44 protein-coding genes (1 of these 44 running past the window's edge) are annotated in these 57,671 nt (G+C 44.7%); 25 read left to right on the top strand and 19 right to left on the bottom strand.

What is annotated here, in order from left to right:
* The 3 genes from F0251_RS05270 to F0251_RS05260 form a co-directional block, all read left to right on the top strand.
* A protein-coding gene (locus F0251_RS05270) for a peptide ABC transporter substrate-binding protein (protein WP_171730511.1) crosses the window boundary here: on the top strand, positions 1-1,033 show its 3' portion. Its footprint begins 590 nt before the window's first position; only the last 1,033 of its 1,623 coding nucleotides appear in the window; its start codon lies off the left edge, out of view; its stop codon occupies positions 1,031-1,033.
* 361 nt (positions 1,034-1,394) lie between these two features.
* A complete protein-coding gene (locus F0251_RS05265; RefSeq protein WP_004737700.1) occupies positions 1,395-1,898 on the top strand; it encodes an acyl-CoA thioesterase in 504 nt (167 codons plus the stop codon).
* A 279-nt stretch (positions 1,899-2,177) separates the two neighbouring features.
* The gene (locus F0251_RS05260; RefSeq protein WP_032498029.1) at positions 2,178-2,423 is read left to right on the top strand and encodes a hypothetical protein; all 246 of its coding nucleotides are present in this window, start codon (positions 2,178-2,180) and stop codon (positions 2,421-2,423) included.
* A 587-nt stretch (positions 2,424-3,010) separates the two neighbouring features.
* Here F0251_RS05260 and malG read toward each other — a convergent pair.
* The 3 genes from malG to malE form a co-directional block, all read right to left on the bottom strand.
* Positions 3,011-3,901 (bottom strand): maltose ABC transporter permease MalG, encoded by an 891-nt coding sequence (malG, locus tag F0251_RS05255; protein WP_061032156.1) that lies wholly within the window; start codon positions 3,899-3,901, stop codon positions 3,011-3,013.
* An 11-nt stretch (positions 3,902-3,912) separates the two neighbouring features.
* Complete coding sequence (gene malF, locus F0251_RS05250; RefSeq protein ID WP_061032155.1) at positions 3,913-5,484, bottom strand: maltose ABC transporter permease MalF; 1,572 nt, start codon at positions 5,482-5,484, stop codon at positions 3,913-3,915.
* Between the two features lie 80 nt (positions 5,485-5,564).
* A complete protein-coding gene (gene malE, locus F0251_RS05245) occupies positions 5,565-6,749 on the bottom strand; it encodes a maltose/maltodextrin ABC transporter substrate-binding protein MalE (RefSeq protein WP_061032154.1) in 1,185 nt (394 codons plus the stop codon).
* A 663-nt stretch (positions 6,750-7,412) separates the two neighbouring features.
* Here malE and malK point away from each other — a divergent pair.
* Positions 7,413-8,525 carry a maltose/maltodextrin ABC transporter ATP-binding protein MalK gene (gene malK / locus F0251_RS05240; protein WP_171730510.1) on the top strand — a complete coding sequence of 371 codons (1,113 nt, stop codon included), beginning with the start codon at positions 7,413-7,415 and terminating at the stop codon, positions 8,523-8,525.
* Between the two features lie 195 nt (positions 8,526-8,720).
* Here the strand turns inward: malK and F0251_RS05235 are convergent, their stop codons facing one another.
* Both F0251_RS05235 and F0251_RS05230 read right to left on the bottom strand, forming a co-directional pair.
* The gene (locus tag F0251_RS05235; RefSeq protein WP_004737706.1) at positions 8,721-8,921 is read right to left on the bottom strand and encodes a hypothetical protein; all 201 of its coding nucleotides are present in this window, start codon (positions 8,919-8,921) and stop codon (positions 8,721-8,723) included.
* Between the two features lie 212 nt (positions 8,922-9,133).
* The gene (locus F0251_RS05230; protein WP_171730509.1) at positions 9,134-11,050 is read right to left on the bottom strand and encodes a methyl-accepting chemotaxis protein; all 1,917 of its coding nucleotides are present in this window, start codon (positions 11,048-11,050) and stop codon (positions 9,134-9,136) included.
* 455 nt (positions 11,051-11,505) lie between these two features.
* Between F0251_RS05230 and F0251_RS05225 the strand changes: the two genes are divergently transcribed.
* The 6 genes from F0251_RS05225 to F0251_RS05200 are packed head-to-tail and all read left to right on the top strand — an operon-like array spanning position 11,506 to position 18,463.
* On the top strand, positions 11,506-12,462 hold the full coding sequence (locus F0251_RS05225; RefSeq protein ID WP_102425566.1) for a MoxR family ATPase: 957 nt from the start codon (positions 11,506-11,508) through the stop codon (positions 12,460-12,462).
* A gap of 10 nt (positions 12,463-12,472) precedes the next feature.
* On the top strand, positions 12,473-13,399 hold the full coding sequence (locus tag F0251_RS05220; RefSeq protein WP_061032152.1) for a DUF58 domain-containing protein: 927 nt from the start codon (positions 12,473-12,475) through the stop codon (positions 13,397-13,399).
* Positions 13,396-13,881 (top strand): DUF4381 domain-containing protein, encoded by a 486-nt coding sequence (locus F0251_RS05215; protein WP_061032151.1) that lies wholly within the window; start codon positions 13,396-13,398, stop codon positions 13,879-13,881. The genes F0251_RS05220 and F0251_RS05215 overlap by 4 nt, the downstream gene beginning before the upstream one ends.
* Positions 13,874-14,866, top strand: a complete 993-nt coding sequence (locus F0251_RS05210; protein WP_171730508.1) for a VWA domain-containing protein — start codon at positions 13,874-13,876, stop codon at positions 14,864-14,866. Before F0251_RS05215 ends, F0251_RS05210 begins: the two co-directional genes overlap by 8 nt.
* Entirely contained in the window at positions 14,859-16,781 is a 1,923-nt protein-coding gene (locus F0251_RS05205; RefSeq protein ID WP_171730507.1) for a VWA domain-containing protein, read from the top strand. Before F0251_RS05210 ends, F0251_RS05205 begins: the two co-directional genes overlap by 8 nt.
* A gap of 2 nt (positions 16,782-16,783) precedes the next feature.
* Positions 16,784-18,463 carry a BatD family protein gene (locus tag F0251_RS05200; RefSeq protein WP_171730506.1) on the top strand — a complete coding sequence of 560 codons (1,680 nt, stop codon included), beginning with the start codon at positions 16,784-16,786 and terminating at the stop codon, positions 18,461-18,463.
* Positions 18,464-18,532: 69 nt separating this feature from the next.
* Here F0251_RS05200 and F0251_RS05195 read toward each other — a convergent pair whose 3' ends face one another.
* The 5 genes from F0251_RS05195 to F0251_RS05175 form a co-directional block, all read right to left on the bottom strand.
* The gene (locus F0251_RS05195; RefSeq protein ID WP_105058459.1) at positions 18,533-20,677 is read right to left on the bottom strand and encodes a GGDEF domain-containing protein; all 2,145 of its coding nucleotides are present in this window, start codon (positions 20,675-20,677) and stop codon (positions 18,533-18,535) included.
* Between the two features lie 336 nt (positions 20,678-21,013).
* Complete coding sequence (gene pstB / locus F0251_RS05190) at positions 21,014-21,763, bottom strand: phosphate ABC transporter ATP-binding protein PstB (protein ID WP_004737715.1); 750 nt, start codon at positions 21,761-21,763, stop codon at positions 21,014-21,016.
* 93 nt (positions 21,764-21,856) lie between these two features.
* Positions 21,857-22,720, bottom strand: coding sequence for a phosphate ABC transporter permease PstA (gene pstA, locus F0251_RS05185; RefSeq protein WP_032498030.1), 864 nt, complete (start codon positions 22,718-22,720; stop codon positions 21,857-21,859).
* A gap of 15 nt (positions 22,721-22,735) precedes the next feature.
* On the bottom strand, positions 22,736-23,665 hold the full coding sequence (gene pstC / locus F0251_RS05180; protein WP_008215818.1) for a phosphate ABC transporter permease subunit PstC: 930 nt from the start codon (positions 23,663-23,665) through the stop codon (positions 22,736-22,738).
* 112 nt (positions 23,666-23,777) lie between these two features.
* Positions 23,778-24,599, bottom strand: coding sequence for a phosphate ABC transporter substrate-binding protein (locus F0251_RS05175; RefSeq protein WP_061032146.1), 822 nt, complete (start codon positions 24,597-24,599; stop codon positions 23,778-23,780).
* A gap of 468 nt (positions 24,600-25,067) precedes the next feature.
* Between F0251_RS05175 and F0251_RS05170 the strand changes: the two genes are divergently transcribed.
* Positions 25,068-26,711, top strand: coding sequence for a methyl-accepting chemotaxis protein (locus F0251_RS05170; RefSeq protein WP_171730505.1), 1,644 nt, complete (start codon positions 25,068-25,070; stop codon positions 26,709-26,711).
* A gap of 106 nt (positions 26,712-26,817) precedes the next feature.
* Here the strand turns inward: F0251_RS05170 and F0251_RS05165 are convergent, their stop codons facing one another.
* Together F0251_RS05165 and F0251_RS05160 are read right to left on the bottom strand one after the other, a co-directional pair.
* Positions 26,818-27,711 (bottom strand): lipase secretion chaperone, encoded by an 894-nt coding sequence (locus tag F0251_RS05165; protein WP_061032144.1) that lies wholly within the window; start codon positions 27,709-27,711, stop codon positions 26,818-26,820.
* Positions 27,712-27,749: 38 nt separating this feature from the next.
* Positions 27,750-28,691, bottom strand: coding sequence for a triacylglycerol lipase (locus F0251_RS05160; RefSeq protein WP_105058462.1), 942 nt, complete (start codon positions 28,689-28,691; stop codon positions 27,750-27,752).
* Between the two features lie 410 nt (positions 28,692-29,101).
* On the opposite strand from F0251_RS05160, the gene F0251_RS05155 reads away from it, so the two are divergent.
* Entirely contained in the window at positions 29,102-30,349 is a 1,248-nt protein-coding gene (locus F0251_RS05155; protein WP_171730504.1) for an SGNH/GDSL hydrolase family protein, read from the top strand.
* 114 nt (positions 30,350-30,463) lie between these two features.
* On the opposite strand, the gene F0251_RS05150 is transcribed toward F0251_RS05155, so the two are convergent.
* Positions 30,464-31,795, bottom strand: a complete 1,332-nt coding sequence (locus F0251_RS05150) for a DEAD/DEAH box helicase (RefSeq protein ID WP_061032142.1) — start codon at positions 31,793-31,795, stop codon at positions 30,464-30,466.
* 361 nt (positions 31,796-32,156) lie between these two features.
* Here F0251_RS05150 and F0251_RS05145 point away from each other — a divergent pair, with 361 nt between their 5' ends.
* Complete coding sequence (locus F0251_RS05145) at positions 32,157-32,423, top strand: Lpp/OprI family alanine-zipper lipoprotein (protein WP_061032141.1); 267 nt, start codon at positions 32,157-32,159, stop codon at positions 32,421-32,423.
* A gap of 156 nt (positions 32,424-32,579) precedes the next feature.
* Here the strand turns inward: F0251_RS05145 and F0251_RS05140 are convergent, their stop codons facing one another.
* Positions 32,580-33,575, bottom strand: coding sequence for a L,D-transpeptidase family protein (locus F0251_RS05140; RefSeq protein ID WP_116871267.1), 996 nt, complete (start codon positions 33,573-33,575; stop codon positions 32,580-32,582).
* Between the two features lie 348 nt (positions 33,576-33,923).
* Between F0251_RS05140 and deoD the strand changes: the two genes are divergently transcribed.
* From deoD to F0251_RS05120, 4 genes are all read left to right on the top strand, one after another.
* A complete protein-coding gene (gene deoD, locus F0251_RS05135) occupies positions 33,924-34,634 on the top strand; it encodes a purine-nucleoside phosphorylase (protein WP_017061880.1) in 711 nt (236 codons plus the stop codon).
* An 82-nt stretch (positions 34,635-34,716) separates the two neighbouring features.
* The gene (locus tag F0251_RS05130; RefSeq protein WP_061032393.1) at positions 34,717-36,186 is read left to right on the top strand and encodes a hypothetical protein; all 1,470 of its coding nucleotides are present in this window, start codon (positions 34,717-34,719) and stop codon (positions 36,184-36,186) included.
* Positions 36,187-36,372: 186 nt separating this feature from the next.
* A complete protein-coding gene (locus F0251_RS05125) occupies positions 36,373-37,842 on the top strand; it encodes a hypothetical protein (protein WP_061032139.1) in 1,470 nt (489 codons plus the stop codon).
* A complete protein-coding gene (locus tag F0251_RS05120; protein ID WP_061032138.1) occupies positions 37,842-39,422 on the top strand; it encodes a GGDEF domain-containing protein in 1,581 nt (526 codons plus the stop codon). Before F0251_RS05125 ends, F0251_RS05120 begins: the two co-directional genes overlap by 1 nt.
* A 96-nt stretch (positions 39,423-39,518) precedes the next feature.
* Here F0251_RS05120 and F0251_RS05115 read toward each other — a convergent pair whose 3' ends face one another.
* Positions 39,519-40,421 (bottom strand): DMT family transporter, encoded by a 903-nt coding sequence (locus F0251_RS05115; protein ID WP_061032137.1) that lies wholly within the window; start codon positions 40,419-40,421, stop codon positions 39,519-39,521.
* Positions 40,422-40,669: 248 nt separating this feature from the next.
* On the opposite strand from F0251_RS05115, the gene F0251_RS05110 reads away from it, so the two are divergent.
* The 7 genes from F0251_RS05110 to F0251_RS05080 all read left to right on the top strand — a co-directional run bounded on the left by F0251_RS05110 (position 40,670) and on the right by F0251_RS05080 (position 46,964).
* A complete protein-coding gene (locus F0251_RS05110; protein WP_008215838.1) occupies positions 40,670-41,065 on the top strand; it encodes a DUF3302 domain-containing protein in 396 nt (131 codons plus the stop codon).
* Complete coding sequence (locus tag F0251_RS05105) at positions 41,065-42,195, top strand: HlyD family secretion protein (protein WP_008215839.1); 1,131 nt, start codon at positions 41,065-41,067, stop codon at positions 42,193-42,195. Before F0251_RS05110 ends, F0251_RS05105 begins: the two co-directional genes overlap by 1 nt.
* A gap of 302 nt (positions 42,196-42,497) precedes the next feature.
* Positions 42,498-43,046, top strand: coding sequence for an ECF-type riboflavin transporter substrate-binding protein (locus tag F0251_RS05100; RefSeq protein ID WP_004737739.1), 549 nt, complete (start codon positions 42,498-42,500; stop codon positions 43,044-43,046).
* A gap of 6 nt (positions 43,047-43,052) precedes the next feature.
* On the top strand, positions 43,053-44,747 hold the full coding sequence (locus F0251_RS05095; RefSeq protein ID WP_171730503.1) for an ABC transporter ATP-binding protein: 1,695 nt from the start codon (positions 43,053-43,055) through the stop codon (positions 44,745-44,747).
* A complete protein-coding gene (locus tag F0251_RS05090) occupies positions 44,744-45,583 on the top strand; it encodes an energy-coupling factor transporter transmembrane protein EcfT (protein WP_116871265.1) in 840 nt (279 codons plus the stop codon). Before F0251_RS05095 ends, F0251_RS05090 begins: the two co-directional genes overlap by 4 nt.
* Before the next feature lie 214 nt (positions 45,584-45,797).
* On the top strand, positions 45,798-46,268 hold the full coding sequence (locus F0251_RS05085; protein WP_061032133.1) for a hypothetical protein: 471 nt from the start codon (positions 45,798-45,800) through the stop codon (positions 46,266-46,268).
* Positions 46,269-46,499: 231 nt separating this feature from the next.
* Complete coding sequence (locus F0251_RS05080) at positions 46,500-46,964, top strand: hypothetical protein (protein WP_061032132.1); 465 nt, start codon at positions 46,500-46,502, stop codon at positions 46,962-46,964.
* 83 nt (positions 46,965-47,047) lie between these two features.
* Here the strand turns inward: F0251_RS05080 and glgB are convergent, their stop codons facing one another.
* The 3 genes from glgB to F0251_RS05065 form a co-directional block, all read right to left on the bottom strand.
* Entirely contained in the window at positions 47,048-49,228 is a 2,181-nt protein-coding gene (gene glgB / locus F0251_RS05075; RefSeq protein ID WP_171730502.1) for a 1,4-alpha-glucan branching protein GlgB, read from the bottom strand.
* 175 nt (positions 49,229-49,403) lie between these two features.
* Positions 49,404-51,584 carry a 4-alpha-glucanotransferase gene (malQ, locus tag F0251_RS05070; RefSeq protein ID WP_171730501.1) on the bottom strand — a complete coding sequence of 727 codons (2,181 nt, stop codon included), beginning with the start codon at positions 51,582-51,584 and terminating at the stop codon, positions 49,404-49,406.
* A 176-nt stretch (positions 51,585-51,760) separates the two neighbouring features.
* Positions 51,761-54,214, bottom strand: coding sequence for a glycogen/starch/alpha-glucan phosphorylase (locus tag F0251_RS05065; protein ID WP_105058471.1), 2,454 nt, complete (start codon positions 54,212-54,214; stop codon positions 51,761-51,763).
* Between the two features lie 567 nt (positions 54,215-54,781).
* On the opposite strand from F0251_RS05065, the gene malT reads away from it, so the two are divergent.
* A complete protein-coding gene (gene malT, locus F0251_RS05060; RefSeq protein WP_061032128.1) occupies positions 54,782-57,490 on the top strand; it encodes an HTH-type transcriptional regulator MalT in 2,709 nt (902 codons plus the stop codon).
* 61 nt (positions 57,491-57,551) lie between these two features.
* On the opposite strand, the gene F0251_RS05055 is transcribed toward malT, so the two are convergent.
* A partial coding sequence (locus tag F0251_RS05055) for a transposase (RefSeq protein ID WP_137408763.1) occupies positions 57,552-57,671 on the bottom strand: 120 nt, incomplete at its 5' end.

The following is a 57,671-nucleotide window of genomic DNA, read 5'->3' as shown; positions in this document are numbered from 1 at the left end:
AGAAGAGAAAGGAGAGCAATGGACTCGTGCAGAAAACATTGCGACCAATGGTGCTTACACTCTCAGTAAATGGGTTGCCAATGAATACGTCGAAGTGACGAGAAATCCAAACTATTGGGATAACGATTCAACGGTTATTAATAAGGTAACCTACCTAGGATTATCATCTCAAAACGCTGAGCTTATTCGTTATCAGTCTGGTGAGATTGATATGACCAATCGCGTACAGCTTGAGTACTACCAAAAACTTGTCAAAGAGAGCCCAGAGCAAATTAAAGCGCAAGCTTTGCTAGGTTCTTACGTCTACTCGTTCAATACGCGTCAGGCACCATTTGATGATGTCAGAGTACGTCAAGCACTAAGCATGGCCGTCGACCGTGAGATACTAGTAGATAAGGTAACAGGGCAAGGTGAACCCGAAGCCTACAGCGTGACACCGAATAATATTCCTAACTACACGGCGCCGAAATCAGTATTTGAAGCATTAAATAGTGTCGAACGCCAAGCCAAAGCGAAACAGCTACTTGAAGACGCTGGATACAACGGAGCAAACCCTCTGAAATTCACACTCACCTATAACACCAGCGAGAACCACAAAAAAATTGCCATCGCAATTGCCTCGATGTGGAAGCCTCTCGGGGTGAACGTTGAATTACAAAACATGGAATGGAAAGCATACGTCGCAGCAAAAGGAACCGGAGACTATCAACTTGCTCGTTCATGGGCATTTGGCGATTACCCAGAACCTTCTGCTCTTCTAGAAGCATTCACTTGCGATCACACTGCAAACGAAAGCGGTTTCTGTAATCCAGAGTACGATGAGCTTTTACAGCAAGCAAGCAAGACGGAAGATCAGGCTAATCGCTTTGCTTTATACCAGCATGCTGAGTCGATATTAAACGAATCTGCAGCAGTTATGCCTCTATATCACTACAATCACACTCGATTAGTGCGAAATACCCTCAAAGGCTTCCCAAACAACAATCCGAAAGGAAATATCTACGCGAAGGATCTATACTTCATACAACAGTAAAAGTGAGCTCAACAATAAAGACTTTTAACTACCACTTTGGTGGTAATGAAGATAGAATCACTTTAACGAACCAGATAAAACAACGGTTAGTTGGCTAACATTATAAAGGTACCGCGATGAGTACCTAACAGCTTAAAAACACCTAGCACTGCGCTAGGTGTTTTTTTTCAGTATCGAACTCCATGAGCCTAGTCCGCAGCCTCATAAGCCCAACAAACAACAACCTTCACCTGCTTGTCATCCGTTTGAAAAAATACTCGTAACCTTGAGATTATCCGCTTTAAATTATTTCGTCTTAAGTATATTGTTATTAGCAAGTAACACGCATGTTATGCAATAAAATAATAATGAAGGAAGACACATGAGCAGTAACAATAGCCGACAAGATGGTAAACGAGACGTTACTCTGCGTTTTTTAGCTGAACCCGGGGATGTGAACTTTGGTGGTAAGGTTCATGGTGGCGCAGCAATGAAATGGATCGATTTAGCGGCCTATGCTTGCTCTGCAGGATGGAGTGGCAAATATTGCATTACAGCCTACGCTGGTGGTATTCGATTTGTTGCCCCAATCCATGTAGGTAACTTGGTAGAAGTAAGTGCAAAAGTCATCTATACCGGTTCCTCTTCTATGCATATTGCTATCGATGTACAAGCCAGCGATCCTAAAGAATTGAATAACCGACTAACCACTCACTGTATCGTTATTATGGTTGCGGTGGATGAAAATGGTAACCCGACTAAAGTCCCAGAATGGATTCCAGAAACACCAGAAGACATCGAACTAAGAGATTCAGCTATTCGCCTCATGAACATGCGTAAGCAGATCGGTGAAGAGATGGAAGCGCACGTGAAGTACCTGAAATAAGGTTAATCATTAGCCCTACAGTATCATTTAACAGCTATTTTTCAGCCCAAATAGTTTCAATGCCAGGTACTCGCTTGGCATTCGTTTATCTAACCCTACCTTCCTATCTAATAAGCCCCAAAAGCACTCTGTTACGGCCATAGAGCGTGATTCTCTGCCAACACTTAGAATGAATTGCCCTAAGCTCAATGATTTATTTTGACTGTAATAAAGTCGTCATTTTGCTCTGGTTAAATACCGCCAATCATAATGGATGTATTAAATTTCCCGGAGCCACACTTGAGCGTCACACGCCCCACTCTTAGCGAAGCTACACTGAACAATTTGAAGGCTGTTGAGTACCAATGGGTTAGAACTTTGTACGTCGAAGGCTACGACAGTAATGAGATCAACCACTACATCCAAACCTGTTTCGGCGGTGACTCGACATTTGCGGATCTGTTTCGTCGCGTGGCCTTGGACCAAGAAAGTATCTATGTATTACTGCAACACCTTGGATGCGCTCCTTCAAGTAAAGAGTTCTGACTCAATACTCAACCAAACACTTCACAAAACTAATATCCAAAACACCTTATATAAGCACGTGAAATAACGAGTAAAAGCTCTAAAAGGCATAACTGTGTCTATGTCCTTTTTTTATGCAATATCTATAGTTGTTGCATACAAATCATTGAAGTATCACGCAATGGAATATTAGCAATATATCAATAGACTATTAGCCCCTTATACTGAATGTCTGATTTGTGAGACTAGTTCATTTCCTCAAGTAACCGAGATGATGCAGTCAATGTTTAGGAGAGATGTGACTCGAAACTTTGAATACTCAAGCCGTTGTAAACATAACAATCGCGCTGGGTAGACAGTGAACGAGCAAAGCTGACACAAAGGCAAGATTAAAAACAGCAGGCATAAAAAAACCCAAGTAAATACCTGGGTTAGAGTTACAAAAACCACTAATCATTAATAGCGTAAGGAACCTGATTAGTAGCCAGCTATGCGTAACCTGAGGGTTATTTTTATTACTGATCGGCGGCCAAACCAAATGATGTAATAAAAATGCCAATATAGAGCGACCACGAAGGTCGCTCTTTTTCTTTCTTATAGGATACAGCTTATCCTTTTACACCACCTGCCGTCAAACCGCCAACTAACCAACGTTGAGCAAGTAAGAACACGATAGTGATAGGAAGCGCTGAAAGCACAGCCGCTGCCGCAAAGTCACCCCATAAGTAGTTTTGAGGGTATAGGTATTGCTGCATACCTACTGCTAGCGTGTAAGAGTTCACATCAGTAAGTAGGATAGACGCTACTGGAACCTCACCAACTGTCGCAATGAAAGATAGGATAAACACAACTGCTAGAATTGGCACAGACAGCGGTAGTAGAACCAGTCTGAATGCTTGCCATGGCGTAGCACCGTCTAGTGCTGCCGCTTCTTCTAGAGAGTTATCAATCGTCTCAAAGTAGCCTTTAATCGTCCATACGTGCAGTGCGATACCGCCTAAGTAAGAGAAGATCAAACCACCGTGCGTATTCAAGCCTAAGAACGGTACGTATTGTCCAAGTTTGTCGAACAGTGCGTAAATTGCCACAAGAGCCAATACCGCAGGGAACATTTGGAAAATCATCATCGCTTTCAGGATTGTGTTCTTACCTTTAAAGCGCATACGAGCAAACGCGTAAGCTGATGTCGTAGACAGTGCCACAATCAGAATCGATGTAATACCTGCAACTTTCACAGAGTTCCACAACCAAGTCAGTACTGGGAATGGTGGTGCAGTTACCGAACCATCAGCATTCGTTACTGAGATACCTAGTGCAAGTTTCCAGTGCTCCAGAGATGGGTTATCTGGAATCAAGCTACCTGTTGCGAAGTTACCTTCACGGAACGAAATTGCGATGATCATCAGTAGTGGGAAGATAATCATTGCCAGGAAACACCACAACAGTGCATGTGTTGCCCACACTCGGTATTTAAGGCCTTTACCTTGTACCATAGCCATTGTCGTGCTCCTTAATCTTGAGACAGTTTAGTGAAACGAAGGTTTAGTAACGCTAGTGCACCAACCAAAAGGAAGATAAGCGTCGCGATAGCACTTGCTAGACCAAAGTCTTGACCGCCGCCGCCTTCGAATGCAATTCGGTAGGTGTAGCTTACAAGCAAGTCTGTGTACCCCGCTGGCTCAGAAGTACCAATCATGTTCGGGCCACCGTTTGTCAATAATTGAATCATTACGAAGTTGTTGAAGTTAAAGGCAAACGCTGCAATCAGTAGCGGTGTTAGCGGCTTAATCATCAATGGGAACGTGATACGCTTGAAGTTATCCAAGAAGTTCGCACCATCGATTGCTGACGCTTCGTATAGGTCATCAGGAATCGCTTTAAGCAGACCCATACACAGAATCATCATGTAAGGGAAACCTAGCCATGTGTTTACAATCAACACCATGGTTTTCGCAAGAATCGGGTCAGAGAACCAGTTCGGGCTTAGACCGAAGATATTCTCAAGTACCATGTTGATCTCACCAAAACTCTGGTTGAATAGACCTTTAAAGATAAGAATCGAGATAAACGCTGGTACTGCGTAAGGCAGAATCAGTAGAACTCGGTAAACGGAACGGCCTTTCAGCTCTTCCCACTGTACGATGTTTGCAAGCACAAGGCCGATAACCAGTGTGAACGCAACTGTACATACAGAGAAAATAACCGTCCAAATGAAGATACTAATGAAAGGTTCTTTAATACCGTCATCTTTCCACACACGCTCAAAGTTATGTGTGCCGATGCCAACTACAAAGCCAGGTGAGATTGTGTTGCCCGTAAATTCGCCATTTGCGTCAACAGGTTGATAGAACCCCACATCCATATTTGGCTTTAGAACATCACCGGTTTCATTATTAACCAGTGTTTCACCATCTTCTTGAAGTGTATAAAGCGGAGCAACTGAAGCAAACTTACGTAAGCCACTCATGCGGATGTCATCACCGTTTGGCAGGTGGAAATCAACACCGCTGATCGCTGCTCTATTTTGGATGATCGCTTTGATCTTCTCTTTTTCACCTTGAGTCGATTCGATAACTGATAGGTCCATGTCTGTCGCTGTCATACCTTCTAAAGAAAATACGTCAGTCGCTAACAGTTGATCGCCATCTTTAACCACGATCTGGTGGCCGTTATCTGTTTTGTACAAAGTGAATGGGTAGCTTTCGCCGCTTTGGAAAGAGCGGTCTAGAAGAACGGTTTGTGTACGCTCTAGAGAGAGTTGGTTTTTTGCGCTGTAGTTAGTAAACGCGAGCCCTACGGTGTATGCCAATGGGAAAAGAATGAACAGAATCATTCCGGCAATACCTGGGTAGATATAACGGTGGGCGTAAGTTTTCTTACTACCAAAAATGTAAAGTGCCAAAGCCGTTAAGATCACAGTAAGCAATGCAAAAGCAAGCTCACCGCGAGAATACATTAGAATTGTAGCGTAGCCGTTAATTAAGCCAACGCTACCAAGCAACCCCCATTTGATGAAGACGCTTTTACTGCCTGGAAGGCTTGATGGTGCTGGGATAGCATCTGTACCTTGAACTGACTGCATAGAGGAACCTGCTAGCGATATAGATAAAAATTGAAAAGTAAGGAGAGGTTGCCCCCTCCTTAAAAGGTAGTGCTTAGTTATTACTTAGTCATGCGAGATTCAGCACCTTTCAGTGCTTGGTCTACTGTTTGACGACCATCAACTACGTTGCCGATCGCTTCTTCCATGCTGTACCAGAACGTTGTGAACTGAGGGATGTTAGGCATGATTTCGCCGTTCATCGCGTTGTCCATTGTTGCTGCGATACGAGTGTCGCTGTCTAGTTGACGTTGGAAAGAGTTTAGAGCAACAGCGCCTAGTGGCTTGTCGTCGTTTAGGCTCTTCATACCTTCATCAGTCAGAAGGTAGTTTTCCATGAACTCAACCGCTAGGTCACGGTTTGGAGAAGCTGTGCTGATACCACCAGCCCATACGCCAACGAAAGGCTTAGACGCTTTACCGTTGAATTTAGGCAGTGTTGCTACGCCGTAGTCTACGCCAGCTTTCTCGATGTTTGCCCAGCCCCAAGGACCGTTGATAGTCATTGCAACGTTACCCGCAACGAATTCAGACTCAGCTACTGAGTAGTCCATGTCTGCTGAGATAACTTTGTCTTGTACCATCTTCTCGATGAAACCTAGAGACTTCTGAACACCATCAGTCGCTACGCCCGCATCTTTAATGTCGTAACCTTCTGCAGTCTGTTTGAATGCGTAACCGCCGTCAGCTGCTAGTAGAGGCCATGTGAAGTATGCGCCACCACGTAGAGGCCACATGATCGCTTTCTTGCCTTCTTTTTGAAGTTCAGCGTTAAGTGCTGGGATCTCTTCCCAAGACTTAGGTGGGTTAGGAACAAGTGCTTTGTTGTAGATTAGAGAAACTGACTCAACAGCAACAGGGTATGCGATTGTCTTACCTTCGTAAGAAACTGCGTCCCATGCGAAGTCTACGATACCTTCTTTTGTCTCTTTAGAAGGTTTGATATCAACAAGAAGACCTGCTTCCGCGAAACCACCGAAACGGTCGTGTGCGTAGAAAATCATATCTGGGCCGTCACCAGCAGCTGCAACTTGAGAGAACTTCTCTTCTAGTTTGTCAGGGAAAGCTACTGTTACTTTAACACCAGTATCTTCTTCAAAGCGTTTGCCTACTTCAGCCATGCCTTCGTAAGCTTTGTCACCACCTACCCAGATTGTTAGTTGTCCTTCTTCGATAGCAGCGTTTGCACCAAAAGAACCCAGAGCAACTAATGTACCTAGAGCTACAGCGCTTAGAGCGTTTTTCATGTGAATATCCTTTTTATATTTATACGTAGGGCACATCTAACAAGACGAGCCAGTTTTCGACGGTTATGATCTGAGAAAACAGCCCCTAGCTCATCATCCTAGCCACTACGCCCTAGCTATTATGGCTTAAATTCGTGATCACCATCCGGTCAGATTAGAGACTAGAATCACAAAACACATACTCATCGTGATCAGCATCACCGTTATGCGGTGGATTTATTTGAACTGGATCGCCAATTATTATTAAACCCCTATATCTACTCCTCCCCTCCTACTCCCCCTAGTTAATTTTCCATTAGGAGGATGTACGCTTACGCTAATTCACCGAAACTGCATCCATCCAAGAGTGGATAGTAAGAACCCTTTACCAGCGAGTGTTGTGTTTCATACATAATGCATTAAGTTGGCTTCACTGCCCGCTGTTGTCTTTATTAAGCATCGAGCTAAATCTGTGATGGAATCACGGGGGAGGTTTAGCTGGATGTGGGGGAAATAGGCACCAGTTTGGCTATGACGGGTGGGCTTGGTTACAGAATCCAAGTCTCACCCACTTTTTTCTTACTCACTCAATACTTACCAATTCCTACAGTTACTGCTGACCCAAAAATTTCTTATAATGATAAGCAGTAAAACTTAAAATTTGATCGATCGAGGACAAGCTAGATGGCGAGTGTCACGTTAAAAAACGTTTATAAATCATATGGTGATGTACAGATTTCTAAGGACGTAACCTTAGACATCAACGAAGGTGAATTCGTAGTATTCGTTGGACCATCAGGTTGTGGTAAATCGACGCTATTACGTTGTATCGCAGGTCTAGAAGACATTACGTCTGGTGATTTGTACATTGGCGATCAACGCATGAACGACGTTGAGCCATCTAAGCGTGGCGTAGGTATGGTGTTCCAATCATACGCGCTATACCCTCACCTAAACCTTTACGACAACATGTCTTTCGGTCTTAAGCTAGCGAAAGCGGGCAAAGCAGAAATTGATAAGCGTGTTGAGCATGCGGCTGAAATCCTACAGCTTGGTCACTTACTAGAGCGCCAACCTAAAGCACTTTCTGGTGGTCAACGCCAGCGTGTTGCAATTGGGCGTACTCTGGTTTCTCAACCAAACGTATTCCTACTGGATGAACCGCTATCTAACCTAGATGCTGCTCTGCGTGTTCAAATGCGTTCACAAATCACTAAACTACAACGCCAGCTTGGTTGCACCATGATCTACGTTACCCACGACCAAGTGGAAGCGATGACAATGGCTGACAAAATCGTTGTACTTGATGGCGGTTACGTATCTCAAGTTGGTAAGCCACTTGACCTATACCACTACCCTCAAAACCGTTTCGTTGCTGGCTTTATTGGCTCGCCGAAGATGAACTTTATGTCTGTACACATTGAACAAGCGGAAGCAGAGCGCGTACTGGTACAGCTTTCAAACGGCATGACTTTCTGGATCCCTGTTGATGGTACAACCGTTAACGTTGGTGACCGCATGTCACTAGGTGTTCGTCCAGAGCACTTGATGTCTGCAGAAGCGGGCGACGCAACGATTGAAGGCGAAGTGATGATTGTTGAGAAGCTAGGTAACGAAACTCAAGTTTACCTAAACCTTGAAAGTGCAGATGCTGATGTTATCTACCGTCAACCAGACACACTAACGGTTGAACCGGGCGACAAGCTTGCTATCGGTATCCCAGCGCACCGTTGTCACCTGTTCCACAGCGATGGCAAAGCATGTCGTCGCCTGTACAAAGAGTACGGCACTGAATAAGCGCTAAGCCTTTAAGATATAACTTGCCCAATTCAAATCCCTCTTACGCTGTAAGGGGGATTTTTTCTTTAGATTCGACCAGCATCAGTAAGCAATAAAAAAGGCCTAGCGTGTGCTAGACCTTTATCTGTTTAGTTTGAGCATCAGCCCAACCAATCACTTAACAACGTCACCTAAAATAGTGTTGTTTTAAGCTTAGTGGATTGGCGTATCATTCTTTTTGTTGAACTGACCAAAGTGCGCTTCTAATACTTCAGGTGTCAATTTGCCTTCCGCTTCTAGTCGCTTGAACTCAGCAACAATCGCTTTCTGCTCTTCAAGTGATGGCAGTTTTACTTCTGGCTCATCGCCCATCTCTTGAGTCATCTGCTCTAGTTCTTTTTCAAAATCGCTCATGATACATACTTACCTAAATATTAAACCTAATCAGATTTTACTCATTTCCGCTCTATGATGCTAGGTTGATTGAAAGCAAAGCCCGAAACCAGATCAAGCTAAAGGCAGTTAGAAGCAAATGAGTCCACCAATAAAAAGAGCCGGATTCACGATGAAATGAATCCAGCTCTTCGTCTATATCACTTTCTAAGCCATGTTACAGCTTGAAAGGATTAAAGCTTGAATGAACCAACCATCTTATCTAGGCGAGAAGACAAGTCACGAAGCTCTTGGCTCGCCTCAGCAAGTTGCTCCGCTGTGCCCGTTGTAACTTCGTTGATCGCGTTGATCTCTTCGATATTCTGATTAATGGTGTGAACCACCGTTGATTGCTCTTCAGTTGCTGTTGCGACTTGCGTGTTACGGTCTGAAATATCAACGATACGGTCAGAAATACCACCCAATACATCAACCGCTTCATCCGATGCTGATACACCTTCAAGCGTAATCACTTTACCCGCACTCATTGCGGTTACCGCATCTTTTGCATCGCTTTGCAGTTGGTTGATCATCTTCTGAATCTCTTCCGTTGAATCTGCAGTACGACTTGCTAAATTACGAACTTCATCCGCTACTACCGCAAAACCACGACCTTGCTCACCGGCACGCGCAGCTTCAATCGCAGCATTCAATGCAAGTAAGTTGGTTTGCTCTGAGATATCACGGATAACACCCAGAATAGAGCCAATGTCTTGCGTTGTTGAAGCAAGCTGCTCAACCACTTGACCAGTGCTTTCGATGTCTTGTGCCAAACGGCTTATCGCATCTTTTGCTTTGTTAACCACAGAGCGACCAACTTCAGTATTACCCGAAGCTTGTGTTGCCGTTTCAGCTGCGGTTGCGGCGTTCGATGCGATCTCGCTGATGGTCATACCCATTTGGTTGATCGCTGCCACCACTTGAAGAGTTTGGTCACGTTGCTCTTGGCTGTTGTCATGGGTGATGTGTGCTTTGTTAGAAACGCTCTCTGCCGCCACTTGAAGCGCTTGGCTTGTAGAGCATACCTCCTTCATCGACTCATGAATCTTTTCAATGAACCCATTGAAGCCTTTTGAAAGCTGAGCGATTTCATCATTGCCTTTCACTTCAATACGCTGCGCAAGATCACCGTCACCTTCACCAAGGTCACTGAAACGCTTAGCCAATAGCTTGATTGGCTGGGTGATGCTGTTCGCTAGTACTACGCCCATCAAGATAAATGCTAATGCCACTACCGCAGTCATGATCAACATCTTTTGGGCTGTCTCATCTAGCTCAGCAAACACTTCACCTGTTGGAACAACGCCAATAACGAACCAATCCATTGACGACACGTACAAACTTGCCACAAACAGTTCTTGGCCTTGGCTCTCTGTCGTGATCAGGTTGAAACCTGACTTATTCAGAAGTTGGCTTGCTTGAGGGCCGTAAAGTTGTTGAAGAGAAGAATCACTGCGAGAACGCTCACGGTGAATCTGCACGTCACCTTGGCTGTTGGTTAAGAATACAAAACCAGTATTCTCAATTTTGAAGCCGTTAAGAAGGCTCACCATGTCGTCCATCGATTTTGATAGACCAGACATCGCCAAACCAGAAGGCTGTTGGTAGTTAGCGAACATCTTCACTTCACCGTTGGCTTCTTGGAACATGCTCACCATGGTTGGCTGCCCAGATTGAGTAAAGCCAAAGAACCAACCATCTTGTTGTTGATTAAGCTGGCGTAGGAAGCCATTTTGGTTCCAGTAATACGCCGTTTGACGGTTTGCTACAGAAGCATCATTTAAGTTGTATTGGTTACGCACATTATTCAGTTGTTTAACCAACTTACTCTCTAACGCTGGATCGCGATCTGTCGACTCGATTGCATCAGAAATAAATTCATTTGAAGCGATTTGCTCAGCAGCCAGTAATAACTGGGAAACTTCACGGTCAATCTCACCATTGATTCGCTCTAGCATTCCAGGAAGTTCAATATCGACCAATCGATGACTCAATACGTCTCGTGCTTGTTGCTGTGCCATCGCGCCAACAATAACCGTAGAGGCAAGAACCGCAAAAGTAATACCTAGTACTACCTTTTGCTTAATACTCAGAGAGTTAGTTTTAAACATATTTGGACCTTTTAAAAAGAATCGCTCTTCATTTGTATCCCAAAAACAGGGCTTTTTAGTGCACTCTTAAGCTAAAATGCACAGTCTGAGTTATGTATCGACCAATACCCATAAATCTAAAGAGTCATATCGCAAAAATTTGCAAAACAATGTAATAAGCAAAATCATCAAAAATCGTACAGCATCGGCACACCAAATATGCCGTCATTCGACCTTTATCGACCCTCTACGCAATTAAAACTTCCACACACATACACAACTACCTCAGTAAGCACTTTGGTGTATAAACATCGATTGATATGGTAAAACCACCTATCAAACGCGTTTCTCGCTAAGCGCTTGTAAATCATTCCAAATTTGAAAAAATAGATTACGTAGATGTACCGGAACTTTTTGCTTTCGAAAAGTGACCAATACTCACAATAAAAATCAAATGGATACCCAGAGAGTCCAAAATGCACAAAACGAATTTCGAAGTCCTTCAAAACTATTTAGAGTCTCAAATCATTGGTCAGCAAGAGCTCGTCAAACAACTGATGATCGCATTACTTGCTGATGGTCATATTCTGGTTGAAGGTCCTCCTGGGTTAGCGAAGACCCGCGCAGTCAAATCACTGGCTGATTGTGTTGAAGGGGATTTCCACCGCATTCAATTTACCCCTGACTTACTGCCTGCCGACCTAACGGGTACTGATATCTTCCGACCTGAGACAGGGGAATTTACGTTCCAATCTGGGCCGATCTTTAACTCACTTATACTTGCGGATGAGATCAACCGTGCTCCTGCAAAAGTGCAAGCAGCGATGCTAGAAGCGATGGCAGAAAAACAAGTCACTGCAGGTCGAAAAACCTACGCTCTACCAGACCTGTTTTTAGTGATGGCGACACAAAACCCGATTGAGCAAGAAGGCACATACCCACTGCCAGAAGCTCAATTAGACCGCTTCCTGCTGCACCTCGAGGTTGAATACCCAGACATGGAAAGCGAGCTTGAGATCCTGCGACTCAACCGCGGTGAAGCTCAAGGTAACGAATCGGTACAACCACAAGAAATCTCTCAGCAGACTATCTTTGAAGCGCGCCAAGAAGTACTCAATATCCACATGGCAGATACCATTGAGCAGTACATCATCAGACTAGTAATGGCGACTCGCCAACCTAAGCAGTACAGCGACCAACTGGATCAGTGGCTAGATATGGGCGTGAGTCCGCGTGCGACCATTGCTCTCGACCGCTGCGCTCGTGCACATGCTTGGCTTGCAGGTCGCGACTATGTCACACCTCAAGATGTTCAAACGATGGCATTTCCTGTCTTGCGTCACCGCTTGCTTCGTAGCTACCACGCACAAGCTGAAGGTGTCACAGCAAACCAAGTGATTGCACACCTTATTTCGTTGGTTGGTAGCGCATAGGGACACGCGCATGAATAATTTATTACCGAACCACAGTGACGGCGTGATGCTGAACCTGGACGAACTGCTGCAGTACAAAGCGCAGTCTGTTCGATGGTTGCCTCCAGCGAAAAGCCTCTGGTCACAGCTCAATGGTCAACACGAAAGCAACCGCAAAGGTCGCGGTATGAATTTCTCTGAAGTTCGTCAATATCAAGCGGGTGATGACATACGCAGCATTGACTGGCGAGTAACGGCAAGAACAGGCAAAGCGCATACTAAGCTGTTCTCTGAAGAGAGAGAACAACCTGTCATCTTATACTTAGATTTATCAAGCAGCATGATTTTCGGCTCAACCCTGTTGCTGAAATCAGTTCAACTTGCGCACTTTGCTAGTCAATTGTGCTGGTTAACCGTCGCTCAAAAAGACCGAATTGGCGCAGTCATCGATACCGGCAAAGAAATCATAGAAATCAAACCGAGTGGCAGTAACCATGCTCCTTTGCGTATTTTGCAAAAAGTCATAGAAATCAATAATGCAGCGCTAACCAACGACGATAATCGTTGCGATACCACCTTAGAGCATGGATTGAAGTCTCTTCATCAACTTTGTCCAAAAGGAAGCGATATTATCCTCCTCAGTGACTTTGTACGTTACCAAGAAAGTGATTACTCACTTATCAGCCAAATTCGCCGACACAACAGAGTTCGTCTGGTACATTTTTATGATCCGCTAGAGCAAGGTCAAACGGCCTATAAAGGCTCAAAACAAGTCACCGATGGCAATAAAACGCAATGGTTTAACTTCTCCTCTACGAAAGAGAAGCAAAAACTCAATCACGCGTTCTCACTAAAAAAGCAGCAGCTACAACAACTGAGCTTATCTCTCGCGATACCCTATAGCTCGTTGTCGAGTGCACTGCCATTGATGAGCCAGATATCAGGATCTCAGTCATGAAGCAGCCCTTAGATTTAAGCCCTGTAATTACACCAGATGCGCCAACATGGTGGCCTCTAGCGTGGGGTTGGTGGGCAGTGATTGTCACATCCATCATCTTGATTGCCCTTGTATTTTTTATTGTAAGACGCAGGAAAAACAATCAACAGGCGAAGCAAGAAGCGCTGTCTTACTTCACTAATAGTCAGTCTTCAGATCGTTTATCTCCAAGTGAAGCACAACGCATCCTTCGTCAGGCTGCATTGAGCTACTTCCCACGAGAAAAAGTAGCAGGCCTAGCCGGCGATGATTGGTTGAGGTTCTTAGACGCGCAATTGAAAAAACCGTTGTTTGTAGAGAAACAAGCTCATTGGCAACAGTCACTCTATCAAGATCCAACTTCAATGAACGAAGAACAACATAAAGTCCAACAACAATTGGTGACTGACTGCGAAACTTGGATTCGCAAAGCCCTTCCTCCAAAGCGAGGTCGTTATGAGTAATCTCCTAAGCACTAACTTACTAAACATTGAATTCGTTTGGTGGTGGATGTTTTTCCTCGCGCCATTAACGTTTCTCGTTTACTTGTTCTCACCTAAAGCAGAATCAAGCGGTGCTCTCAAGCTTCCATTTTTGCCAGAAGACAGTAATACCAAAACGCCAAGCACCCGCTTGCCAAAGGCGCTGTCAGTGCTTATTTGGCTACTGCTAGTAACGGCGAGCGCTCGCCCGGTCTGGTATGGCGAACCCGTTGAGTTTCAACCGAAGCACCGTGATTTGATGTTGGTTGTCGACCTCTCCTACTCCATGAGCCAAGAGGACATGCAATTCAATGGCGAGTACATCGACCGCTTATCGGCAGTGAAACATGTGTTGAGTGACTTCATTGAACGCCGCAAAGGCGACCGAGTTGGTTTGGTGCTCTTTGCCGATCATGCCTACCTACAAACACCTTTGACTTTGGATAGAGACACGCTGTCACAGCAACTCAATCAAGCAGTCCTAAGACTGATCGGTAATCAAACCGCGATTGGTGACGGCATTGGCCTAGCAACCAAGACCTTTGTAGATAGTGATGCGCCTCAACGTGTGATGGTTCTACTTAGTGACGGCAGCAATACCGCCGGAGTGTTAGACCCATTAGAGGCTGCAGATATTGCCAAGAAGTACAACGCAACCATCTACACCGTCGGTGTTGGCGCAGGCGAAATGATGGTTAAAGAGTTCTTCATGACTCGTAAAGTAAACACCGCTCAAGATTTAGATGAACGCACGCTAATGGAAATTGCCAAACGCACTGGCGGTCAATACTTCCGGGCGCGTGACAGCAAAGAGCTGGCAACGATTTACGACACTATCAACCAACTAGAACCCGTGACAAATGCGACCAAAATATGGCGACCACAACAAGAGTGGTTTGTATGGCCTTTGTCGGCTGCCATGTTCTTCGCATTTATGCTGTTAGCCATTAGGAGAAACAATGTCTAACTTTACTTTTATCTACCCATATTGGTTGTTAGCACTTGCTGCCCTGCCCGCTATTTGGTGGCTCAGCAAGAGACAATCAAAACAAGGGTTATTGGCTTCTCATATCGCGCGATATTTAGCCCCAGAATCAAGCAAACCGTCTAAAAACCGCAGTACTTACTTTGGGATCTGGTGGTTGGTTGGTGTTATTGCGCTAGCCGGACCAAGCTTTCAAAACAATGAGCAGCCTAGCTTTGAAAAAACACAGGCACGAGTTGTGATGATGGATATGTCGATGTCGCTCTACGCTACCGACATAAAACCAAACCGTTTAACGCAAGTGCGATATAAAGCGCTCGATCTACTCTCATTGTGGAATGAGGGCTTAACCGGAATGGTCGCTTACGCTGGCGATGCTTATACCATTAGCCCACTAACGTCAGACATCAACACCATTAAGAGCCAAGTACCGAACTTGTCTCCGGATATCATCCCTTACCAAGGCAGTAATGCCCCCGCAGCGGTTAAGCTTGCCATTGAGATGATGACTCGTGCAAAGATCTACCAAGGTGATTTGGTACTCATTGCCGATGACATCGATGACCAAGAAAAGAAAGAGATCGACTCGCTACTATCTGGAGGCAATTGGACGCTATCTATCTTAGCTGTGGGCAGTGAAAGTGGCGCACCAATCTCATTACCAAGTGGCTCGATGATGCAAACCGACTCAGGACAGACGGTAGTGGCAAGAACCAACTTAAAAAACATGCGCGATCTGACACGCAGCTATAGTGGCACATTTACTGAGGTTCAATTTGATAATTCGGATGTTGAACACATAGCGAGTTATCTCGACCGCATTGCAACAACGACGGAAGTAACCAAAACCAATAACTCACTCAACACCAGAGTCAACAATGGCTTTTGGCTACTGCCATTCCTCTTGCTACCTGCACTTGGGCTTTTCAGAAAAGGCGTTATTTGGTGCGGCTTGGCTGTGGTTTTGTCTTTTAGCCAACCGAACACGGCGTTTGCAAGCCCATGGAAAACCGACGACCAAGTAGGTTATCAGTTTTATCAAGATGAAGATTTCCAGCAGGCTGCGGAACAATTCAAACAGCAAGAGTGGAAAGGCATCTCACAGTACAAAGCGGGAGACTTCGAAGCGGCTGAGCAAACACTACAAGGTTTAACTGATGAAAGTGCTCGTTACAACCTTGCGAATGCTCAAGCACAGCAAGGCAAGTACGATCAAGCGATCGAAGAGTATCAACGCATTCTCGAAAACAACCCTGCTCATGAGTATGCGAAGAAGAATCTAGAAATCGTGAAACAAGCCCAGAAGCAACAGCAACAGCAACAGCAACAGCAACAGCAACAGCAAGATGATTCTGAGTCCAAAGACCAAAAAGACCAAGGCCAAGACCAACCGAATCAGCAAGGTCAGCAAGGTCAGCAAGGTCAGCAAGGTCAGCAAGGTCAGCAAGGTCAGCAAGGTCAGCAAAATGATTCTTCGCAAGGCTCAAAGGATCAACAGCAAAACTCTGCAGACAATGAAAACTCGCAGAGCAAAGCTGATAGCCAACCTCAAAGCACAAGCCAAGAGCAAGCAGAAGACCAATCGAGTGCAAATGCAGGCGAACAAGAGGGCGAGCAATCTAAGCAGCCAAGTACAGCAAACCAGTCTGAGGAAAAAGGGCAGGATAAGTTGCAGCCTCAAAGTGCAAGCGCTCAGCAAGCTTCAGATAAGAAAGGTGATAAAAATGCTCAACAAGCTGTAGCACAGGCCTCAGGGCAACCGCTATCGAATGACCCGGATATGCGAAAGCTTGAGCAAGTAGAGAGTGCGCGTGACCCAAGCCAACTGCTTAAAGCGCAAATGATTTTACAAGCACAACAAAAAAGTGCTCCTAACAACCAGAACAAAAAGTGGTAACCATGCGATTTCTAAACAAGCCATTTTTATCCATAGCCCTAACGCTGCTGTTGGGCGCTTTCTCGTCATTTTCAGCACTGGCGGCTAATGCCGTAGCAAGTGTTTCACAGAACAGTGTCACCAAAGATGAAGTCTTCCTACTTAGAGTTACCACCGACGAGAAGGTCTCTTCTGATGCTCTGGATCTCGCCGCGCTTCAGCAAGACTTCTATGTTGGCACACCAAGCTTTGGGTCATCGATGCGCATCATTAATGGTAGCCGTTCGGTGTCAAGCGAGTGGAACATCACCCTTGCTCCACTACGCTTAGGCCAGGTACAGATCCCTAGCTTTGACATTGAAGGGGCTAAAACCAAGCCTATCACCATCAGTGTCGCCGTTAATAAAGCGGCGCCAACTCAACATGACATGGCTGAGTTTCAACTTAATCTAAGTAAGAACTCACTATACCCACAAGAGACCGCAGAGCTTGATGTAAAGCTGATCATTAAAGCGGATCCAAGAAGGCTTCAAGATCCGATAATCGCGCCACCGAGCTCTTCAGGCTTAGATGTGGAACCTATTGGGGAATCGAAGCAATTTCAAGACGTTCTCAATGGAAAGGAGGTGACGGTAGTTCAACAGTCATTCCGTATCTCATCGCAAAAAGCAGGTCAATTTAAGCTGAACGGGCCGAAGCTAACAGGAGCTGTTGTCTACTCAACCAACAACTCTAGTACAACACGTTTGTTCCAACTCGACACACCCGTTGAAACCTTAGATGTCACCGTAAAGGATGTGCCAAAAGGCTACAAGGGTGAGTGGTTACCAACATCAAACTTCAAATTGATACAGCAATGGTCTGATAGCCAAGGTAACGAATTAACCGGTAACAAAGGATTAGAAGGCGATAAGCAAGCCATCGAAATGGAAGCGGGTGATTCGTTAACCCGTACTATTACCATGACGGCGAGTAACTTAACGCAGCACCAACTCCCAAAACTGAATATCACCTACCCTAAATCGGTTCGTGTTTATGAGGAAAAACCGCAATTTGGCACAACACAGTCCGGCGATGCGGTGGTGGTGTATAAACAGGTTCTAATCCCAAAAGAAGCAGGAAACATCTCACTTCCGGATGTTTCCCAAACTTGGTTCAATACTGATGCCCAATCAGAACAAACCAGCAAAGCTCAGGGCCTAAAGCTAACAGTAACAGCAAGTGATCGTGTTGTATCAAGCACACCTCCTGTTGCTAGCGCGCCGCTCCAACAAACAGCGCCAAAGGTGATTAACGTCGATAACCCAGGGTTCTGGCCTTATCTCACCGCCCTATTTGCTGCTTTATGGTTGATTAGCTCTGCGATGGCCTTCTACTTCTGGTCACGCCGCGGTGTAACGACAAAACCAACACACACTGTTGAACGTCAATCAGATACCGAAGAAGCGCTTATTGAAGCGCTAAGAACGAAAGATGGCGTGATGACCAGAACCTTATTTGAGCAATGGAAATCTGAAAATACAGATCTAAGTGATGAGACGTTACAAGCCGTTGAAGCCGAACTCGCCAAGCTAAACCAAAGCCTTTATGGTAAAGCCGGTTCACCAGCCCAAACCTGGAGCCCTGAGCTGGCAATCAAAGCAGTGAAGAAGCCCAAAAGAGTCGCGAGTAAAAAGCAGAATAGCTCGCTAGAAAAGCTTTAGTCGACACTGCTCATCAAGAACAGTAAAGCACAAAGGCCGTTGATCATATGGAGATTAACGGTCTTTATTTTAAGAAAGAGAGACTGTGACTTTTTTACGTTTTAATGCAGAAACAATTCGATTTCGCCCCGAATCTTTGGCTTGATACAAGGCTTTATCTGCCTTGCCGTACAACAAATCAAAGTCGAACTGATGCTGGTCAGACGTTATCGAGGCATAACCAACGGATGCGGTTAAATAGGGGCTGGTACTACTTTCACAATGCAGGATTTTTGCCTCTTCAATGCATTTTCTAATCGACTCTGCGCGTTGCTTTGTCTCTGAGTGATTCGTGCCAATCATCAACAACATAAACTCCTCTCCGCCAATCCGACAGAAGGTTTCTTTATCATTGTGAACATGGGCATTCAGTATCTCACCTACTGTCCTCAGAGCCGCATCCCCTTCAGTATGACCATAGACACTGTTGTACAAACCAAAGTGGTCGAGGTCGACAAGAATCAAGCCAAATGTGATTTCGTTCTGTAAGGCAAACGCCCCTTGATCGTCACCGTTCAAGTCTTCTAAAACCTGCGACAACATACGGCGGTTTCCAAGGCGCGTCAGAGGGTCGAGTTTAGAAATGATATCTAATTGCTCATTCGCCAACTCTAGCTCTTGGGTACGCTTACTGACTTCTTGCTCCAATGTTTCATTGAGCTTTTTCAGTTCTTCTTGAGCCATGGTTCTTTGCAGCACCTCAGCAAGGCTCGAAGCAAAGATACGTATGACCTCACGAAGCTGTGAGGTAAGCGGGCTACGAGTTAGCAAGTTATCGGCAGCGATAAACGCAATAGGCTCACCCGTGTTTGTGGTGAGCATAGTCATGGCCGTCCAACCAACGCCGACAATATTGAAATCATGATAAATAGGCACAGACTCTTCGAAGGCGACTTGATTCGGGCAAGCACGAGCTGCGGCTACAATGTCACGTTCCACCAGCTCAGAGCGATAATAGGACTCATCGACAATATCGCCTTTGATGTCGGTACCCCAAGTGCCCTGCATGTAACTGCACTTTTTGTCTGTTAGGAAAACCGCCAGTCGATCGATACCTAGATGTTGAATCGCAAAACTAACGGCAGACTTACAGACTTCACTGACGCTATCGCATCGAGACAGCTCAACCATACTCGAGTGCAACATACGTATGTTCTGCTCTTGGCGCTTGCGAATATAGATCTGAGAAAGCAGAGAGCCAAAAGACTCAAGCATCTGCTTTTGATAGTTAGTAATCGGTGAACGATGAATGTAGTTATCCATGGCAATCCAACCAACAGGTTTATCGCCTTCACGCAAGATGAGCATGCCATTCCAGCCCTGCCCGACCACCTTACCTTCTGTATACAGAGGCGCATTATCGATGATGACTAGATTAGTATGGTTATCAGACAGCGCTTCAATGTATTCCGCTTCAAGTTGATGCAAATCGTATTGAGTATGGTGTTCACTGTTGGTTTTACCCGCTTCGTCAGTGCCATAAGTGCCACTGAAGCAACGCTTTTTCATATCAAGCAACATGAAGATCGCACGATCAAACCCTAACCTATCTCGCACAGCCTCAACCGATGCTTTATACAAAGCGTCTAGTGATTCGGGATTAGAAAGCTCAAGCGCGACCTGATGGACCAACTTCATGTTCTCAACAAACAGTTCACGTAGCTTTATCTCATCTAAATATTGAGCTTCACGGGTGTCTCTATTTTTGATTTCAAGCGCCGCATTCTTTTCGGCACGAATACATTGCCAACGGGCAGCCGCGAGCTGTAACACATCAAGATCTTGGTCAAAGGTTTGATTAACCTTCTCAGCATTGCAATTTTGAACAATTAAATAAGTTCTGGAGGCAGGTGCGTTGTCGAGCATCATGATAAACGACTCCCCACCAAGCACTTTCATGTGTTCCCAATTACAGGTGTTGATTGCCATCGGTAACACACCGTCTGCGGTATCAAACTGTGAGACCCACGGCCAAAATGTAGAGGGGTAGCTCGCCAATGAGGTTAGGTCGCCATAAGAAAAAAGCGGTAATGCGTCGCTCTCCGGCGTCGGTTCAGCAAATATTCCTATCCCTTTTGGAGTAAGTACCTTAACCAGATAGTCAAAAAGAGACTCAGCCAACAGACGGTGGTCGCGTGTCGCAGATATTTGTTTTGCAAAGGCTTTAACAGGCACAGCTTCCTTCCATTGGCGATTAAGAATAAAGCAAAAATACAGAAGGCTTGATATGCAATCAATATAAGTAAAAATGAGATGTTAAGCGGGTCGCAGTTTCACCTTTTACATTATCACAAGCATGAGAAGGACGACAAAAATGGGATTCTCTGCCCAAATTTTCATCGACATTGGGGCTTTTTTAGAGGCATAAAAAAGCCCCACCTAAAGTGGGGCAAAACTTCCATCGCTTATAGTTATAGTGATAATTCTATTGATCGATTCGATTATCTAACCTGCGTTTCAGTTAGTGTGCAAAGGTATCTAATCGCTTAAACACCGCACGTAAATCATCGATTAACCAAAGTCACCGTTTACGTAACCTTTAGTACGATCATCTTTTGGTTCACTGAAGATAACACTGGTTTCGTTATGCTCTACAAGCTCTCCCATGAGGAAGAAAGCGGTACGGTCTGAGATACGACGCGCTTGCTGCATTGAGTGCGTTACGATAACGATAGTGAAGTCTTTCTTCAGATCTTCCATCAATTCTTCAATCTTGTGTGTCGCGATTGGATCTAGAGCCGATGTTGGTTCATCCATCAGGATTACATCTGGTTCCATTGCAATCGTACGTGCGATACATAGACGCTGTTGTTGACCACCAGACAGACCAAATGCATGCGCTTTAAGACGGTCTTTTACTTCATCCCACAGTGCAGCACTGCGTAGCGAGCGCTCAACCACTTCATCAATGTGTTTTTTGTCTTTGATACCTTGAGCACGTAGGCCGTATGCCACGTTCTCGTAGATGCTCATTGGGAACGGGTTTGGCTTTTGGAATACCATACCTACGCGGATACGTAGGTCAGCAACATCGATATTACCGTAGATGTCAGTGCCATCCATATCCAGCTTACCCTTAATCGTAACGCCTTCAATTAGGTCATTCATGCGGTTCAAACAACGCAATAGTGTTGATTTACCGCAGCCAGACGGGCCAATCAGAGCAGTAACCTGGCGAGTTGGAATTGGCAGGTTGATAGATTTAAGCGCTTGGTTGTCGCCGTAAAACAGATCTAGGTTCTCAATATCAAATTTGTTCATGTTCGTAATCTCTAAATTCTTAAATTCGTGTCTAACTTGATGCTTTCTTTATCACGGGGGCTCTCTTTATTGTTGAGCCAGTAGCTAGTGAGCTTAGTAAGTTGCCGTGTTGAAGCGTCTCGCAATCAGTTTTGTAACCATGTTGATCAAGAGAACCAATACGATTAGGACTGTCGCCGTGCCGTAGGCTTGGTTCCACTCATCGATAGTAAATAGCTCTGTTGTCAGCTTATATAAGTGAACCGTTAGTGTACGTCCAGAATCAAATACAGATTCAGGAACACGTGCCACCATACCTGCTGTTAAGAACACAGGCGCTGATTCACCAATTACACGACCAATACTAAGAATGACCGAAGTTAAGATACCTGGCATTGCGCTTGGTAAGATCAAACGCCAGATAGTGTAGATTTTTGAAGCGCCAAGGCCATATGAGCCTTCACGGTAAGTTTGTGGTACTGCCATCAATGCTTCTTCTGTAGTACGAATGATTACAGGAAGAATCAGAATACTTAGCGTTAGTGCACCCGATAGAATCGAGAAGCCAAGACCAAGAATCGATACAAAGAAAGTCATACCGAATAGACCGAAGATAATCGACGGAATACCCGCTAGAGACTCAGTACAGAACCGAATCGCTTTAACCAGTCGGCTACCAACTTTCGCATATTCAGTTAGGTAGATTGCCGTCATGATACCCAGTGGTGCTGCAACGGCAATCGATGCAATTACCATGTAGATCGTGGCGATGATCATTGGGAAAATACCACGCTCTTCACCAGTACGAGTGTAATCGTCAGTGATGAAGTTCCAATCTACGTATTGCAGACCGTTCGATAGGATGTACCAAATAATCCAGAATAAGAAACCAACAGTGACTGCTGCTGCCGCCCAGATAAAACCCTTTAGGATGTTATCTTTAGTTTGACGGGCTTGTTTTAGTTTTACGAGATCCATATTACTCATCCCCGCTTACTTCGATTTTTCACGGTTAAGATAAAGTAGAGCACCATTTAACATCATGATGAACACTAGAAGTACAACACCGGTTGCGTAGAGTGCATTTGCGTGAACGCCACTTGCGTAAGACATCTCAATCGCAATGTTTGCTGTTAGTGTACGAGCCGAGTCCAAAATACCTTCTGGCATTGCTGGAGCGTTACCCATCACCATGATGATTGCCATGGTTTCACCAAGTGCACGACCGATACCTAGAATCACACCAGTCATAATGCCTGAACGAGCAGCAGGAACGAGCAGCTTAAAAATCGTATAGATTTTAGAAGCACCCAGTGCAAGTGAACCTTCTTTGTACGTACGAGGTACCGCACGAATCGAAGTTTCAGAAACCGTAATAACGGTAGGAAGAATCATGATACCTAGAACGATGATACCTGCCAGAATAGTGTTACCCGCTGGTACAGAGAAGATGTTCTGAATCATTGGAACGATGATTACTAGACCAAAGAAGCCGTAAACTACCGACGGGATACCCGCTAGAAGTTCAACTGCTGGTCGAATAATATCTGCAAGACGCTTAGGAGCAATCTCAGCAATAAAAATAGCGGTTAGTACACCTACTGGAACACCAACAACTACAGCGCCTAGTGTCGACACAATCGATGCAACAATCATAGTTGCAACACCGAATAGAGCTGGAGGTAACCAGTCAACACCCAAAACGATGCCAGAAACACCGGCTTCTTGGAATGCAGGGATACTCTCTGCAACGATAAAGTAAGCGATAACGGCTAGTGATACGATGCCGATTACAGCACTCGATAAGAACAAGCCGTGGAAGATTCTTTCTCTCCAGTCAACGCGCTTCTTGGTGCGCAGACTCGGCTTATTGATTTGAGTCGCTTCAGTATTCATAAGCTTTTCACTATTTGCGATGGTCATATATAAAATCTCAAACTTTGTGGCTCAAAAAGAGCTCGAAATAACCAAAGTTGAAAGAAAAGGCTCAGCCTAAAGTCAGGCTGAGCAATAATTTAAAGTGAGTCAGTTAAGATTAGTTAACTGTGATGTAGCCTTTCTTACCAGCGATAGCTTGAGCTTCGTCTGCAACCATCCAGTCTAGGAACTGTTGAGTTTCAGCTGTTGGAGCGCCAGACTTGTAAAGTACTAGGAAAGGACGAGCAACTTTGTAAGAACCGTTCTTAACGTTATCTACAGTCGCTTCTGCGCCGTCGATAGTTAGAGCTTGAACAGATTCGTCAACTGTACCTAGAGAGATAAAGCCGATTGCGTATGGGTTGCTTGCTACAGAAACTTTAAGTGCGCCGTTACCGTTAGCAACTTGTGCACGTTGAGAGATAGCCGATACTTTCTTATCGCCGATCTTCTTCTTAAGCTTCATGATGTCTTCGAATGCACCACGTGTACCAGATGCAGTATCACGAGTGATTGCTACGATTGGCTTGTCTGCACCACCAACATCTTTCCAGTTAGTGATGTCGCCTTTGTAGATTGAAGTGATTTGCTCAGCACTCAGAGCAGATACTTCGTTATTTGGGTTTACAACAACTGCGATACCGTCACGAGCGATAACTAGCTCTTTCAGGTCAGCAGATTTCTCTTCTTCTTTAAGGTCACGAGAAGAGATACCTAGGTCAGCACTTCCATTTTTTGCTGCTTTGATGCCTGCAGAAGAACCTGGAGCTTGAATTTCGATGAACACTGGTTCGCCTTTATTCATGTAGGTTTCTGCAAAAACTTCAACCAGTGGAGAAGCACTGTTAGAGCCAACTACAGAGATAGTTTCTTTAGCTGAAGCTGTATTCACTGTTAGAGCGCCTAGAAGTGCGATTGCACCGATAACTGTCTTTTTCATCACAAATTTCCTTTAGTGGCGTTATTGCCGTAATGTTGTGTTTGCTTGAACGGTGCCCACTTTAGAATCCGAATGTGACAGTTGTGTTTCACTAAATTGAAGCCTATATGACAACTGCAATTTATTTTCTTGTTTTCTCCTTATTAGATGCCTTCAAAGTAATACATTGCCTTGTTCTATAAACACTAAGTATTTATTCCAACCAAATTAAAACAACCCGCTCAAATAACCATCAATGCTGTTCTTTACGTAGAACATGGCCAACCCTCCCCTTATTAGCCTTACCTTTACAAAGGTTAAAAGGCTTAATTGAACGATAAATAATCAATATTTATCAAATACCTATCGCATATATCTAAATCGAATCTATTACTGATTGAATTGTCATTCTCAGAAGTTAGAATCACCTGCTAATAACAATAATAACAATTGCTTCTGCTCATTTATTTATTCAAAGAGGGACATTACATGCGCCAACTTCTCAGTGGCTTATCTATAAAAATACAAATACTAATACCTGTACTCTTTTCCGTCGTATTGCTTTTGACGGGGGTTATTATCGGTGGTGACAAACTAGAAAATGCCTTTAAAGAGGTATCTATCGCAACAGACCAACTGATCCTACATAAAGAAGAACTCAGCGAAATCGTCGACAACAGCTACGGTATGCGCATCAAGGCGATCTACAGCTTGTTCAATGCAGATGATGTGAAAACGTTAGTTCAAACTCTTAATGAAAAGCGCGACCTAAACACTCGTCTATTAAACTCCTTAAATACTGTGCCGGGGATGCAAGACGAAGTGGCAGCAATGAGTAAGGCGATGAATCACTATGTCGACTTTTCTCGTACAACAATGCTTCCTTTGCTAAAGGCAAAACATGGTAATTCAGCTCTGTCTTCTGACTTCGATGCACGTTACCAAGTGGCCATTGACCAATACCGTCATGCAGGTAACGAGATGGTACAAGCCATCAATACCCTATCTAAAAAGCTCAACTTACTTGCAACGCAAGAAGTAGACATCAATGGTCAGCAACACACCAATACACTTAATACGGCAACGGTAGCTCTATTAGTTATCCTTTCAATCGCATTGGTCATCAGTTGGGTACTCGCAAGCATCATTGTTAAGCCGATCAGCAATATTCAAGCAACTATGCGCGAAGTCGCAAATGGTAACTTGCTAGTAAAAGCAGAAGAGTACGGCGACAACGAAATCTCTCGCTTAGCAAAAGACGTAAACCAATCGGTAGACCAACTTCGTGACACCGTAAGTTCACTTTCTCGAATCAGTATTGAAGTCGCTTCTGCATCCACAGAGCTGGCTGCAGTAATGACGCAATCAAGCGTGAACTCAGATCAAGAGAAGCAAGAAGTTGAGCAAGTTGCTTCTGCAGTGAATCAATTGGAGAGCACAGCTTCTCACGTTAACGAAAATGCAGTTCAAGCAGATTCGGCATCTAAGCAAGCCGACGAAATGGCAACGCACAGCATGAGTTTGTTTAACGAAAGCAACAAAGCCAATGAGCAAATGGCTATTCAGCTTAGTAAAGCAGCGAATGTTGTGGGAACACTGAAAGAGCACTCAGAACAGATAGGTAAAGTGATTGAGGTGATTCAAAGCATCTCTGAACAGACCAACCTACTTGCGCTGAATGCAGCTATTGAAGCGGCGCGTGCGGGAGAAAGTGGTCGTGGTTTCGCTGTGGTTGCCGATGAGGTTCGAATGCTAGCGGCACGTACTCAAGACTCAACCAAAGAGATACAAACCATTATCGAAGGTTTGCAGGTTCAATCTGGCAATGCGAACGAGAGCATGAGCAGCTCACTGGCGATGCTAGAGCACAACCAAACACTTGCAGCTGAAGTAAGCGAGGCTCTTTCTGGTATTGCCAACTCGGTAACAGACATGACGGAAATTAACACTCAGGTAGCCTCTGCAGCCGAAGAGCAAAGCCAAGTGACGTCAGACATCAACCGCAATATCTCCAACATCTACAGCTTAGTAAGCCAGAACGTAACCGGGATTACTCAAGCTGCTGCTGCAAGCCATGAGCTATCGAACCTTGCAGAGCAACAGAAACAACAGTTGGGTTACTTCAAGGTTTAGGGTTTAGGGTTTGACTTTATAGTCGAAACAACCCGCCTCGTAGCAAAAAACCAGTCACTCGTGACTGGTTTTTTTATTCATAGGCTCTTTCATTGAACGAACCTCACTACTCAAGCTCTGCGTCCCAAATCCGTTCTATCGCTTCTACTCTTCGGATCTGCTTTGAAGGAAAGTGGGCAACTCTGAGTTCCGCGATTGTCTCTTGTCGTTCGACTTGTGATAGCCCTGCGTCGTCTAAAATATCTTTTCGTTCCGCTAAGTAAATCTCTAAAGTCCCCTCAAAATCAGCTCTTTGTTGGTCGAGCTCTTCAAGCCTTTGCGCGGCATCTTCACCCACCAGTTCATTTCGCTTCAAGTATTTCTCTTGCTGTTCAAGCCCTTCAGACTTGGATAATTGTTGAAGCAACACCTGATTCTTGTGGCTCGTTTGGACGTAGTCTGCTTGCTCAGAGATTAAAGAATCTAACCGTTGTTGGTATTCCAGCTCACTCAGCCCTTCTAGCTTCAATCGAAGCTTCTCTAAAGCAACCTCCCTCATTTGGTTATCGTGAGTAAATAAGATACTTATCTCGCTCGGGCTAAAAAACTGAGCCTGGAGATCAAGTAAGGCTTGGTTTAAGCGTTGCAGATCATCGACAGAGAGCGAGGTGGGGTCGAACTGAACGTCCAATGACGTCAATGCCGACTTGTAATCAAGATATTTGGCAAACAAGGCTTCATCGACAATTGCACCTTTTGATTGAGCATGGTGCTGAGCAACGTTGTTACGAATATCTTCAAGGGTTAGCTCTGTTTGTCCAGAGACGAAGTAATCCATAGTGTCTTTGGCCGATGCACTATCAATATCAGTATCTTGTTGAGAGCTCACTTTCAACGAGGAGATACTTTGTTGTTCGTCACCGCTTGGGTTTAAGCTCTCTTCCACTGGATATAAAATAAAGACCGCCGCTGCACTCATCAGGGCTATCGTGGTTATCGAAAAAATGGCGGCCTTATTCATTATATTTCCTTATTGTGTTAACGAATCATCAGTACAAGCTACAAGCCTGCCAACTTCAATCGGTTCGCGTGCTGGCGATACAATGTTACCGGGTCAGTCTCAAACAAATGATGGATGCCCAACAAACCGTTGATCTCATCCAGATGATTCATTTTGTAATCATCCCCAATCACTTTACCTAGGTGAGCACTACAAGCTCCAACAAGCCCATCATTTGGTTCGTTAAACGCTAAACCTAGCACTGTCATCGCCGCATCGGTCGGGTCCAAAAGATTGGTAAAAGTGGAAGACCCTGTCCATGAGTAGTAATAAACGCCGTTACTGGCTTGCCACTCACCATCACCACATGCAGAGGTTGGAACCCCTTCAGGATAAAATTGATTGAAAGCAAGAGAACCTTCTGTCGTCAACGCTTCTAGTGATGCCAAGCCATCTTGTTCGAGGTCTGAGCCACCAGACAATAGATTGATGAGTGTCGTCAAACCACCCGCCAACTTAACCGCAATTCCCTCAGTGACAGACCCTTCAGGTACGGTTCCACGAACTAAATCCGCTACCTTTGAACCTTTATGAACGCCGCCAATACTCGTTACCGATGCGACAAGGTCTGGTCTGACAGAGGCCACATACCGCGCTGTGGGGCCACCATGACTGTGCCCGACAAGGTTAACCTTATTTGCTCCTGTTGCCGCTAAAAGTGTCTCGACCTGAGCCAATAATTGCTCTCCCCTAACCTCTGAACTATTCGTCGCTGATACTTGTGCAACGTATACGCTCGCGCCATCTTTGGTTAAAGATTCAGGCACCCCATAAAAGTAATCCACACCCGCTAACGTATCGAACCCAAATAAGCCATGTACCAACACAATGGGATATTTGGTTTCCGTGTATCCACTTACCTCTAATGCCGAAGCGCTTGTTCCTGCATAGGCACCCAAACTGGATAGGCAGGCGATTGTCCAAATTAATATCTTCTTCAATGCTCTTTCCTTAAACAAGTTAGACCTCTGATGAGTAAGAGAAACGTAGGTGATAATTTTATAAAACTAAAAAGAGTGACTCGAGATTTGTGATGTTGAACTGGAAATAAACAATAGGGATTAACATTAGGCAGGCGAAGATCAATCAACAAAAATAACAATAAGGTATTGATTAAATTAACATTTAATGGAGATTACGTGTTAATCACTTACTCTCGAGGTTTGAGAGCAATAACCAAAAAATCGTTGGAAGTTTGACATTTATGCCAGTTATTAAACACCAAGAAGCTGAATGTGTTGACGGTAATTATCAATTATCGATATAGGTCGTACCGGCCATTTACTTACTCAGTTATCAACAATAAACAACGTTTATTCGGCTTACCTACACATAAAAAGAGAATACAGTAATGAAAAATACGGCTTTATTACTCGCGTTAACAGTGCCGTTTGGTGCTTATGCTGCTGAAAATTCAACACCAACACCGGAATCTATTTCCTCTGCTCAAGTACTCAGCACACAAGATTCAGAAACCTACTCTTACGTCCGATGTTGGTATCGCACAGATGCCTCTCATGACTCAGCCGCTACCGATTGGAAATGGGCGAAAAAAGAAAACGGGGACTATTACACGATCAACGGATATTGGTGGTCGTCCGTCTCGTTCAAAAATATGTTTTACAGTGATACTCCGCAATCTGAAATCAAACAGCGTTGTGAACAAACACTCGATATCCAGCATGATGCCGCAGACATTACCTACTTTGCCGCAGATAATCGCTTCTCTTATAACCACTCAATTTGGACCAATGACAACGCTATTCAAGGAAATACGATAAATCGCATTGTTACTTTTGGTGATAGCCTTTCTGATACTGGAAATCTATTTAACGGATCTCAATGGGTTTTCCCAAATGCGGACTCGTGGTTTCTAGGGCATTTTTCTAATGGCTTAGTCTGGACAGAATACCTAGCAAAAGCCAAAGACGTCCCTTTATATAATTGGGCTGTAGGTGGCGCAGCAGGTACCAATCAGTATGTCGCATTAACCGGGGTATATGACCAAGTCACGTCCTACTTAACCTATATGAAAGTCGCCAAAAACTATCACCCAGAAAACTCGCTGTTTACGCTGGAATTTGGGCTCAATGACTTTATGAATTACGACCGCGAAGTCGCTGATGTCAAAGCCGATTTCAGCAGTGCTCTCATTCGATTGACTGAATCTGGAGCCAACAATATCTTGTTATTCACATTGCCTGATGCAACAAAGGCGCCTCAATTCAAGTACTCGACAGAACAAGAGATCATCAAGGTTCGTGGCAAGATCATTGAGTTTAATCAATTCATTAAAGCACAGGCCGAGTATTACCAAAACATGGGGAAAAATGTGGTGCTGTTCGATGCAAGTGCACTGTTTGCAAGCATTACTGATAATCCTGAACAGCATGGCTTTAGAAATGCGAGTGACGCTTGTCTTGATCTCAACAGAAGCTCAGCTGCGGACTACTTACGAAGCCATAGCTTAACCAATGACTGTGCCACCTATGGTTCAGACAGCTATGTATTCTGGGGCGTGACACACCCAACGACTGCTACTCATAAATACATTGCCGACCACATCTTGGCATATTCCTTCTCAACGTTCGATTTCTAGCTAATGACCTGAGGCTAATGGCTTAGACAGAATAGAGATACAAAAAAACCGCCTAATATTGGCGGTTTTTATTTATCTAAGTTATATCAATAAAGCCTTTAAGCTGGCTAGTGATTACTCGTCGTCCACTTTTGGCGCGACTTTCTTCTTAGGGATAAATACGCTATCACCCACAGCCACATTTTGATGGAAACTCTTATCGCGTTTAACTGGCTTCTTCGCTGTCTTCTTCGCTTGAGGTTTGCCCGCTTTCTTAGCTGGACCGCCCTTCTTGAAGGCTGGCTTACGAGGCTTGATGCCTTTGAACTTGCCTTTTAGCCCTTCAAGAACAGAGAAGTTAAGGTCTTGCTGTAGGTAAAGCTCAACACGCTTGAAGCTGTCCCAGTCTTTTGGACCCACCAAAGAAATTGCATCACCTTTATTACCAGCACGACCGGTACGACCAACACGGTGAACGTACTCTTCAGTGTGCTTAGGCATATCAAAGTTGATAACGTGGCTTACGTTTGGAATATCAATTCCACGTGAAGCAACGTCTGTTGTTACCAAGATCTTGTAAACCGCACGCTCAAACTGGCTCATGATGGCATTACGTTGCGTTTGGTTTAGATTACCACTCAGTGCAACCGCTTTTAGCTTCTTCTCGTTAAGCTTGTCGGTTAGACGATCAGTGTCAGCACGAGTTGCCGTGAAGATCATAACCTGACGGTACTCAGCCTCTTCCAGAACGCGGTCTAAAATCGCCTCTTTATGATCCAAGTGGTCACAAAGGTAGAACTTCTGCGTGATATCAAGGTGCTGCTCATTCGAAACACCAACAGAAATACGCTTAGGAGCGTCTAACATCTCATTCGCGATGTCGTTCACTTCAGCGTGATCAAGTGTTGCAGAGAACATCAAAGTTTGACGACGACGGTGCTTCGCAGCGTTTGCAATGCGACGAAGTTCAGGAGCAAAGCCTAGATCAAGCATACGGTCTGCTTCATCAAGGATAAGCGTTTCAACACCATCTAGGAACAACGAGCGGTGCTCTAGGTGGTCAGCAAGACGACCTGGAGTCGCAACGATAAAACGAGGATACTTACGCAGTGCTTTCACTTGGTCGTTAAAGTTCTCGCCACCCAAGATAAGCGCCGCTTCGTAAGACAAACCACCCAGCATGCTACGTAATTCACCGTAAACTTGCTTAGCCAGCTCACGAGTAGGAGCCAAAATTACACCACGAGGATCACGAGCAGAAAACGCTTTGGTTTTTAATGCCTTGTGAATCATTGGCAGAACAAACGCCAATGTCTTGCCTGAACCCGTTTTTGATGAAGCCAATAGATCCTTACCGGCAATAGCAACAGGGATCGCTTTCGATTGGATCTCTGTCGCTTTCTTAAAGTCGTAATGTTTTAAGTTCTTCAGTAAGCGGTTATCTAAGCCTAAATCTTTAAAGTGCAAAGGACTCTCCAGTCATGATGGTATTGAATAAAATTATTTTAACGCGACATGATACCGCGAAAATGCTTTATAAGGATAGAGATCACAGAAAATTTATCCCTACTAACAAAGTTGTTTAGAACATTGTATGCGTTGCTAGCAAAGGGTTAGCCCCATTCAATCGACGAAAAAGTCCTTCAAAATCGGCCATCTCATAAGTGAGACAGAACGTGATGCTTAGCTAATTCCCTCAAAAATTTAGCAATTTCTTTAGTTATTGTTTTTGCAGTTAAAAAATTAGTCGCTACAATCATTAATGAAGCGACTATATGATAAAGAATGTATAGCGCATTTTTTGATGGTAAATAAGCAAGGAGTTCTTATGAATAAGACGTTAATCGCAGCTGCAGCCTCAGTTTTCATTCTAGCTGGTTGTTCTTCAGAGCCAGAAGAAGCTGCAGTATCAGAAATGGATCAACTAACTAACCAAGTCGCTCAACTAACAAGCGAAGTTGAAGCTCTTAAGAGTGACAAAGCAGCAGCAGAAATGAAAGCTCAAGAAGCTTCTGCAGCCGCTATGGCAGCAAAAGAAGAAGCGGACCGTGCTAACGACCGTATCGACAACATCGCTGAGTCTTACACTAAGTAGTTTGATATCTAAGCGCGATTAAGCTGTAGATTAAATAAGTCGCAAAAAGCAGTATATAGAAAGCACCACCTCTTAACGGATGTGGTGCTTTTATTTGGGGAAAACTAAATAGGTTAAAAGAAGAAAGTAAACCGACTCTCAACAAAAGCCTACGAGTTAAAATTCAATCACAGGAGGTGCGATTTCAACAGGCACACCATTTTGAGCAAAGATAACCGCTTTGGCTTTTGAGTTTGGTAGATCGGCATCTTCAAGCCACCATTTCAACTCTACCGGGATTTGTAGTGATTTTTTAGAACCATCACTTCGAGTCAATGGCTCATGCGCTTCAACAAACACACTTCTATCTGGCTCTAATGAAACCTTGATCGGCTCATTAATAATGGTCACTTGCTCACCACGGTTTACCTGTTCAAAAAGCCACTCTATATCTTTAGGCTCCATTCGGATACAACCTGAGCTAACACGCAGACCGATACCAAAGTCTTTGTTAGTACCGTGTATAAGATAATCCCCCGCACCATAAGCAAGTCGCAATGCATATTCTCCCAATGGGTTTTCTGGCCCAGCTGGAACCACCCTAGGTAATTCGATCCCTTTCTCTAGATACTCTTCACGGATTGACTTCGGTGGTGTCCAGGTCGGGTTGGGTCTTTTTTGACTTATCTTGGTGATCATTTCTGGCGTATCACGTCCTACTCGACCAATGCCGACAGGGAATACGTGCACCTGGTTCTTCTCGGGCTCAAAGTAATACAGCCTTAACTCGGCAAGGTTAATCACAATTCCTTTTCTTGGGGTGTCCGGCAGAATCAAACGACTAGGGATACTCAGTACATAGCCTTCAGCAGGAAGGAAAGGATCAACGCCTTTATTTGCCGCCATTAACGAGAGAAAACCAATATCGTATTGCTTTGCAATGTTCGCTAGCGTTTCACCTGCTGCGACTTCGTGCTGTTGTATTCGACCTACAATGCGACTCTCTTCAGGAGGCAGTTCAAAGGTCGCCGCAGACACCCACGACGACACCATCCCAGCAGCAATCAAAGTACCTTTCACTGCAAACGTAGTTGCTCTCAATGCAAACGAAACGGTCTTGCGTATTTTTGTTGTCATGGAGTACAAAAGCGTCGAGTTAGCGCAATACAACATACAATTCCTTGGTTTACTGTCCTTATCAAAGTTTAGATTATCGTTGATTAAACGTCTCTACAACGAATTGTTACTTCAAACCCCATATGCAATCGATCTTTAATTTGAGTTTTTTCTTTAAATCACCTTCAATTATTCCACACAAAATCGATTGCCTTTAAGATTTCAACATATTTAGTTATCAATATTAATAAAACGATAATAGCAGAGCCATTTTGTGACTAGGGTCTCATGGAGCCTCGTTTTAACTCGCTAATATTGCCTCAACAAAACGAATTCAATTCAACAGAATCGGTAATTGATTAAATCCTGTTCCTATAATTACCGTTTAAACTTTGGAGAACGACCATGGCTACACCTCATATTAACGCTCAAGCTGGTGATTTCGCAGAAACAGTACTGATGCCGGGTGACCCGCTTCGCGCAAAATACATTGCTGAAACATTCCTTGATGACGTGAAGCAAGTTTGTGACGTTCGCAACATGTTCGGTTACACAGGCACTTACAAAGGTAAGAAAGTTTCTGTAATGGGCCACGGTATGGGTATCCCATCATGCTGCATTTACGTGCACGAGCTAATTGCTGAGTTCGGTGTAAAGAACGTAATTCGCGTAGGTAGCTGTGGCGCAGTACGTGACGACGTTAAATTGATGGACGTTGTTATCGGTATGGGTGCTTCAACAGACTCAAAAGTAAACCGTATTCGTTTCAACAATCACGACTTCGCGGCAATCGCTGATTTCGGTCTTCTAGAAGAAGCAGTAAACCAAGCACGTGCACAAGAAGTTCCAGTTAAAGTTGGTAACGTATTCTCTGCAGACCTTTTCTACACTCCAGAAGCTGACCTTTTCGAAAAAATGGAAAAGCTAGGCATCCTAGGTGTTGATATGGAAGCGGCTGGTATCTACGGCGTTGCTGCAGACCTTGGTGCTAAAGCACTGACTATCCTAACAGTATCTGACCACATCATCCGTGGCGAGAAACTAAGCTCTGAAGAGCGTCAAAAATCTTTCAACGACATGATGAAAGTTGCTCTAGAGACTGCAATCAACATCTAACGATTTGATAAGAGATACATTGAAAGGCGTTACCCCGCAGCCAAGCTCACTTGGCTGCTCAAATAATCCCGAGGGGGAGATCGTGTCTAACGACAAGCTGCCAAAAGATGCGGATGGTTTGCAACTCAACTTTTGTAAAACATTGGCGTGTGACAACTTTGGCTTGAGCGATGCAAAACGTTATGTTTTGCAACACGCGAACCCTAAGCGTCCAGCGATGGTTTGTCGTGAATGTGGAGCTTTCCCCCCCTTACTTAACAATCGTGAAGTGTTAAGCGAACTTCATCGCCTAAGACAACTTCATAGCGATGGGCTCCCTGCTTGTCGTAATGACGATTGCGATAACTTCGGCTTATCGGTTCATACCCATAAACATCTTTATCATGCCTTCGGCTACAGCGGCGACAGGCAGCGTTATCGATGCAAAGACTGCCAATCAACGTTTGTTGACAAGTGGTCTGGCTCCAATAAAAAACTCCAGTTTCAAGAGAACCTCATGGGCTTACTGTTCATGGGCTATTCCGTACGTGAAATCTGCCGAAAACTAGAGATCAACCCAAAGACTTTCTATGACCATGTTGACCATATCGCGAGCCGATGCCGTCGCAAATTAGCGATGATCGATGCACGATGGGTTAATCATGCCAAAGACTATCAGTTCGCTTCCCATTATCAGCGCTTACAACCACAAAGTAGCAACGGAGTGGTTTGGATAGCGACGGGTGAGGCGCATTCTGGCTATATCCTTTGCCAACACGTGAATTACTCACAAAATGAAGAGCCATCAGGGAATGTCGATCACAACCCTTATGATGATGTGGCGCGCTTTGTATCTAAAGAGCACTCTTCAGAAGCGAATCTTGAACTGCCTCAGCGATCAGACAAACTCAAAGAGCGTATTGAACAGCAATACCAAGTTATTTTGGCAAGAGGCAATGTTGAAGACCCGATGGGTAACCTCACAACGTTTAGCTACCCTTCGAAAGGGGCGCTCATTCGACCGCCTTATACGTCTTATGCTCACTTCCTGCATGTGCTTGATATGTGTGATGAGAACAAACACGTTGCGATCTATATGCCACAAGATCCATTACTAAGATCTGCCGCCCTGAGCGTATGTTTGCCGCGTATCCAGAGTCAAAATATTGACCTTATGTATGTAGAAGAAGACGCAGGCTGGCAAGACGATCAAAGTTTTGAAAAGATCGATATCGTTCACATGAGTTGGTGGCGCGATCGCTGGGCTATTGCCAATCAAGGTGATAAGCAGAAAGGTATCTGCTACCTAACAGGCAGTAATCCGGAGCCAAAACAGTGGTTTAATACCGCATCAATTCAACAAACCAAGTTTTATCAAGAGCGTTTTCAGGTGCTTTTTGATAGCTTTATCAATGAGCCAAGACGTAAGCTTCGTCCAGGCGGCATTCTTCCATTACTCGACATATTCAGGGCTTGGCACAATCTGTGCTACCAAGATAAGCAAGGACTCACTGCAGCGCAGCGCTTAGGCGTAGCAGAGCACCCATTGACGTTAAAGCAACTACTTTCATAAAAACAAGCGCTCTAGATAATTATTCGGGAACTCATTGATTTTAAAGTAACAACATGAGGCATCCCCCATAATTGGAAAAGATTCATGTTCCTTTAGTGCTCTGAGAAAGATAATTGGTGCTTATCCTAAATCACACTCTTATAATGATTGTGTTATCAACATGTTCGATAATTATGGATCTAAGCCTTGGACAAAAATCAGTACCTTCTTGAAACAGAACTAGAACAACTCAAGACTCGCGTCGACTCTGAACCATTGGTGATCCTAGAGATTGCACAACAATGCCTCGTCAGATCCGAACAAGTTCTGTTTGAAGAAGGCGCGATTCAGTCGCTAATGTTGATGGCGAGATGTTGCTGGAACCTAATGGATTACCAAAAAGGGTTAAAGTACATTAAGGAAGCCTATAAGCGACAAAGCCGCTTAGATACCGATCTTTTTCTGCCCGAAATCCTCCATTTACACGCGCTCCAGTTCTGGGGACAAGCCAAGTACTACTCTGCACAACAGTTCTGGATCAATGCGTTAGAACAATCAGCGCTGGTCGATGAGGTCGAGATTCAAATCGAATGCCTCATTGGCCTTGGCAACATCTGGCGAATGACTCACGAATATAAGCTGGCTCGCTCTACACACCAGCTTGCCGTTAAAGTAGCCAACAACAGCCGTATTGGTTGGTTAGAAGGTAAAGCAAGAATCCTTCTCGCATGGGATTACTACCTACTCAACAACTATGTTGAAATGCTGTCAGTATTAGATGGTGCAGAGGAAGCGTTAAAAGAACATAAAGACAACACTTGGCACGCAGAAGTATGGGACTTCAGAGGCTTAGCTCTACTTGGCCTTGAGCGCTTAGACGACGCTGAACGTGCAACAGCCAAAGCGCACAACTTGGCAGTTGAACACAACCTAGTTTGGATGAAAGCGCACTCGTATATCAGTCGTGCTCGTCTAGAGTTGCTACGAAAAAGACCAGAGCAAGCTGCGGAACTGCTTAGGCTTGCGGAAGAGTCAGCAAACGAATTTGATAATGGTGAGCTACTCAGCCAAATCTGTTATCAGCAATCTTTGGTCGCAGAAGAAAACCAGGATTTTAAAGCCGCTTTGATCGCCTTTAAAAAGTACCGTCAATATTCTATCGGTATGCTTCGAGAACAGACTACTCGAGTTGGTCTAGATAAAGCGCGCAGCTCCAAACGCCAACTCGAACAGAGAGCGAGAAAGCTCATCAACCGTATTCGTGGCCAACACGAGTATGACCCTGAAAAGCATTTCTCTTATGTCGTGTCTGAAACCTTTTGGTGGGAACAGCTGGTTCTGTTCAAAACAGAGCTTAAGCGTTCAAACCACAGCATTATCATGTTCCAACACGTCGATCCTGACTATTTAGATGTCTGCACCGAAATCGCTCACACCTTATGTAATCAAGATGACTTCATTTCAAGGCTCAGTTCTGAGCGTGTTGCTCTCATGCTCTCTGAAAAAGGCGAAGCCGCAGAGCAAACCTTCCAAACTCTAAGTACCATGCTTGATATTTATCCATGGCATCGAAAAGGATTAAAAGGTTCAAAACCAACCGTCAGCCTCAATGACATTTTGACGTTCCCATTCACTCTTGAACAACTAGAAGAAGACGATGCCGAGGTAAGAGTTTGATGGAAACGCTACTAAGTAAAATCACCGATGCAGGTCTAGACCCTTCTTCCGTTTCAGGTGAAGAAGCGATCATATTCTGGAACCATATTCGCCAGCATGTTTCGACAACCAAAACCGAGCAAGCGCACTGCTATATCATTAGTTCGGAATATCGCGCTGAACTGCAGCAAACCCAAACCAGTATCGAAGAACTTAGACTGGCACTCAATCTATTAAATTTGCCAACAGATATAGAAGATATTCTGACCGTCAAAACCAGCCTAAGTGATCGCTTGGTAGAAGTTGGGGATTACACTTCGGCGCTTAATGAGTTCGTTAGCTCATCATCCATCGCGGTTGAACATGGCTATATCGATGAATACGTAATGGCGATTCTAGGCATGGGTAACCTGTGTGACGCTTATGGCGACCACAGTAGAGCCCTTCGTTATTACCAAAAAATCAATAGCATAGACCATGCGATAAGTAGTCGCTCGCTTCGTCTCAAGTTCAAACTTCATATGGTCGCAAGCTTACTGCTACTCAACCGCATTACTGCCGCTAGCGACTTACTCAATGAGTGTGAAGAACTCAGTATTCTGGTCAGTAACAAGCTGCTTACCGCTCAGATCTTGCTTTACCAAGCAAAAGTGTTGCGTGCAAAGAAGAAATATCACGAGGCGCTCCGTTGCCTGTCTAAGATTCAATACTCTGCTAACAACACGCAAGCAAGTTGGTTAGCAACCATGACACGTCTCGAGCTCGCTCATTGTTTAAGTGCCATCGGCAAACAAGAATACGCCAGCATGATCTTGTCGAGTACAGACAAGCGCATGAAGGTTTACTCATCCCCTGTACTTGCTAAACGTTTCTATGACTCACTTAGTGATGTATGCATGAACCAAGGACGTTTTCAGGAAGCACTAAGCTACGAGAAAAAAGGCTACCGAATTGAGACGGATCTAATGAAACAGATACCAATCAGTGAGCTGGGAGCCAGCCAACTTCGTCGCCTGTCGAGATTCGAGCTGCAACTAAAACTCATCCTCTCTGAACAAGAAAACAGAGAGCTAAAAGAGACAACCGAACAGCACAAAAACGCTGTGGCACAGCTCCAACAGGATGTGTTCACCGATCCATTAACCGGTTTGCACAACCGCCGATGGTTAGACGTGAAGCTAAAAGATATGTTGTTACACGACACCTCTTTCGCACTCATGGTTGTCGATATTGATCACTTTAAGTCGATCAATGATGAACTGAGCCACCTAGTGGGTGATAAAGCAATTGTGAGTGTCTCTCAAGAGTTAAGGTCATACTTCAAGTTCCGAGGCGCTTCCTGTGTCAGATTCGGTGGGGAAGAGTTCCTAGTCATTCTTGAAAATACCGACATGGCAAAAGCAGAAATGCACTCAGAGAATTACCGTGAACGAATTTTCCAATTTGGTTGGCATGAAATACTCGGTGAGCGTGGCTTAACAGTCAGTATTGGTATCACGATGCATCGTGAGGGCGAGAATACACAGCGTACCTTCTATCGAGCAGACAAAGCCTTATATCGTGCAAAAGCAAACGGTCGAAACCAAGTCTGCACCGAGTAATGAAATAGTTAAAGTAGTGCCGAACCACTTCAGCTCGGCACTATCCAATAGCAAAACAATACCTTGCTTCAAGCTTTATCTATTCATGAAAAGACGTCATTGATAGAAGAACAAAGATATTCCTCCTACTGCGGCAAGCGTGCCTATGAGACTCTGCTTTGAGACCTTTTCCCCCTTCAACGCATAGATCACCAGAATAAAGACTGGACTGGTCGCTATCAATGTTTGAGCGATCGCGGGATTGGCATTTTTTAAAGCAATTTGTTGCAACCAAAGCGCGAGAAACGTCCCAACAAAAATGGCGCTGAGTAACCATAGCTTGTCGAGTTTAGTCATATCCCATAAATCCCTTTTGATTGATGAGTAAGGTTTATTCTCTACAAAAGGAATAATCATCATCACCGCAAACACACCGACTGTCAGGCGAATCAACGCCCCCAACAATGGTGGGATATCACCAGCCACCAAAGCGTAGTGAGAAATAACCACACCTGAAGCTTGGCACACACTTGCTACTAGCCCGTATCCAATGCCGCTCCATTGCGCTTGGTTAGTTGAATCATTGTTCGCCGATTTAGAAGGTTGAAATACCACGAAGGTCACCGCTAGCGTGGTAATGACGACACCGAGCCAACTTTGAAGTGTCAACGCAGCACCCAAGAACATCAACGCCAGTACACCAGAAAGAGGCGGAGCTAACGATTCAAGCAGCAGTGTCTTATTGGCACCAATTCGTTTCAAAGCAGCGAAGTAAGCACTGTCACCAATTGCGATTCCAATAATTCCTGAAATCGCCAATATCCAAAAGTGATTAGCACTCAGTTCAAACTCTGGCATTGGGATAAGCGGCATCACAAGCAGCATCATGACTGAAGCAACCAAACCCTTGATGATATTGAGCTGCATTGCTGAGAAACGATGCCCAAATTGCCCATAAATCCAAGTCGCACACGCCCACACGATAGCGGCACCGATCGCCGCTATTTCACCTATATACATTTGTATCCATCCTTGTGGTTATGTGCATCCCGCATATTTCAACGATCACTATTGAGTCAGTATGACAAACAAGATAACAGAAATAACTCAATAAATTAGAGAGTGATTTTATAAGTTCCAATAATGACATCGCTCACATTAGAAGCAAAAACACATTATTTATAACTCGGTAAATCATTTTGATAACAATTACTTGGATGATAGCGTAGTATATTTATAACTAATATCTAACATCACAAGGATCTGTTATGTTTTTAGACTACTTTGCGCTCGGTCTACTGATTTTCGTAGCATTAGTCATCTTCTACGGCATCATCGTCATTCACGATATTCCCTATGAAATTGCGAAAGAACGCAATCATCCTCATCAAGATGCTATTCATGTCTCTGGCTGGGTTAGCCTTTTCACTCTACATACTATCTGGCCGTTTCTTTGGATCTGGGCGACATTATGGCGTAAAGATCGCGGATGGGGCTTTGCCAAACTCGAAGAAGAACAGCACGACATTCACCATCGTGTTGATATCTTAATCGACCAAGTGAGCACCCTTCAGGAAGAAATCTCACAACTCAAGAAAGCAAAGCCAGAGCAAAGTAAGCAAGATAACGATCAAAATAAAGCTCAAGATCAGGAGGTTAAGTAATGGATTTACTGCTGATAATGACCTACGCGGCACTGTGTATCACCATTTTTAAGGTGTTCAACATTCCGCTAAATAAATGGACTGTCCCTACTGCTGTTCTTGGCGGTGTGATCATCATCGGTACTTTGATCTTACTGATGAACTACAACCACCCTTTCACTCAGATTGGTAACCAAGTTTACTCAACAACGCCTATCGTTTCAGGGGTTAGAGGTAAAGTAATTGAAGTGCCAGTAGAGGCAAATAAGCCTCTGAAAAAGGGCGATATCCTCTTTAAAATCGATCCTATTCCGTTCGAGGCTGAAGTCGCAAGATTAGAAGCGAAAGTAAAGGAAGCAAGCCAAGGTGCGCTAGGAATGGAATCTGACGTTGCTGAAGCTGAAGCTGCAAGAATCAAAGCCATTGCTGAGAGAGATAAAGCCCAACGTGAGTTCTCTCGTTACAAACGCGGTTACGACAGTGGTGCCTTTACTGAGCAACAATTGGATACTCGCAGACAAGCGTATAAAGCATCAGAAGCTGCGGTTAAAGTGGCAGATGCGACCTTAGAAAGAGCAAAAATTGCTTTAGATTCTGAGATCGGTGGTGAGAACACAGCAGTATTAAGCCTATTAGCAGAGCTGCGTAAAGCTCAATTTGACTTAGAGCAGACTGTGGTTCGAGCACCTACAGATGGCTATGTGACTCAATTAGCTCTGCGCCCAGGTGTTATGGCAGTACCACTGCCACTTGCTCCGGTGATGACTTTTGTTCACACAGAAGACCAGTTCTACACCGCAGCCTTTAGACAAAACTCTTTGCAGCGCTTACAACCAGGCTACGAAGCAGAGTTCCTGTTTAGAGCATTACCAGGCAAAGTATTCAAAGGACGCATCGAAGAAGTGATTCCAGCCATCGGTGAGAGCCAATTCCAAGCGAGAGGTGCGCTACTGGGTACTGAGGCATTGCGTACTAGTGGCCGTGTGTTTGTTAAATTGACCATTACTGATGACCTGTCTGATTTCCACTTACCTATGGGTACAGCAGTAGAAGTTGCAGTTTATTCAGATAGCTTCACTCATGTATCTATCATGCGTAAAGTACTTATTCGCATGAAGAGTTGGCAAAACTACCTATACCTAGATCACTAAGCCAGGTATAGGTTGGTCAAGAACTGACTTAACACACTGTTAATGTGAATGAAAAAGCCAGACCTGCTCTGGCTTTTTTGTTGCTTGATTAACCATAAACCAATGCTTTTTACATCATATAAACTTATCTGGATGGAATTTTAGACATCTAGACACTTACCTTCCCTTATGGAAGGGTTCTACTGTATAATGCGCGCCTTATTTTTTATATTTGCCTAAAAAACGATCTCGATGAGATACCTACTAAAAATGGCGAATATACGTTCTTTGTTATTTTTATCTTTCAGTATTTGAGGTTACCTATGAACTTTTCAGCTAAAACAGTGGTTGTCATTGCCATTGGTGCAGCACTTTACGGCATTGGTGGTTTACCTATGTTTGGTGTGCCAGTGTTCGCTAATACGACATTAAAACCAGCAATGGCGGTGTTAGCACTGTTTTCTGTTTTGTTCGGCCCAATTGTAGGTTTCTTAGTCGGCTTCATTGGCCACTGGGTAACAGACCTATTCGCAGGCTGGGGTGTATGGTTAACTTGGGTATTGGGCTCAGGTATTGTGGGTATGATCATCGGTTTATTCCCGATGTTGACCAAGAACCGCCTTCAGCAAGGTGAGTTGCCTATGAAAGACTTCGCGCTGTTTGTGGTACTTGCCCTTGCTGGTAATGTGGTCGGTTACGGATGTTCTGCATTCCTAGATACCATCCTTTATGCAGAACCGTTTACTAAAGTCTTCACTCAACTGTCTATCATTGCAGCGGGTAACACCGTTCTGATCGCTGTTGTTGGCTTACTGATCCTTAAATCAGTCGCTAAACGCAACAAACAAAGCCGTAACCTGACTGAGGCATAAGCGATAATGACTATAGCATTTTCGAACTTCTCTTTTAGATATGAGTCGCTGGATAAACCGACGCTAAAAAATATCAATCTAAGGATAGAGAAAGGAGAGAAAATCGTCATTATTGGACCAAGCGGCAGTGGTAAATCTACCCTAGGTCAGTGTCTTAACGGTCTAATCCCTCACGCGATTAAAGGTGAGGTTACCGGTTCTTTAGAGATCAACGGCAAGAACATCCCTAAGTTTTCAATGCACGACTATACCGAGCAAGTCGGCACGGTATTGCAAGATACTGATAGCCAATTTGTCGGCTTGAGTATTGGCGAAGACATCGCATTCGCTCTGGAAAACCAGTTAGTGTCGAACATTGATATGTACCCTCTGGTTAAGTCGACAGCAAAAATGGTCGGCTTAGCAGATATGCTTGATCGTTCGCCACATGATTTATCAGGCGGTCAGAAACAACGCGTGTCATTAGCAGGCATCTTAGTTGATGACGTTGACATCCTGTTGTTTGATGAACCTTTGGCTAGCCTTGACCCGAAAACGGGTAAAGCGACTATCGAAATCATCGACCAGCTTCATAAAAAAACCAACAAGACTATCGTAATCATCGAGCATCGCCTTGAGGATGTTCTACACCGCGATATCGACCGAGTGATCTTGATGGAGCGCGGTGAAGTTGTTGCGGACATGACACCCGATGAAATCTTAGCTTCTGAACTGCTTGAAACACACGGTATTCGTGAACCACTTTATTTATCTGCTCTAAAGGCAGCGAAAGCACCTTTGACCAGTGACGATAAACTATCAAACCTCAAAGCTCTCGATTACAAGAGGTTCCGCCCTGCGGTTCAGGCTTGGTTTGCAGAGCGCCCTACTCCAGTTGCCGAGAAGCAGTACCAACCTCTGCTTGAGGTTCACGGCCTGACTTACTCTTACGATGGTGAAAAGAACGCTCTCGAAGATGTTAGCTTTAAGATTGGTAAGGGTGAGTTCGTTTCAATCTTAGGCAAAAATGGTTCAGGCAAGTCGACCATCACCAAGATTATCATGGGTGTGATCGACGCAGATTCAGGATCTTCATACCTTAACGGTGAAGACCTATCAGAACTTTCTATCTTCGAAAGAAGCCAGAAAGTCGGTGTAGTGATGCAGAACCCAAATCATATGATCTCGCATCATATGATCTTTGATGAAGTTGCATTCGGTCTGCGTAATCGTGGGGTTACAGAGCAGGAAATCAAAGAGAAGGTGGAAAACGTTCTTGAGCTGTGTGGCTTGAGCAAGTTCCGCCACTGGCCAATCGAAGCGCTAAGCTACGGTCAGAAAAAACGCGTAACGATCGCTTCTATCTTAGTATTGGAGCCAGAGCTTCTGATCTTGGATGAACCGACCGCTGGTCAAGATTACCGTAACTACACCTCAATGCTGGCGTTTATCCAAAAGCTTAACCGCGAGTTAGGTATCACCGTCGTGATCATTTCACACGACATGCACCTTGTTCTAGAGTACACCACACGCTCAATTGTCATTGCTGACAGTAAGCTGATTGCCAATGCCGCGATGACGGAAGTATTCAGTCAGCCATCGCTGTTAGAACGCGCAAATCTTTGTACCACCAGCATTTATGAACTCGCGACCATGATGAAAATCGACGACACCAATGCATTTATGCAGTACTTCATCGACTACGAGAGAAGCTCGCTATGAATGCATCAAAAGTAAAATTCGGCATCAACTACATTGATACCAAATCACCGCTGCATGCGTTAAACGGCATCACTAAATTTGCTCTTTTCTTAGCTTGGGTGACTGTTGTATTAACGACATTCGACCTACGGTTAATCACGTTACTCATCCTAACGGGGCTTTATCTACTCAAGCTAACCAGAGTGCCGGTTAGGGTTTATAAGCCGCTGTTACTTGGTACGGCTAGCGTACTGAGCCTGAATGCTTTATTCATGTATCTACTTGCGCCTCAACAAGGTACTGAGCTTATCGGTAGCAAAACACTATTACTTGCTTTGCCTGGTAACTACTCGTTGAGCCAAGAGACATTGTTTTACTTGGTGACCGTAACACTTAAGTACATGAGCATGTTTCCGATAGCGCTGATCTTTGTATTCACAACGCACCCGACTGAGTTTGCGGCTAGCCTCAACCGCATTGGTGTTCCTTACAAGATTGCCTACGCAGTGAGCTTAACGCTACGTTATTTGCCAGAAGTTAAGAAGGATTTCGTCAACATCATGCATGCCCAACAAGCTCGTGGTGTTGAACTATCTAAGAAAGCGCCACTTCTTACACGCATTAAAAATGTTGCTAAAGTGTTAGGGCCATTGATTTTCTCAAGCCTAGATAGAGCAGATGAAATATCGAATGCTATGACGCTGCGTGGCTTTGGCAGACACAAGTCTCGCACTTGGTATAGCTACGCACCATTAAAACGTATAGATTTTATTTGTCTATTTATCATTGGTTTAATCGTGATGTTGGCTATCGCGAAACGCATTCTTGAACCAACGTTGTTTTGGTATCCATTTTAGTATCAAGCTAAACAACTAGTTAAAATGATACACCGCTCAATAGGGCGGTGTTTTTGTTTTACCTATCCACTTTTGAACAAAACTTAACCGAACAAACCATAACCATCGGATTTTGACGATAAACTGACCGTTTCCTCACATCTTTGGTTTGAATTCTAATTTAGAAGCTCTTAATATTCTTTTTACAGAATGTTGCGCGAAATAGAGATTTGTAATGGCTCGAATTACCCAAGTACAGAAACTAGAAAACCAAAAGCACTACGATGAGATCGTACTAAGCCTTTTTCTAGCTGAAGGACATGAAGCACTAACTTATGCAAGGATTGCTCAGGAAATTGGCATTAGTTTAACAACGCTTCAGGGTTACTACCCATCGACTCGTGCTATCCGCTCCGTATTACATCAACACATGCTTTCGATTGTTATTGAGAGTTTAGACTTCTCGTCTGAGGAAGCCTTTGTTCAATCATGGCAAAACGCTTTAGATAATGAACAATTCCGATACGTGATCAAGTTGATGTTCTTTCATGCTTCGCAAGTGAAAAGCCCTGAAGAGTTCAATATCAGCTCTGATGGTGAGTTTCGAGAGAAAATGTTTGAGAGCTTTGGTAACGATTCAGTTCGACTCCTTGAAACTGTGGTAGGACGTTCAATGTTTTATCTAACGAACTTCAAACAACACTGAGCAAATACGTCACCCATTGAAAAAGGAGCTTTAAAGCTCCTTTTTTGTGCCTAAAACAAAACAACTGCAGAATACCACTCCATAGGCACACCCATGTTATAGATAATTATAATGCCTTGTAATTAAAACTAATTTAGCGCTATAACGTATAAATTCATTGTTATTTATTTGTTCTCGGTACCTTACATACCTAAACTTTCTCAATATGAAATAGACGACTATAATTTTAAAATGTCTCGAATTACTAAAATACAGAAACTAGAAAACCAAAAGCACTACGATGAAATTGTACTCAACCTTTTTCTTGCTGAAGGTCATGAAGCACTAACTTATGCAAGGATTGCTCAAGAAATTGGTATCAGTTTAACGACGCTTCAGGGCTATTATCCAACGACTCGTGCTATCCGCTCCGTATTGCACCAACCCATGCTCTCGCTCTTCATGGAGTGTCTCGATTTTTCATCAGAAGAGGCGTTTATACAGTCATGGGAGAACGCCCTCGATACAGAGCGTTTCCAGTATGTGATTAAATTAATGTTCTTCCACGCATCACAAGTTAGTCACCCCGAGGCCTTTGATACGACCTCGAAAGGTCAGTTTCGCGAGAAAATGCTGGAGAGTTTTGGCACCGATTCGATTCGGCTTCTTGAGACCATGCTAGGACGCTCCATGCTCTATCTCACCAACTTCAAGTAGCTCAGAACAATTTGCTGAAATAATAAAGGGAACCTCTAAGGTTCCCTTTTTGTTCTGTCTAATAAGTGACGTATCTTCGTTAACTAGTTCAGCTTGTAGAAAACCGTTGATAATGGCGGCAAACGCAGCTCAATCGATGTCGCTAAGCCTTCGCTTTCCACTTGTTCAATTTCAGCAACCTGCTTCACTTCAAAACCACTACCTGCGTAATCTACAGAGTCGGTATTCAATAGCAACTTATACTGACCTTGTGCCGGCACGCCTAAACGGAAGTGCTCGTGAGGAACTGGCGTAAAGTTCGATACCACCAGCACACGCTCACCAGATTCACTGATACGCTCGTGAGCTAGAATGCTCGCTTCCGCTGAATCCTGTAGACGCCATTCAAAACCTCGTGGGTCGAAGTCCAAATCATGCATCGCAGCTTCATTACGGTAAAGATGGTTCAGATCTTTGGTTAGCTTTTGGACACCTTGGTGACGTTCGTAGTCGAGTAAGAACCACTGCAGTTGGTCATCATGGTTCCACTCTGCTGTCTGGCCAAACTCAGCCCCCATAAAGTTAAGCTTCTTACCCGGCTGTGCGTACATGTAACCCATGTATGCGCGTAGGTTAGCCGTTTGCTGCCACTCATCACCCGGCATCTTGTTATGGATAGAGCCTTTACCATAAACCACCTCATCGTGAGACAGTGACAATACATAGTTCTCACTGTGTGCGTAAACCAGTGGGAAAGTAATCGTATCGTGGTGGTATTTTCGGTTAATTGGATCTTCTTGGATGTAAGATAAGCTATCGTGCATCCAACCCATGTTCCACTTAAAGCCGAAGCCTAAACCACCCATAAAGGTCGGTGCAGAAACACCAGGGAAAGCCGTCGATTCTTCCGCAATGGTCATCGCATTCGGGAAATGTTTGTAGACTTCTTCGTTCATCCATTTCAATGTCGCGATGGCGTCGTAGTTCTCATTGCCGCCATCAACATTCGGAATCCATTGATCGTGGCTACGCGAGTAATCGAGGTACAGCATTGAAGCTACGGCATCCACACGAATACCATCAATATGGAATTGCTCGAACCAGTACAGCGCGTTTGCCACTAAGAAACGACGTACGTGTTCGCGACCTAAGTCATAGATGTACGAGTTCCAATCCTGATGCCAACCACGGCGTGGGTCTGGGTCGTGGAACAGCGGTGTACCATCGAAGTTAGCCAAGCCGTGATCATCACTTGGGAAGTGTGCTGGAACCCAGTCAAGTACAACGCCTAGACCAGCTTGGTGACATTGGTCGACAAAGTATTTGAAATCATCCGGAGAACCAAAGCGGCTGGTTGGTGCGAACAGACCAACAGGCTGGTAGCCCCATGAACCATAGAAAGGGTGTTCTGAAACTGGCATCAACTCGACGTGAGTGTAACCAAGCTCAGTGAGGTACGGGATCAGCTCTGCTGCTAACTCGCGGTAGTTTAGAAAATCACCTTCAGCATTACGCTTCCAAGAACCAGCATGTAATTCATAGAACGACAGTGCTTCTTTACGCTTCTCTGTCACTGGGCGATTTTGCCATTTGGCATCTTGCCACTCATAACGAGCGTGATCGTAAGTCACAGAAGAGAACGAAGGGTACTGCTCAGAGTAGAAACCCCATGGGTCAGCCTTGTGAGGTAAGCCTTCACCATTTGGTCCTTTTAATTCGAACTTATATTGAGCGCCCTCTTCCAAGTCTGGAATGAATAAGCCCCAAATACCGTAGTCCAAACGTTGCATAGGGTGGCGACGACCGTCCCACGAGTTGAAGTTACCTACTAAGCTAGCCGCTGTTGCATGCGGTGCATAAACCAAGAAGCGAGTACCAGAAATTGTCTGACCATCACGCTCTAGCGTAACAAACTGAGCCCCCATGTGATGGTACATATCTTTAGGTGTGTGAAGATCTTCATAGCTCGCGTACAGATCATGATACTGGTAAGGATCATCGATGATCTGCTCTACTCCCGCCCAATCAACTGCAAGCTTATAGTGAGTAAAACGCAAATCTCTTTGTTGCTTAAGAATGAAGCCACTTTCATCCTCTCGCTCTAACTCAATACGAGGTTCCTTTCCAACAATCAACTCGACTTTATCTGCCCCAGGGATCCATACGCGTAATGCACCTTGAGCTGAAGGTAAGTACGGCCCTAAAAACGCAAACGGGTCAGTGAAACAAGCCTGTGATAGTTGGGTATATATTTGTTTTTGCTTTGAAATCGAACTTAGTTCCAAAACGTTTCTCCCTAACCAAACATCCAAAAAATATAATACAAAAATGCCCGCTATTAGTGCGGGCAATATAACGACGATTTATTCTACCAGATGAGCATTCATTATTGAGTGACCAAGGTTGTAGTTTCGTACGCCGTAAGCAAAAAACCACTGATTTTCAGGTCACTCAAACTCATCATTTACCTGCTTTTTCTCGAACGTCTGTCAGCTTGGAAGCGATTCGATTCACGCCTTCATGTGCAAATATTTCGTCCAGGTTCATTGATAGTTTACGACGCCAGTTCGGGTACTCATCTACCGTGCCAGGAATGTTTACTGGCTGGTCCATTTCCAACCAGTCTTCCAATTGAACACTAAGTAGTGTTGAGCCACCGGCAGCAACGTGCAGTTGAAGTGCTTCCGCAAGGTATGAGTCCATTGGTACTTGGCTCGCGTCACGGCCTACACCTTCAGGTAAGAAACCATGCCATGCCACAGAGTCTAAGATACCTTGCTTACATTCAAGACGGTCATCAAACAAGCCGTTCAGCTGCTCCTGATCTGGGTACAGACCAATCTCTTGACCCATTTTCAGGTCATCGCAGTGCCAGAAGCCACGTAGTGTTGGCATATCGTGAGTACATAGTGCCGCCATCGACTGTTCAGCATAATGAGCAGGTGAGATGAAACCACCATCTTCTTCTGATGTTTCGAAGAAGAACACCTTGTACGAGTGAACACCCGCATCAGCCAAGATATCGACAATCTCATCCGGCACAGTACCTAAATCTTCACCGATAACGCTACATTGGTAACGATGAGATTCAAGAGCAAGAATTGACAGCATGTCTTGAACTGGGTAGTAGATGTAAGCGCCTTTCGTTGCGTCTTCACCTTTTGGAATCCACCATAGACGAAGCAGGCCTAATACGTGGTCAATACGCAACGCACCACAGTGCTTCATGTTTGCTCGAAGCAACTTGATGTAAGCATCATAACCCGTCGCCTGAAGTACTTCTGGGTTTAGCGGTGGAAGACCCCAGTTTTGACCCAATGGACCAAGAATATCTGGCGGAGCACCGATGCTTGCATCCATCACAAGATTACCTTCATCAGCCCAAGTTTCACTGCCTGAATCCGCAACACCAACCGCTAGATCTCGGTACAAGCCAACCGCCATGCCTTTTTCTTCTGCCAATGACTGAGCATCGTTGATTTGGCAGTCCGCTAGCCATTGTAGGTACATGTAAAGATGTACTTTATCTAGGTTATCTTTGATGTACTTTTGAGTAGCTGGGCTGTCGAATGTACGGTATTTCTCAGGGAATACCGGCCATCCCCACATACCAGAATCTTCAGCATGCAATTCACCATGCAGAGCATCAAATGCCGCTTGGTGCATCAGGCTATCACCGCCCTCTTCAACAAACGCTAAGAATGCTTGTGCGCGATCGCTGTTTTTGTCTAGGTGACGAGTTTTAAACTCTGTGAATAGCAGAGGCAAGATGCTCATCTTCAGCTCAGACACTTCGGTGTAGTTCACCCAATGTGCATCACGTGCTTTCTGAAGGCGCTGTTGGAACTCTGCGCTGCCTACTGTTTGTTGCGCTTCAGCACTTAATGCAAATTCAGGAACTGAGCTCACATCAATGTATAGGATGTTCAACCAACGACGTGAAGACGGGCTGTATGGGCTCGCACCTTCTGGGTTCGCTGGGAATAGAGAGTGAATTGGGTTAAGACCCACAAAATCACCACCACGTGATGAGATGTCAGCAACCAGCTGTTTAAGATCACCGAAGTCACCGATACCCCAGTTATGCTGAGTGCGCAGTGTGTAAAGCTGGACACTTGGGCCCCAAAGCTTTTTGCCTTCTTCAATTGGCGACTGCTTAAAGCACGCTTTAGGTGTAATAATTAGCGTCATTTCGTAAGGCTTTTTACGGCGCTTACGGCTCACAATTAACTTGTGGTAACCCCATGCCAGATCACTTGGCAATGCAAACACTAAAGGGCCACCCTCTGCACGCTCATCACGAACGACTTGAGATTGAAGATAGCCTTCAAGTACCTCTCCTTGCTCGGTCTCTAAACGCCAGCTGAACTCACTTTCACGAGCGCTTACACCTAGATTCAACGCCACTTCTACTGGCTCACCATCACGCAAGACAAGAACTGGGTCTAGTACATCTTTTTTGTGTTTTCTTTCTGCTGACTTAAGCAGTGCATCATCGCTGCTTGTATCGTAGCCCAATGAAGCCAGTAGAGATGTAATTGTCTCATCTGATACCTGTGCTTCATCGCCCCACGCACTAACGTAACTGTCGGCAAGGTTTGCCATTTCTGCGACTTGTTTTAATACGGTCTGTTCTTTCATCGCTCTCTCCGAAAACGTTCTAACGCTTTCAATTTTGTAGGGTTGTTATTTAATCTGTTACTAATCAATTAGCTTGTGACAATCAGTTTGTGAGCAGTTCTATCGGAGCTAAGCCATCTGTTTGCTCACAAGCTAATTGAGCCAAGGCAGAGGCTGCCTTGGCTGCGTTGGAAGTATTAACGGTTAACCGCTTCTAGTTTCCAGATATTGTTCACGTAGTCGCGGATAGAGCGGTCTGATGTGAACTTGCCAACCAATGCGGTGTTAAGAATCGCTTTCTTAGCCCAACCCGCTTGGTCTTTGTATTGCGTGCCCATGTCTTCATGCGCTTTCACGTAAGAAGCAAAGTCAGCAAGACATAGATATGGGTCACCACCATCTAGCAGGCTGTCAAACGTTGCACGTAGAAGGCCTGGTTGACCTGGTGTGAACTCTTCACCAGTTAGTAGATCAAGTGACGCCTTCAGTAGTGGGTCTGCATTGTAGTAATCGTATGGGTTGTAACCCTGAGCTTTCAGTGCTTGTACACCATCAACGTCTAGACCGAAGATGTAGATGTTCTCATCACCCACTTCTTCACGGATCTCAACGTTCGCACCATCCATCGTACCGATAGTTAGAGCGCCGTTTAGAGCCATCTTCATGTTACCCGTACCCGATGCTTCTTTACCCGCTAGCGAGATTTGCTGAGAAACGTCAGCCGCTGGGATGATGATTTCCGCCATGCTTACACGGTAGTCAGGGATGAATACCACCTTAAGCTTGTTACCGATGCGAGGATCGTTGTTGATCTTCTCGGCAACCTTATTCACTGCGAACATGATCTCTTTCGCTAGGTGGTAACCCGGTGCTGCTTTTGCTGCGAAGAAACATACGCGTGGCTCACACTCAAAACCAGGTTCGTTAAGGATGCGGTGGTACAGAGATAGAATGTGAAGCAAGTCTAGGTGCTGACGCTTGTACTCGTGCAGACGCTTGATTTGCACGTCAAAGATAGCGTTAGTATCTAATTCGATACCCATGTTCTCTTGAACCCAATCAGCAAGACGCTGTTTGTTTTCTTTCTTAACCGCCATGAATTCTTTTTGGAATTTCGCGTCTGTCGCGTACTTAGCAATGCCTTCTAGCTGCTCAAGTTTCGCAGGCCACTCTGAACCGATCTTATCTGTGATTAACGCAGACAGACCTGGGTTACAGAACTTCAACCAACGACGTGGTGTAATACCGTTTGTTACGTTAGTCAGTTTACCTGGGAAGATTTCGTTGAACTCAGGGAATAAGTCTTTCTTAACTAGCTGAGAGTGAAGCGCTGCTACACCGTTTACCTTGTAAGAGCCAATTACACATAGGTTTGCCATGCGAACCATGCGGTGGAAACCTTCTTGGATGATAGAAAGCTTCGCTTGCTTCTCACCGTCACCAGGCCACATCTTACGAACTTCTTGCAGGAAGCGGTGGTTGATTTCAAAAATGATTTCCATGTGACGTGGAAGTAGACGCTGGATTAGCGACTCAGACCAAGTCTCTAGAGCTTCTGGAAGTAGAGTGTGGTTCGTGTATGCAAATGTGTGTGCACTGATTTCCCACGCTTCATCCCAAGATAGGCCGCGCTCATCGATAAGAATGCGCATTAGCTCTGGGATCGCGATTGTTGGGTGCGTATCGTTTAACTGGATAGTCTCTTGCTTAGGAAGATCCGCTAGAGAGAAGCCTGCTGCTTCGTGACGACGTAGGATGTCACGTACAGACGCTGCAGAGTGGAAGTACTGCTGCATTAGACGAAGCGTTTTACCCTTCTCGTGGTTATCATTCGGGTATAGAACCTTAGTGATGTTACCAGCATCGATCAGTGCGTGTTGCGCTTCGAAGTAATCACCGTTGTTGAAGCTTGCTAGTGAGAATGGTGCAATTGCCTGGCATTCCCAAAGACGCAGTGGGTAAACCGTGCTTGACTCGTAACCAACGATTGGTAGATCCCATGGCATTGCTTTTACTTCCATACCTGGAACCCAAGTACGCACTTCTTTACCGTCAATGTATTCAACTTCAACATGACCGTAAAAACCAATGTGTTGCGCAAGTTCTGGACGAGCGATTTCCCATGGGTAGCCTTCAACGCCACGCCATGCATCCGGTGCTTCTTTTTGACGCCCGTCTTCGAAAGACTGCTTAAATAGACCGTACTCATAGTGTAGGCCGTAACCTACTGTTGGGAATTCTTGTGCTGCACAAGAGTCCATGAAACATGCTGCTAGACGACCAAGACCACCATTACCTAGTGATGGATCACGTTCTTCTTCTAGAAGGTCCGTTAAGTTCTGGCCTAACTCTTCCATCGCATGCGTGATCTGCTCATACAGACCCATGCTAATTAGGTTGTTACCCGTTAGACGACCAATCAAGAACTCTAGCGAAAGGTAGTTTACGCTCTTCGCATTTTTGATTTTCTCGTCATTTTCAGTTTCTAACAGGTCAAATGTTGTAAGTTCGGCTAGCGCGCGACCCATTGCTAGGTACCATGCGCGGCTATCTGCGTTTTCTATAGTAGTTGCGTAGGTTGCAGATAGATGTTTCTTAACGCTTTCTTGGAACGACACTTTATCGAAAGTTTTTTGCTGAGTTGGTTTCATTTCAGAAATCTCGCTTTTAATAGTTCTAATTCATCTGTGACATATCGTGCATGGTCACTAGAAACTAAACATCCTCCCGCTAACGCGCCAAACTAGGAGTAGATGGGAGGGCGTAGGGGGCGTACCGACATAGGGTTAGTGATCTGACTCTCATGTTCTGACTTCGAACAAAAACTTGGAGTGACTAAGATCACAAGCTCCCGTTCGATAACTTAACTTCGATTGATGTGATTTTTATTTGACCTAATTAGAGTCATTGTCAAATCTGAGTTTCAGATCACGAAAATAATTTCCGGGTATCATCTTTTGCATTAAATACAGTGCAAACAGAAACAAAGTCACATTATCGAACCACCACATTTTGTGAGAAAAGTCACAAATAAAGGGCGTAGAGACTCAAAAACATGCAGGAGTGCAAGGTTTCTGCGGAGGATCATAGTCGGTGTCGTTTTGCTTCACGTAATATGAGTAAAGACTTAAGTAATTAGGCTAGTGTCATTGGACAGCACTCAATGCGTGCTTAATAGATTCCAGACCATAGCCACGGAATAGGTGTAAAACTTCGACATGTGGATCCCTTCGAAACTGACTCGTCCCGGCCGCTTACACAATGCAATTCTGCGTCCTAGGGTTCTCGATCTGCTTCAGAATGCAGATTGCTATAAACTCGTACTGTTCCGCTCCCCAGCTGGATACGGCAAGACCACCATGGCTGCCCAGTGGTTGGTAGATAAACCCAACGTAGGTTGGTATAGCATCGATGATAGTGACAACGATGCATTCCGCTTTATCAACTACCTACTTCAATCACTCAATAAAGCGACGCAAAACGCCTGTCCTAATGCGCAAAAACTGGCAGAAAAAAGACAATTTTCATCGCTGCATTCTCTATTAAGCGAAGTCTTCGCCGAGATGTCTGAGTTCCATCAGGAATGTTTCCTCGTATTGGACGACTATCACTTAGTGAACAATGACGACATCCACGAAGCCATGCGCTTTTTCCTTAAGCACATGCCCGACAACCTAACGCTTGTTGTGACCAGCCGCGGCACACCTCCACTTGGAACGGCCAACCTGCGTGTTCGCGACTTAATGATCGAATTAGGCAATGACTCTTTGGCATTTGATACCGAAGAGACGACACGTTTCTTTAATCAACGCGTTGCCGATGGCATTGATGACACAACCGCCGATAGTATTTGTAGTTATGTAGAAGGTTGGCCTTCTGCGTTGCAACTTATCGCCCTTCAAGCACAGCACCAAAAGCGCACGCTGGCACAGTCTGCTGAGTCGTTCTCTCACTTCAACCATGCTCATTTGTGGGACTACCTGGTTGAAGAAGTCTTCGACTTGTTAGACAAAGAAACCCGCCAGTTCTTGATGCAATGTTCTGTACTTGATCACTTTAATGATGAACTGGTATGTGCGCTCACTCAGCGTGAAGATGCGCTTGGAATGATCGAGTCTCTCAACCGATTTGGTCTGTTCATCTACCCTCTTGAGGGAGAGAAGAACTGGTATCGCTTCCATAACCTGTTTGGTGAATTCCTTGCTCATGAACGCCAAGCTCGCATTCCGCAACAAGAAGCTGAACTGCACCGCAGTGCAGCAAAAGCCTGGATCAAACAGAAGACACCGCATCAAGCACTGCGTCACGCACAACGCGCCGATGATCCTGATTTGATTGTTCAAATCCTCAGCGAACACGGCTGGCAGATGTTTAACCAAGGTGAGTTGTCATCACTAGAGATGGCAATTAAGCAGCTCACGACCGATCAGCTCTACAGCGAGCCAAAACTATCGATGCTACGGGCATGGCTAGCGCAGAGTCAGCACCGTTATGATCAAGTGGGTACCTTGTTAGAAGAGGCAGAAACTCAGTATCAAGCACGAAACATCGAGCTAGATACTCAACAACAAGGCCAGTACAACGCCTTACGTGCACAGGTAGCCATTAACAGCAACGAACCAGAGAAAGCACTCGAACTCGCAGAGCTTTCTCTAAGCCAGCTTAATACCACGGTTTATCGCAGCCGCATTGTGGCAACCTCAGTTGTTGGCGAAGTCAATCATGTCATGGGTAACCTGAGCCGCGCTCTACCAATGATGCAGCAAACTGAGAAGTTGGCTCGCCAGTATCAGGTTTACCATCAAGCACTGTGGGCAATTCTTCAACAAAGTGAAATATTGATTGCTCAAGGCTACGTTCAAGCGGCATTTGAATTGCAAGACAGCGCGTTCAAGTTGATTGAAGAACATCAACTTCAATACGTACCTCTACATGAATTCTTGCTACGCGTACGAGCTCAGATCTTCTGGTGTTGGAACCGTTTAGATGAAGCGGAAGAGTGTTGCTACAAAGGCTTAGATATCCTCGGTCACCACTCTCCAAGTAAACACCTTCATAGTTACTCAATGCTAGCTCGTATTTCATTGAGCCGTGGTGAGATCGACAAAGCGTCGAAGTTTATTGACCAGATCCAACACTTGTTACGCCAATCAACCTACCACGTTGACTGGACGGCGAATGCTTCACTGTCTCTGATCTTGTTCTGGCAAGTGAAAGGCGATAAAGATGCAATCCGTGACTGGCTAAGCGTTGCTGTAAGACCGGAGTCTGCTAGCAACCACTTCTGTCAGCTTCAGTGGCGAAACATCGTGCGTGCTCACATTATTCTTGAGCAATATGAAGAGGCTGAAGAGGCATTAGCATTCTTAAAGAGCGAAGCACAGCGCTCACACTTGATTACCGATACGAATAGAAACTTGATCGTCGAGGCTGTTTTACGCACGCAAATCAACGATGAAGACAGCGCACGTGTATTACTTGAAGAAGCCCTACACATGACCAACCAAACAGGCATGGTCGGTAACTTCTTGGTCGATGGTGGCACTATCGGACATATCTTAGATAAGTTGAGCAACAAGCCAGGCCTAGGTGATTTAGAACGTCACCGAGCACAACAAATCATGAAGGATATCTCGACCACTCAGCGCAGCCGCTCAGTTCACTTTGATGAAGACTTTGTTGAAAACTTGGTTAATCACCCAAACATTCCTGAACTTGTACGTACCAGCCCACTCACTCAACGTGAATGGCAGGTACTGGGCTTGATCTACTCTGGCTTCAGTAACGAGCAAATCGCTCAAGAACTGGATGTAGCAGGCACCACGATCAAAACTCACATTCGAAATCTTTATCAGAAGCTCAACATTGCTAACCGTAAAGAAGCGATAAGCACAGCAGAGAATTTGTTGCAGTTAATGGGTTACTAAACGGATTCGAAATTCGAGAAAACACAAGCTGGTCACCGACGGTGGCTGGCTTTTTTTTGGTTCATCGCGGCTTTCCGGGGAAAGCCGCTTTTATCTTCAAGAAGAAGTAATCTGTATCTCGATACCCATATCCCATTCGCTTGATTAGCTTTATCTTGTTGTTTATCCCTTCCAATGTGCA

The organism is Vibrio sp. 070316B (assembly GCF_013114115.1).
GTDB lineage: Bacteria > Pseudomonadota > Gammaproteobacteria > Enterobacterales > Vibrionaceae > Vibrio > Vibrio chagasii_B.
This window is presented reverse-complemented; position numbering and strand designations above follow the sequence as displayed.

Excerpts from the sequence above, each read along its gene's own strand:
- pstB (WP_004737715.1), bottom strand. The coding sequence starts at position 21,763 with ATGAACAAATTTGATATTGAGAACCTAGATCTGTTTTACGGCGACAAC.
- F0251_RS05165 (WP_061032144.1), bottom strand. The coding sequence starts at position 27,711 with ATGAATAAGGCCGCCATTTTTTCGATAACCACGATAGCCCTGATGAGT.
- F0251_RS05110 (WP_008215838.1), top strand. The coding sequence starts at position 40,670 with ATGTTTTTAGACTACTTTGCGCTCGGTCTACTGATTTTCGTAGCATTA.
- F0251_RS05200 (WP_171730506.1), top strand. The coding sequence starts at position 16,784 with ATGCGATTTCTAAACAAGCCATTTTTATCCATAGCCCTAACGCTGCTG.
- malG (WP_061032156.1), bottom strand. The coding sequence starts at position 3,901 with ATGGCTATGGTACAAGGTAAAGGCCTTAAATACCGAGTGTGGGCAACA.
- F0251_RS05155 (WP_171730504.1), top strand. The coding sequence starts at position 29,102 with ATGAAAAATACGGCTTTATTACTCGCGTTAACAGTGCCGTTTGGTGCT.
- F0251_RS05225 (WP_102425566.1), top strand. The coding sequence starts at position 11,506 with ATGCACAAAACGAATTTCGAAGTCCTTCAAAACTATTTAGAGTCTCAA.
- malK (WP_171730510.1), top strand. The coding sequence starts at position 7,413 with ATGGCGAGTGTCACGTTAAAAAACGTTTATAAATCATATGGTGATGTA.
- F0251_RS05105 (WP_008215839.1), top strand. The coding sequence starts at position 41,065 with ATGGATTTACTGCTGATAATGACCTACGCGGCACTGTGTATCACCATT.
- deoD (WP_017061880.1), top strand. The coding sequence starts at position 33,924 with ATGGCTACACCTCATATTAACGCTCAAGCTGGTGATTTCGCAGAAACA.
- F0251_RS05265 (WP_004737700.1), top strand. The coding sequence starts at position 1,395 with ATGAGCAGTAACAATAGCCGACAAGATGGTAAACGAGACGTTACTCTG.
- F0251_RS05140 (WP_116871267.1), bottom strand. The coding sequence starts at position 33,575 with ATGTTGTATTGCGCTAACTCGACGCTTTTGTACTCCATGACAACAAAA.
- F0251_RS05080 (WP_061032132.1), top strand. The coding sequence starts at position 46,500 with ATGTCTCGAATTACTAAAATACAGAAACTAGAAAACCAAAAGCACTAC.
- pstC (WP_008215818.1), bottom strand. The coding sequence starts at position 23,665 with ATGACCATCGCAAATAGTGAAAAGCTTATGAATACTGAAGCGACTCAA.
- F0251_RS05090 (WP_116871265.1), top strand. The coding sequence starts at position 44,744 with ATGAATGCATCAAAAGTAAAATTCGGCATCAACTACATTGATACCAAA.
- F0251_RS05085 (WP_061032133.1), top strand. The coding sequence starts at position 45,798 with ATGGCTCGAATTACCCAAGTACAGAAACTAGAAAACCAAAAGCACTAC.
- F0251_RS05210 (WP_171730508.1), top strand. The coding sequence starts at position 13,874 with ATGAGTAATCTCCTAAGCACTAACTTACTAAACATTGAATTCGTTTGG.
- F0251_RS05170 (WP_171730505.1), top strand. The coding sequence starts at position 25,068 with ATGCGCCAACTTCTCAGTGGCTTATCTATAAAAATACAAATACTAATA.
- malT (WP_061032128.1), top strand. The coding sequence starts at position 54,782 with ATGTGGATCCCTTCGAAACTGACTCGTCCCGGCCGCTTACACAATGCA.
- F0251_RS05230 (WP_171730509.1), bottom strand. The coding sequence starts at position 11,050 with ATGTTTAAAACTAACTCTCTGAGTATTAAGCAAAAGGTAGTACTAGGT.
- malF (WP_061032155.1), bottom strand. The coding sequence starts at position 5,484 with ATGCAGTCAGTTCAAGGTACAGATGCTATCCCAGCACCATCAAGCCTT.
- F0251_RS05120 (WP_061032138.1), top strand. The coding sequence starts at position 37,842 with ATGGAAACGCTACTAAGTAAAATCACCGATGCAGGTCTAGACCCTTCT.
- F0251_RS05220 (WP_061032152.1), top strand. The coding sequence starts at position 12,473 with ATGAATAATTTATTACCGAACCACAGTGACGGCGTGATGCTGAACCTG.
- F0251_RS05175 (WP_061032146.1), bottom strand. The coding sequence starts at position 24,599 with ATGAAAAAGACAGTTATCGGTGCAATCGCACTTCTAGGCGCTCTAACA.
- F0251_RS05095 (WP_171730503.1), top strand. The coding sequence starts at position 43,053 with ATGACTATAGCATTTTCGAACTTCTCTTTTAGATATGAGTCGCTGGAT.
- F0251_RS05115 (WP_061032137.1), bottom strand. The coding sequence starts at position 40,421 with ATGTATATAGGTGAAATAGCGGCGATCGGTGCCGCTATCGTGTGGGCG.
- F0251_RS05065 (WP_105058471.1), bottom strand. The coding sequence starts at position 54,214 with ATGAAACCAACTCAGCAAAAAACTTTCGATAAAGTGTCGTTCCAAGAA.
- malQ (WP_171730501.1), bottom strand. The coding sequence starts at position 51,584 with ATGAAAGAACAGACCGTATTAAAACAAGTCGCAGAAATGGCAAACCTT.
- F0251_RS05100 (WP_004737739.1), top strand. The coding sequence starts at position 42,498 with ATGAACTTTTCAGCTAAAACAGTGGTTGTCATTGCCATTGGTGCAGCA.
- pstA (WP_032498030.1), bottom strand. The coding sequence starts at position 22,720 with ATGGATCTCGTAAAACTAAAACAAGCCCGTCAAACTAAAGATAACATC.
- F0251_RS05215 (WP_061032151.1), top strand. The coding sequence starts at position 13,396 with ATGAAGCAGCCCTTAGATTTAAGCCCTGTAATTACACCAGATGCGCCA.
- F0251_RS05145 (WP_061032141.1), top strand. The coding sequence starts at position 32,157 with ATGAATAAGACGTTAATCGCAGCTGCAGCCTCAGTTTTCATTCTAGCT.
- F0251_RS05235 (WP_004737706.1), bottom strand. The coding sequence starts at position 8,921 with ATGAGCGATTTTGAAAAAGAACTAGAGCAGATGACTCAAGAGATGGGC.
- F0251_RS05205 (WP_171730507.1), top strand. The coding sequence starts at position 14,859 with ATGTCTAACTTTACTTTTATCTACCCATATTGGTTGTTAGCACTTGCT.
- malE (WP_061032154.1), bottom strand. The coding sequence starts at position 6,749 with ATGAAAAACGCTCTAAGCGCTGTAGCTCTAGGTACATTAGTTGCTCTG.